The sequence below is a fragment of the Bacillus sp. NPDC094106 genome, assembly GCF_044764345.1.
Taxonomy (GTDB): domain Bacteria; phylum Bacillota; class Bacilli; order Bacillales; family Bacillaceae_G; genus Bacillus_A.
On record NZ_JBIWHY010000002.1, the window covers coordinates 115344 to 173014 of the forward strand.

Here is a 57671-nt window from a genome sequence, read left to right on the forward strand (position 1 = left end):
ATCGCCAATCCTTCGGCACGGTAACCCTTCGTTAACTCTTTCTCACCAATCTTTTTGTTACATATATCAGATAAAGCGAAATACACACCAGTTGCTTCTACAATTCCAACACAAGCAACAAGAATCATTGTAATAACCGGTGTTAATTCAAATGTTGGTGTACCAAAGTAAAACGGCTGAATACTGTGAAACCAATCTGCTTCTCCAACTGCTTGCAGGCTCACTTTCCCCATAAATGCTGCTATAATTGTACCAAATAAAAGACCAAGTAAAATCGAAATAGAGCGGATAAACCCATCAAAGAAACGATACATAATTATAATAAATAATAAGACACCGAATGCTAATGCTAAGTTTTCAAGACTCCCAAAATCTTTACTACCTACGCCCCCAGCCATATCATTAATCGCTGCTGGAACTAATGTAACCCCAATCACTGTAACAACTGAACCCGTTACAACAGGTGGGAACAGTTTCACAAGCTTTCCGAATAACTTCGCAAAAATAACAACGAACAGCCCTGCTGCAATAATTGCTCCATATATAGAAGAAACACCGTACTGCTTACCGATAGCAATCATCGGTCCAACTGCTGTAAACGTACAACCGAGTACAACGGGAAGACCAATTCCGAAAAACCGATTCGATAACGCTTGTAAAATCGTTGCGACACCACACATTAATAAATCGATAGATACTAAGTACGTCAGTTCCCGCTGATTTAAACCAAGTCCTCCGCCAACAATAAGAGGAACAATAATTGCTCCCGCATACATGGCAAGCATATGCTGCACGCCAAGGGATGCGATTTTGAATGGGTGCTGCTTCATAATTATTTCACCTCCACAGTCTCTTGCAAAGCAAATGTAACAGTGCCGTTATCAAGTGATGCAATTTCTGCAAGTGATTCTACACGAACGCCATTCTCACGCAGTTTCTTTCCTCCATCTTGAAATGCTTTTTCAATAACAATTCCAATTCCAGCAATACTTGCTCCAGCTTGCTCTACTAAACTCATTAAGCCTAAAGCAGCCTGACCATTTGCTAAAAAGTCATCAATAATTAAGACACGATCATTTTCATCAATATGGTTTCTAGATAATGAAATCTCATTTGTTTCTTGTTTTGTAAATGAGTATACTTTCGCAACATACATATTATCTTGTAACGTTAACGATTTACGCTTTCTTGCAAAGATTACTTTCACACCAAGTTCTAAAGCTGCCATCACTGCTGGTGCAATTCCTGAAGATTCAATCGTCACGATTTTTGTAATGTTTTCTTCTTTAAATCGCTGTGCAAACTCTTTCCCGATTTCTTGCATAAGTACTGGATCAATTTGATGATTTAAAAATGCATCTACCTTTAGCACATCACCAGATAAAACCTTTCCTTCGTTTAAAATCTTTTCTTGTAATACTTTCATGCTTGTTCCTCCTCTTATGCAAATAAAAAACTCCAAAAGCAGCCTCCACTCGTTATAAGTGAGAAACGTACTTTTGGAGCATCGCAAAAAAATGCTAAACCAGCAATATATTCGTCCTCACTCATAGTCAAAGTATTTACGGTACTTCGGTAGAAACTTGCAGGCCATATCCCTGCGATTATATGAGTGTAGCTAACCTATTTATTTATAGGAGGATTATAACGCACTTTTTTTACTTTGAAAAGCATTTTTAGAAAAAAACACGTACAAATTTCATAAAAATACCTTTTTCGTTCGAGTTTTGAAAACTCTTACATTTTGTATTTTCCTGCTAAAGACTCGTTAAAATAATCGGTCCATCCTTTGTAATTGCTATTGTATGCTCGTACTGTGCTGATAGCTTCCCATCCATTGTCCGTGCAGCCCAGCCGTTTACATCCACTTTTGCATACCGCATACCTACATTTACAATTGGTTCAATCGTTATTACCATCCCTTCTTGTAACATTGGTCCTTGCCCTTGCTTTCCAAAATGAAAAATCGCTGGTTCCTCATGGATTTCTTTACCAATTCCATGCCCTGTGAAATCCCTTGCGACAGAGAATCCTTCAGAAGTTACATAACTTTCAATTGCATAGCCAATATCCCCAACATGATTTCCTGCTATCGCTTGTTCAATCCCTTTATATAAAGCATTTTCTGTTACTAGTAATAAATTTTCTGCCTCATGAGAAATATCTCCTACTTTATAACTCCATGCAGAGTCAGCGAGTGCACCATTTAAATTTATTACCATATCAATTGTAACAATATCTCCTTCATTTAAGGCCTTATCGGTTGGGAAGCCATGACACATCTCATCGTTCACAGACGCGCATATTGCATATGGATAATCGTTATATCCTTTTTGTTCAGGCGTTGCACCATACTTTGCTAAATATGTTTCAACAAATGTATCAATTTCCAATGTTGTGATACCTGGTCGCAGCATCTTTGCAATTTCTTGATGACACGAAGCTAACAATTTCCCAGATTCGCGCATCAAATCTATCTCTCTTCTCGTTTTTATCATATTCATACAATCTCTCCTCGTTCATCCTTCTATCCATAGGCTGTAAACTCCCATTAATAAAAGCTATCCAAATTCCATCATACACACCCTTCTCCATAATTTCAAAAAAGCTCTCATTTCACATTTTTTTCACAAATTCATATTCCAAAACTTGTAAGAATCCACGATTTTACAAGTTCTCATCATAGACATAGTTTTTATTGTATCAATGAACACTTTTTGAAAGCATATGTAGACGCGGTTGAATTATCTAATTTTTTTGTATTATAAAAATATAAGATTTCATTTATCCAAGGAGGGATATCATGGGCGAACATAAATTGCATCAACAAGAAACGGAAAGCAGTCAAAAAAGCTCCCTAAAAGGAACATTAATCTCCGTTTTTTTGGTTGGCTTTTTCATTATTTTCACTTGGTTTAGTGTCTATCAAATTTTTGTTAATCGACTTTAATATATTGTTTTGAAAAGGGAGATGGGGATATGCACTTACATAAATACGAAAAAATCTGGCTCATTTTCGGTGTCGGTTCACTATTCGTATTTTTGGCTGTTTTAGGAATTAGTGCCTTTTATATGGGAAACAAACCACCAAGTTGCTTAACGACCATTGACCCCGAAAAGGTCCATGCAACAGCACCTTTTGATCATCCTGGTGTCAAGCAAGTTGGGAAAGATCATTATCAAGTTATCATCATATCACAAGCATTTTCCTTTACGCCAAACACAATTAAAGTACCAAAAGGTGCGAAAGTAGATTTCGTCGTCACAACGCAAGATGTTGTACATGGTTTTGAAATTGCAGGAACAAACGTCAACATGATGATTGAACCTGGATATGTAAGTACTGCTTCACAAGTTTTTCAAAAATCTGGGGAGTATTTAATTGTTTGTAATGAGTATTGTGGTACTGGCCATCATATGATGAGCGCAAAAGTGGAGGTGACTGACAAATGATTGCACTGCAAGATAAAATAAGTAAACGAGATGCAAAACTAGCAATAGCTCATATTCATGTTGCTTTTATCGCTCTATTTTTAGGTGGGCTATGCGGATTATTGCAAGTTCTCGTTCGCTCTGGAAAATTCAATTTACCTGCTGGTATTGGTTACTATCAAATATTAACAACTCATGGTGTTTTGCTCGGACTCGTATTAACAACGTTCTTTATTATCGGCTTCTTATTTGCTTGTATGAGTAAAACAACTGGTATCCTATCGAAAGGAGTTCGTCAAACAGGTTGGATTGGCTTTTGGCTTATGACAATTGGAACAACAATTACTGCCATTTTTATTCTACTTAATAAAGCAACCGTACTCTATACATTTTACGCCCCATTAAAAGCACATCCTGGATTTTATATCGGACTTACCCTTGTTATTGTCGGCAGTTGGTTCAGCGGATTTGCAATGTTTGCTCAGTATCGAACATGGAAAAAGCATAATAAAGGAAAAATAGGTCCTCTTTTAAGCTTTATGGCCGTTGTAACAATGGCGCTATGGCTCGTCGCTACAATCGGTGTTGCTGCCGCTGCACTTATTCAGTTTATTCCATGGAGCTTAGGATTTATCGATAAAATCGATGTCCTTGTTAGCCGAACACTATTCTGGTACTTCGGCCATCCTCTCGTTTATTTTTGGCTCCTCCCAGCTTATATGGCTTGGTATGTTATTATACCGAAAATTATTGGTGGGAAAATTTTTAGTGATTCATTAGCTCGTTTATCATTCATCTTATTTTTACTATTTTCTATGCCTGTAGGATTTCACCACCAATTAACAGAACCAGGAATTGACCCTGGGTGGAAATACTTACAAGTTGTCTTAACATTTATGGTTGTCATTCCATCCTTAATGACTGCCTTCTCTTTATTCGCCACCTTCGAACAGTTTGGTCGCTCTAAAGGAGCTACTGGACTATTCGGATGGCTTCGAATGCTTCCATGGGGAGATGCTAGATTTTTCGCTCCATTCGTCGGTATGCTCATGTTTATCCCAGCTGGTGCCGGTGGACTTGTCAATGCAAGTAACCAACTAAACCAAGTCGTTCATAATACTGTATGGGTAACTGGACATTTCCATTTAACATTAGCAACATCTGTTGTATTAACATTTTTCGGTATTGGTTATTGGCTCATTCCTCATTTAACAGGACGCGTCATGACAAAGGAAATGAATCGCCTTGCTATGATCCAAACTTGTGTATGGGCGGTCGGCATGTTTTTCATGTCTGCTGGTATGCACTTTGCCGGACTACTTGGAGCACCTCGCCGCTCTGCTTTTTCCACATATGGAAATTCACAACAAGCACTTGAATGGATTCCGTATCAAATTGCACAAGCAGTCGGGGGAGCGATTTTATTTGTAGGAATTGTAATTGCGATCATTATTTACTTAGACCTTGTCTTCTTTGCTCCGAAAGGTCAAACGGAGTTCCCAATCGGTGAAGTAGCCGATGCATCTGAACGTACACCGATGGTTTTTGATAATTGGAAGCTTTGGATTGGTATTACGGCGTTACTTATTTTATTCGCTTATACCATTCCGTTTATCGATATGATTCAAAATGCTCCGCCTGGTTCGAAAGGGTTTAAATTATGGTAGCTAAAAAGCAGAGGGAGTTCCTCTGCTTTTTATTATTTTAAAGCCCCTTAACTCATCATTCACCAAACAAATTTATCCTGCAATATGAGCCGAATTAAGAGTCCCATTAATATTTCCATCTACCATAATACAATGTCCCCAAAACATATCCCCATCAGCAAAATATATTGTAAAATCACCGTCTGAATAAACACTTATGCTCTCTAATTCCATAAAACCAATGAACATTTCCTGCGTAATCTCATCTATCTCTGCCTCATCATCATCCTGTAACCATTCATTTGCTAACCCCAATAATTCTGTTGCTGCAAACAGTTTAATTTTTCTGTTCCATTCATTTTTCTCCTCGAAAAGTGCATATGCTGTTTCTAAAGCCGCCATCATCATACGCTCATCTTTATTCCAATCAAAAGACAAACTGCATTTTTCACCATCCCAAGTAATCTGCTTTTCAAATAACTCCACACTTTTGTCAAGTACAAATTCACCTAACACTTTATCTTGATAATAGACTGGCTTCATTGAATCTTGTAATATCTTTTCTAATTCATTATCTCTATATGTTTCATCCAAAACCTGAACAAGCATCATCGCATTTTCTGCCCTACGTACCAGCAACCTTACAACGGTATTTTTTTATAAAAATTCTCTTGATCGTCTCAATTCTGCATCGTCAGCTAACCATTCAAGTCTTAGTTTTTCTTCTATAATCAATTCATGATTACACAAATCTTTCCATGCAATCAAAGGGATTGACGCACTCCATAAAATAGCATCACCTGCTCTTCCCGCACCTACGCCCGATGCTCCTGTAACAGCCGCTACCTCAATAATCTCTTCTGTAAATCTATTTTCAAATCTACTCGTTTCACTTAATTTACTCATTTTCATTTCGCTCCCCTTTATATTATATAAGCACATACACGGTACACATTTCATTTATAAAAAGGAGCCACATATATGTAGCTCCTCTGCTTTCTTATAACGCATAAATCTCTTTATATTTCGCTTCTAAATAATCTGCTAAATAATTCGCATTCAAGCCTTCTCCTGTTACATCTTCTAAAATTTCTAGTGGTTTTTTCGTTTTACCATATTGGTGAATATTCTTTGTTAACCATTCACGAATTGGCGTCACGTTTCCTTCCTCTAGCAATGCATCGAAGTTAGGAATTTCTTCTAGCATCTTATGTTTAAACTGCGCTGCGTACATATAACCAAGTGCGTAAGATGGGAAGTAGCCAAACGATCCATCTGACCAATGCACATCTTGCAGTACACCCTGTGCATCCGTTTCTGGACGGATGCCTAAATAACTTTCCATTTTATCATTCCATGCTGCCGGCAATTCTTTTACTTCTAATGTTCCATCAAATAATTCTTTCTCCAGTTCATAACGAACCATAACATGAAGGGGATATGTCAGTTCATCTGCCTCAATACGAATAAAGGAAGGTTTTGATTCATTAATTGCATCATAGAACTCATCTCCAGATACATTTTCAAATTGTCCATTACTAAATTGTTTTAATAGCTCATAATTTTTCTTCCAGAATGATTTATTACGTCCAATAAAGTTTTCAAAGAATAGCGATTGTGATTCATGAATTCCCATCGATGTACCACTGCAAAGTGGCGTTCCTTCTAATTCTTCTGAGATATTTTGTTCATATACAGCATGGCCGCATTCATGAATAGTGCCAAACACTGCCATACGAAAGTCATTCTCGTCATAACGGGTCGTAATACGAACATCCCCTCTATTTAATGTAATTTCAAACGGATGTATCGTTTCATCTAGACGGCCAGCCTCAAAATTATAGTTTAATTGTTTTAATAACTCTAAAGTGAAATTCTTTTGTTGGTCTTTTGAAAAATGCTCAAATAAAACATTTGTTTTTAATTCTTTATTAGACCCCGAAATTTCTTTTACAAGCGGAACAATACGCTCACGTAATTGTTCAAATACATGGTCTAATACTTCTACTGTAATACCCGGCTCATACATATCTAAAAGCGTATTATACTTATAAGTTTCATAACCCCAATATGTAATGAATTTCTTCTTATATTCAACAATTTTCTCTAAGTATGGACGGAACATTTCAAAATCAGATTTTTCGCGTGCTTCTCCCCAAACACTTTCCGATTTTGCTTGTAATTTGACAAACTCTTCATACTCGGCTTGAGGAATTTTTTTATTTCGATCATATTCTTTACGGCACTCTTCTACAATTTTCTTCGTTGTTTCAGAAATTTTATTCTCTGCGATTAGCTGCTCTAATTCCTTTAAATATCTTCCCATCTCATCTGAAGTCGATAATGAAAAGACTTCAGATGAAAGCATTCCTATTACTTCAGAGCGTTGATCCACACCCTTTTTTGGGGCACCTGTACGTAAATCCCAAAATATTAAACTTAATGCTTCGCCATAATTATTTATCTTCTTCACGTATGCTAAAAACTCTTTTTCCACTTCATATGTAGCTATTGTCATATGATAACCCTCCTTTTTCTACCTCACCTTTATTTCGACATAAATAGATAATCTCCTTTTCTTCCAATAGAAAAAAGCTCGGCATTTGCCAAGCTTTTTCCTATTTGGTGAAGCGTAAAAAAACCTGATAATCGACTTTCACTTTATAAAGCCGCACCTTCTACTGGAAGTACTTTCTTTACAGCCTCAATAACCTTTTCGTTTTCATTCTCTGACAAGAATAACGAAATCGCACCCTTATCCTCACTTGTACGAATTAAGCGACCAATTCCTTGACGAAGACGTAAAATCATATATGGTACATCTACATCCCAAAATGGATCATTCACGTGCTTACGTTTCGCTTCAAACACAGGATCGTTTGGAGGGAATGGAAGCGACCAAATAATGACATGAGATAATGATGAACCCGGAATATCTAAACCTTCCCATAAATGAACCGCGCAAAGCACAGTCTCTTCTTCATTTTGGAAACGTGAAACAAGTTGACTAATTTCTTGGTCTCCTTCATATAAGAACGGAACAGACATTTGCTCTTTATTCACATATTCTTTGAATGCCGCAAGTTCTTGTGTTGTACGGAATAATACAAGTGTACGTCCATTTGTTTTTTGAATGTTCTCAAGTGTATACTGACATTTTCGTTCCCATTCATTTTCCTTCGTATACGACGGTAAGTACACTTTCATTTGTTCTTCATAATCAAACGGAGAAGCCACTGCGAACGATAAATAATCTTTTACTCCTAAGCTATTTGCTGTAAATGCAAATGAATCATTTTCAGATAATGTAGCAGAAGAGAAAATATACGGAATTTTTTTCGAGAATACTTTCTCCTGCAACACTTCTTCTACGGCACGTGGCATAATAACTAATGTAAAGGCACCATCACCTTCTTCTCCCCATGTAATTACATTTTTCTCATGCATGAAAAGACGAAGTGAATGCTCCAATACATCTAAATGCTCATCAACGATATTTAAATCATATGTGTTTACTGTGTACATTTCACTTTCAAATACTAATGCATCACCGACTTCCCCAATTTTCGCATAAAGTCGTTTTGCCTCAGCAGTTACCTTTTCTGTCACAGTAAGTTCTAAACGATCCGAACCAGCAATTTCTTTTTTATTCTCTTGTAAAACATCAAAGAATCGCTCTGTTTGCCAAATCGTTTCTTCTACTAAATGAGCAAACTCTTCTCGGATATCATTTTGTAATAATCTTGTTAATAATTGTTCCATCATCGTTTGCTTTAATCGGTACGTTAATGCTTTTTGTGCCGCATATTCAACAAGATGGCCTTCGTCAAAGACAACACAGCTACTTTCTGGTAAAAGCGGCATCTGGCCTTCACGCTTACGAGCATCATATGTCCAAATATGATCCATATAGAAATCTTGAGAGCAAATAATTAAATCTGCTGCTTTACGATAATGTTCACGAGAAAGTGTTTGACCACAACGATGACGAGAATCACATGTAAAGCAGTCCTGGAAATAATCCCAAGATACTTTTGACCATTCTTCGTCATTTAATAGTGGAAACTCTTTTCGATCACCATAATGCGTAAAATTTTGCATTGTTCCATGATCAAATACAAATTGAGGTAATTCATAATATAGATCTTCAATTACTTCTGGAGCTCGTCCACTCATCACGTCTTCAAGTTTACGTAAGCATAAATAATTATCCATTGATTTTGCTAGACGTACATCAACTGATAACCCTAATGCTTCTGATAATTTAGCAATGTCCCCTTCTTCTTTCACCAGCTGCTCGATTAACGTTTCGTCTGCACAAGCAATAATAGCTGGTTTCCCCGTATAACGCGCATAACAAATTGCATATAAAAGATACACAATCGTTTTACCCGTTCCTACGCCTGCCTCCGCGAACATAACTTTCTTCTCTTGAAATGCTCGTTCTAATTGGAATGCCATAAAAATTTGTTCATCGCGTTCTTCAAAACCTTTTTCTGGGAGGATATCGTAAAACACATCTCCAATCCACTCATTCAACTTATCATAAAAATTATCTTGTTTCCCTACTTCAAATGGTAATTTCTTCTCAGTAAACATCCTCAGCCTCCAACAAAAAAGTTTTTCTATAAAAAGATATAGCAACTGCTATTTCTAAATAGCAGTTGCTTTCCCCTGTTGTAATACATAGAAATGCGCGAAAAAAGTTTTCCTTTATATAAAGGAAAACTTTTTTACTCTATTAATGACTTTAAGTAGCGCTTATCAATTAATGTTTCATGTGATAATGCAGATAAATATTCTTCCTGCGCTTTTTGTATTTCATCTGCTGCTACACCTTGAAAATTAATTTCTTTTCCAAGCTCATCATACGTACGATGAATGGCCTTTTGAATCATTGACAATTGGAAACCATCCATATTGATTCCTCCTTTTGCACATTACATAATAGCCAGTATATGCGCAGGAAAGAGGTTTTATACTATGAATTGCGTGGTGGGCGTTTCCCAAAGTACTGATAGTAATCTGTACGAATAAAGCCGTTAAATAGTTTACGCTTTTTCGATGCTTCTTTTCCATAACATTTTTCAAACGCTTCATAGCTTGTTAATAAATACAGCGACCACGTATCTAATGGGCGGAATACCTCTCCCATTTCTTTATATAACTTTTCAACAAGTTCTTTTTCACTTAAACGTTCTCCATATGGAGGATTCGTTACAACATAGCCATATTCCTCTTTTGTTGTGAAATCTTTTACTTGCATTTGTTTAAAGGAAATTAAGTCACCAAGTCCAACTTCATCCGCATTATCTTGCGCAACTCTGATCATGCGGTGGTCAATATCTGATCCAATAATTTGTAATGGCTGATCATAATTCGCTAAATCTTCTGCTTCTTGACGTGCTTCTTTCCAATTTTGCTTACCAATCCAGCCCCATTCATCAGATGCAAACTCACGGTTAAAGCCAGGAGCAATATTTTGTCCAATTAGTGCCGCTTCGATCGGAATTGTCCCAGAACCACAGAATGGATCAACAAATGGTCGATCTGGCTTCCAATTTGTAAGTTTAATTAAAGATGCAGCTAATGTTTCTTTCAAAGGTGCTTCCCCTTGATCAACACGGTAGCCACGCTTATGAAGACCAACGCCACTTGCATCAATTGTTAATGTTGCAATATCTTTTAACATCGCAATTTCGATACGGAATAAAGGACCATCTTCTTCAAACCATGTTGTACGTCTATAAGTTGTCTTTAATTTCTCAACAACAGCCTTTTTTACAATACGTTGACAATCTGAAACACTAAATAACGTTGATTTTAATGACTTTCCAATAACAGGAAACTCTCCGTTTTCTGGAATATAGTCACCCCAATTTAAAGCCTTCGTCTTTTCAAATAACTCATCAAATGTTGTCGCTTTGAATTCACCAACTTTAATTTTCACACGATCTGCAGTACGTAACCATAAATTCGTACGACAAATTGCTTTTGCATCCGCTTCAAACGTTACTTTTCCATTTTCTACCTGGCATTCATAACCAAGATCGCGAACTTCTCTTGCAACTAAAGCTTCAATTCCCATTGCCGCTGTTGCAATTAAAGTAACTTTTCCCATTTGCATTCACCTCTTATGTATAATCAAACAATAACTAATAGTTTTGTCTTCTATTAATTATTCCATATTACGAAGTATTTTCTTATTTATCATTTTGACTCACACGTTATCACTTCATACAAATAAAAAGCCCTCCTCTTACAAAGGAGAGCTGAGTTATTTCATCATTGGTTCATAACGTTCTGTAAGCCATGTTCTGTTCCTTTGTACTGCAAACGGCCCACGCCTCGTACTCCGGTGGCAATCATCTATCTACAGGTTACTCAAACCTGTCCTTTCCCATCGTTCATTTCCTTGGAAAAGATTCCCCTACCATTATTTGGGTTTCTCGCTCGTGGGGTTTACCTCGTTCCACTCCTATCATTTCTTCAAGGACTTCGTCACTGTGGCACTTTAAAGGTAGTCAAACCATATCCAAAAGGACTTAGGTTTTTTCCCTGCCGTTAATCCAGCCTTACAGCCAGAATACCCTAGCTTATGAATTGGCTAGGCACGAACACTACGACCATCTCAGGTCGTGCGAGCATGGACTTTCCTCTACAACGTTGGCGTTGCAGCGATTACCCAAACGTTATGACAAACATTAGTATAGTGGAAACAAAAAGATTTTGCAATGCTTTTTTATATGTAAAATGCTTCAATCTTTTTCCATTCCTATATTACTCGTATAACTTACTTCCAAATACAGCTTTTTCCAGATTAGATAAACGCTTTAAAATATCTGTATTCGTATTGTTGTATACAGGTTGTGCAACTGGTGTTGGAGCCGGTTGCTGCGGAGCTTGTGCTCCAACTAATTTTTGTTCTTCTAATTCACGTTTTAAACGCGAATTCTGTTGCTGCAATTGTTCAAGTTCCTTATGAAATGCTTCATAATCTTTAATAATCATATCAAGGAACTTATCTACTTCTTCTTGTTGATAGCCTCTCATGCCAGTTTTAAATTCTTTTTCTAAAATATCTTTCGCTGTTAGTTTAATTTTATCCGAAATCATTCTCTTCACCTCAAATTTTTCCCAAAACTTTCATTAGCTAAATTTTTTCAGAAACAGTGCCTTTTGTCAATCATCTATACATGAGCTATATTTCACATTACTCTGCATTATTCCACTGTTCCTCTTCTATTATATCTTGTAAATCAGAAAAAAGAATGAAATAACTATGATAATTTTCTATTTCTCCTTTTTTCTTTGCTGCTTCTACCATGTATTTAGGACTTCCTGGTTTTTCTTCATCGTATACAGCCAAAAGTGCATCACTTTTTTCAATAAAAAATTGATTTTTCAATCGAAACTGTTCTGGACTTTCATATTTTCTTTTTGTAATACTATCAACATGATCTGCTTGTCCAAGAACAAACTCATAAAGTTCTCGATTTCCTTCTTTCCAACTTTCTTCTTGTTCTAAAAAAGGGGTAAACACAGCAAGTTTTAAATCAGGATACTCTAACTGCATTTCAAAAACAACTTCAGCAGCCCATAACTCTACCCCTAGCTGTCCACTTATGATAACCCACTCTAATCCCTCTTCTATAAAGGCGAGTAACTTACGATGTACCGCTTTTTTTATGCACGCAACACCTGGATGATCATTCTTAAATATTCCAAGTTCAAATGGCTTATATCCTGTTACAGCTACAACTTTCATATCAACACTCCATTTAAAAGAAAAGAACTAGCATTTCGCTAGTTCCAACATAACATTTACTTTTTAAACATTCCACCAACGTTTGGTCCTATATTAGGTCCGAACGGTGATACATTCGGGCCTACGTTTGGTCCTAATGGAGATACATGATGTGGATGATGATGATGATGGCAACATGCTCCAGGTCCACCGAATCCTCCAACTCCACCAGGTCCACCGAACCCTCCAACTCCTCCAACTCCTCCAGGTCCACCGAATCCTCCAGGTCCACCAAATCCTCCAGGTCCACCGAACCCTCCAACTCCACCGAATCCTCCAGGTCCACCGAACCCTCCAACTCCACCGAATCCTCCAGGTCCACCAGGTTCTACAACATTTACATTTGAAGTTGTTTGTGGGAAGAAGTGTGCACTTTTAACTTGTTGATGGTGAACATGTGTTGTATGAGTTGGATGAACATGCGGCACCACCGTTGTGGAAAAAGTGTGTGTTACGCATTGTTTTGTTGGATGAATGACAGGAGGTGTTGTACAAATAGGTCCTGTAGGCTTATGCCCTCCAAAACAAGGATGACAATGATGCATAGTTTTTCTCTCCTCTCTCATAAAAAAATCTGACTACACTTTACAATATGAGAGAAGAATCAAAGCCGCTTGTTATATACACCTATTTATTTAATGGAAATTTGTCTATATTGTAGTCATTTCTATCTACTAACTTGACCACATAGCTATCATTATTTTGCGAAAAATCCTCCAACTTGTTTTACAATCCCTGTAACTTGATTCATCGCATTCATCATTTGTCCTGCTGTATTCATCATTTTATTCACATCGTAGTTTCCATCTGCGGTTTTAAATTGAGATACAAAACTAGAAAACTGACTTGGTTGTTGCTTTTGTTTATTCATTGTTGGATATGGTTGAAAAGGCTGTTTCGGTGGATAAAACATAGATGGCTGATTCATATACGGTTGTGGTTGCGGTGGTACATAATATTGCTGATTCATATATGGCTGCTGTTGCTGGTTCATATCTGGCTGCTGTTGCTGGTTCATATACGGCTGCTGTTGCTGGTTCATATCTGGCTGCTGTTGCTGATTCATATACGGCTGCTGTTGCTGATTCATATACGGCTGCTGTTGCTGATTCATATACGGCTGCTGTTGCTGGTTCATGAAGGACACTTCAAATGGCTGATAATAATTTTGATTTCCATAATAAGGCGCGAAAGGATACATATTGTAGCGTAAATATGTATCCTCATTATATTGATAAACATTTGGATTTGTATATGAATTTGATTGCTGATATGCATTAGATTGTTGAAACATGCATTCTCTCCCCCTTTACCTAAGTTTCTACCTATAGAATATGTACCTATAAAATAAAATGTGTACCTATATAAATGTCTGTTTTTGTCGGAAGTTTAAATTTTTAAAAAAATAAGAAAGTAAGCCCTTTCATGGTATGATAATGAAGAAGAAGATTCTCATAGGGGAGGAATCAACATGGTATTAGGGGATTTAAAACAGGCTTTTTCTCAAAAAAAGGGGTATTGTACAGAAGATATGAATGAGTTACTCGACTTCGCAAGACATTGTTATCTCGAAGGAAAAATATGTATATCAGAATATCGAGTATTGATACGTGAATTAGAAACAAGTGGGGCAACAAAACCCACACATACAATTGTAGAATCATAAAAACAAGAGGGTTTCCCCTCTTGTCACTTACATAACTCCACAACATTTTGCAACGTATATAAAATCGCTTGATGCGTTTCATAAAATCGTTTCCCTTTTCCCTTATTTACAAAACACTGCAAAGCATTATTTTGTAAATTATCATACACTTGATCAATTTGCTGTAAATGTATATATTTAGGCTTTTCTTGTTTTATCCATTGATAGGCTAATTCTTTCCAATCCTCTAACTCTCGATCAACCATATCTACAAAAGGCTTCATATCCGTATAAAAATCAAACTCTTTATCTTCTCTTTTTTTTACAATCGTTTTATCATTATAATCCATTAACTTTTTTGAAGATTGCATTAACGCTTGATACTTCACTCTATTCCCACCTTACTATGCACCTACTACGACGTTTTGAAACGTTTGAAGCCAACTTCCTTTTTCTTCATGATGCAATAATTTATCTTCCATATGTTGAATATGCATTTCTGTTATTTCTACCTTATTACATATATCTTCACGTCTATCCTTTATAGCATGATTAACCCTAAGAGAAACATTCATTTCCAGCAAATCAAGAGCACTTAACATTTGATCCATTTTCTTCATTACATTTTCCTTCTGAACCATCGCCATTTATAAAACGCCTCCTTCTTTGCTTTCCCTTTGTCATGTAATTTCGACAGTTCACTTTTCACTCCTGCATGACTGACAAAACTAGTTGAGATTCGGCAAATAAAGTGAAACTTCCACCAATGATGAGGATTTCACCAACAATTTGTCCTCCTTATTCCTCTTCCTTATCTCTACTCAATTTTTATCCCGCATTAACGGGCAGTAAGACTCCCACCTCAAAATTCGGTGAAAGCAAAGAAGGTAGGTGGGAGATAAACTGCCCGTAAAAGCCCGATTGGTGATGGCTGATAATCAGTGGGGGATGAAGAACCCCCCACACTGATTAAAGTTTCACTTTATAGTTAGGGAATTATTTTCCGAAAATAGCGGAAGAAATCGGTTTGTATGTGTTTTATAGAAATGGTAACAATACAAAAGGGAGGTGTTACCATGGCTAAAAATAAAGATGAAAAGAAGAAAAAGCAAAACAAACAACAAAATAAACCTGAGACTGGAAATCCAAAGCTAGATGGGCCAAACTTCCCTGCTACATAAAGGGAGACTTTCATGCGTTAGAAAAGTTATCCACCTCAGATAACTTCCTTCTTTTCACATTCCGCTGAGATGATATATTTTCATGAAACATGTATAAACGTAACCAATCGAGTAGTCCCGCATCCTTGTAAAAGTGCGGGACTTTTTCTTATTATATCATGAAGTCATCTAACCTTTTAAAAAAGCCATTTAATGTAGAAAAAAGATGCACTTGCTTTTGTTTATCTCTAAACCAAACCGTTATATCAGTTTCTTCCTTTGGCTCCTTATGCAAAAATAAAGTCTCTACATCCATTTCTGAATGGAACCAATCTGTTTCAATCTTTTTTTGATGCGGCACAATTGAAAAGACATCTCTAAGCTGAGGTGTGTCCTGTTCTTTTGAAACTTTAAAATATTGCTCATAATCCATCCTTGAACCTGTGTGAACAGTATGTAAGACAAAATCATAAAATAACTCTTCATAGTCAGGATGAAACAATAACCATGCTAGGTTCTTTCCAAGCTCGATGCGCTTTTGTAACTTTTCAAATTCATAAACTGAGAAGCCATATAAATTCCCTTCCACCGTCGGAAAAATCACCGCATTAAAATGAAACCATTCTTGAAATTTAAAGAGTGCTGTATCAAATACACGTTTTTGAAAATATGAATTCTCAATAACTGGTTTTTGAATTTTATTTTGTTCATTAATAATTAGTGCCGTCATAAGTCGATTCATATCTCTTTCTACCCAAAAGCGTTTCCATTCTTTCTCCATAAAAATAGATATTTCAAAAAACTGTAATAAATGAAAAAGCGTTGCACCGCCCTCTTTACTATGTTCGTACAATAATAATTGCGGATATGCATCTGAAAAAATAAGCCAATTCGCACTTTCATATGTGAGAAATAATTGTTTTCTCCTCTCTTCAGATAAAACGTTCGGATAATACTTCCCTTCTAAATCTGTCATATTCCACCCAGAATTTCTCGAAACCATACTGGCTAAAAAAGACCACCGAATTTCTTTATTTCTCAAGTAATATTCTTGATAGGCATGTGTACGTGAGATATTATCTATATTCGCTAGAGTCATTTGTTCCTTAATATACATGATTAAATGCTTCTCCTCTTTTGTACAAGAAATACCCCTACGTTCGTTTTGTATTTTCTCGTACTCATTCCACACAAACATTAGTAAATCGCCTCATCTCTCCTGAAAAAAGTCACATTTCCTTTGTTTTTTTTGATATAATCACCTTTGTAAGTGATCCTAAGTAAGTTGGAGTGGACAAAATATGACCATTCGTTATCCAAACGGAAAAAGGTATAACCAAGCGTTACAGCCTCAAAAAAGTCAAATAAAAAAACATACTTACAGTAACAGAGGTATGTCTCTTGAAGAGGAATTAAATGAAACAAATCAATATTATTTAAGTCATAATATTGCATGTGTACATAAAAAACCGACCCCTCTTCAAATTGTAAAAGTAGATTACCCCGCTCGAAGCGCTGCAGTTGTAAAAGAAGCTTATTTTAAACAGCCTTCTACGACAGATTACAACGGTGTATATAAGGGGAAATACATTGATTTTGAAGCGAAAGAAACAAAAAATAAAACAAGTTTCCCGCTACAAAATTTCCATTATCATCAAATTGAGCATATGAAACGTGTAATTGCTCATAATGGAATTGCATTTGTTATTATTAAATTTACACTTTATGATGAATTTTATTTACTCGATGCAAAACACGTTATTTCATTTTGGAATCGTCAAGATAATGGTGGACGTAAATCGATTACAAAACAAGAAATCGAAGAGCACGGATCCTTGTTATCATGCGGTTATCACCCTCGAATTGATTACATTCGTGTACTAGACACGGTTTATTTTTCATGATAGAGTCAACAATAAGGCTCTTTTTTCGACTTTTGGGGAGAAAATGAAAGGTAGGAGAAAGTATAATGTCAGAAAAGTATCGTTCTCGTACAGAACGAAAACATGCAAAACATCAAACGAAAGAAACAAATAAAAAGGAGAAGCCCAAGAAAAAAGGTTCCTTTTTTAAGAAATTTTTAATAGGTTGCCTACTTCTTGGCATTGTTGGCCTTGTGGCAGGGGTTTCTGCTTTCTTCATCATGGTAAAAGATGCTCCAAAGCTAGATAAAGCGAAACTTGTCAATCCGTTATCTACTAAATTTTATGATAAAAATGGCAATTTCTTTTATGAATATGGTGCCGAAAAACGAACGAATATCACTTACGATCAAGTTCCAAAAGTAGTAGAAAATGCATTCCTCGCCACTGAAGACGCTCGCTTTTATGAACATAATGGAATCGACATTAAACGTACAGGAAAAGCGATTATGGAAAACATCACAGGCGGATTTGGATCACAAGGTGGTAGTACAATTACACAACAGGTAATCAAAAACTATTTTCTAACGATGGAAAAAACATCAAAGCGAAAAGTACAAGAATGGTATTTAGCTTATAAATTAGAGCAACAATACTCCAAACATGAAATTTTAGAAATGTACTTAAACAAGATTAACCTAGGTAATCGTTCTTATGGTGTCGCAACTGCAGCGCAAAACTATTATGGAAAAGATTTAAAAGATTTAAAGTTACATGAAGCTGCAATGCTTGCGGGATTACCACAAGGACCAAATATTTATGATCCAACAAAAAAAGAAAATGTCGAACGTGCAACTAAACGTCGTAACGTTGTATTAACATTAATGAATCGTCATAATTTCATTACAAAACAACAAATGGATGAGGCAATGGCTATCCCAGTAACAGACGGACTTCTTCCATCTAAAGAAGTTACTGAAATGCCTTACCCTGCCTTTTTAGATGCAGTTGTAAAAGAAATCGAAAAAGAAGAGCCTGATGTAAATATTGGATCTGATGGATTACAAATTTACACAACGCTTGATAGGGACGCACAAGAGTACGCTGAAAACATAATGGATGGGGACATTATTAAATACCCAAATGATCAATTCCAAGGTTCTTTCGTATTTATGGATACAACCTCTGGAGAAGTTCGCGCAGTTGGTGCTGGACGTAAAGAAAGTAAATCGACATTTAAAGGACATAATATGGCGATTGATTTAGAGCGCCAAGTAGGTTCCACAATGAAACCTATTTTTGACTACGGTCCAGCGATTGAAAATCTACAGTGGTCCACTTATCATCAATTAAACGACTCAGAATATACGTACTCAAACGGTACAAAAATTCGAAATGCGACAAGCAGTTACAAAGGGGATGTTTCTATGCGTGAAGCATTGAAAAAGTCTTTAAACATTCCTGCTTTAAAAACTGCTCAAACAGTCGGGTTAAATAAATCAAAAGAATTTGCCGAAAAACTTGGTATGACATTCAAAGATGGCCCATATGAATCAACGGCAATTGGTAGTAACGAAAGTTCTCCATTACAGGTAGCTGGTGCCTATGCGGCATTTGGGAACGATGGTGTTTACAATAAACCTCATTTCGTAAAAGAAGTTGTCTTCCCTGATGGCAAAAAGAAAAGCTTTAAACCAAAAGAAAAACGAGTAATGCAAGATTACACAGCATACATGATTACAGATGTCCTTCGCGATGTTGTAAAACCAGGATCTGGTGGTACAGGCTCGGCAGCATATGTTCCAGGCGTCGATCTTGCTGGTAAGACCGGAACTCAAAACTATGATAAATCGGTTATCCAAAAATATGGTATTCCAGCAGATGCAAACCGAGATAGTTGGTTTGCAGGATATACACCGCAATATACAATGGCCGTTTGGACAGGTTACGAAAAAGATAGTAAAGAAAATTATATAGGCGATCGCTCAACAAAAATTGCACAGCAAATGTTTAAAGCAATGATGAGTAAATATGCTACAGATAAAACTCGTTTTGAACAACCTTCTTCTGTAGAACGTATAAATGATGAACTCTATGTGAAAGGTGCAAAAAAGGATGCTGTTAAGCAGATCAAAGTCGATCCACCAACTGGTGTAACGCCATCTTATGATGCAGCATCTAATACGATTACATTAAGCTGGTCTGGTCCTTCAACAGATGTTGATGCTTACTCTGCAAGCTATAAAGCCAACGACGGTTCTAGTGGCAGCCTATCCGTGAGTGGTACAACTGCTACACTTAGCGGTATAAAACCAGGTGTGACTTACACCTTCTCTGTAGTAGCGAAAAAAGGGACTGGTACAAGTGATGCCGCTGGCGTATCCTTTACTGTTCCTGGTGAAAACGCAGATGCCAAGAAGAAAGCTGAAGACGAGGCTAAGAAAAAGGCTGAAGATGACGCCAAGAAAAAAGCTGAAGACGAGGCTAAGAAAAAGGCTGAAGATGACGTCAAGAAAAAAGCTGAAGATGACGCCAAGAAAAAAGCTGAAGATGACGCTAAGAAAAAGGCCGAAGATGATGCCAAGAAAAAGGCTGAAGATGACGCCAAGAAAAAAGCTGAAGACGAGGCTAAGAAAAAAGCTGAAGATGACGCTAATAAACAAAAACCAGATCAACCAACAGGTGGAGACGTTCATCCACCAGAGCCCGTTAATCCAACACCATAATATAAAAAAGAAGTCACCTTTCTCTAACGAGATGGTGACTTCTTTTTTTGTATTATTTTTTTTACACACAACTTTTCTATTTCTACATACAACTGTGCCAGTTGAATATAGGAATGATAATGATTTGGTTGCTCTATAATAAATGAATAACGTTCCATAAAGTTAATTGGTTTTATCTGTAGTTCTTCAATCTTGCTCTTCATATCTTTCAATCCCGACACTGGTTGTCCATTTAACCAATATAACATTGATAATAAATGAGCTGCGAAGTGAATCATCGGCTCACTTGCTTCTTTTCTTTTTCGATTCCGAAAAGATATAGATATATCCTCTTTTTTTTCTTTCCATATATCTAGCACAGCTGGAATACTCATTTCTATCTCATTCCATGGTTTGTATTGTTCTTCTATATCAAATAAGAAATAATGGCTTTCTATCAATTGCACAAAAGATGCATCTGTATGATAGATAATCTTGTCTATATCCCCCTCAAAAAAGGGAATACACCGGAACTCATCCGGTATTTGTACCACTTGTTTCATCTTTTTACTTTCCCTTCATTCGCTTTTTTCCTTCGCGACATACTTCTAGTAACGGGCACTCTTCACATTGCGGGCGCTGCGCCTTACAATGATAACGTCCAAAGAAAATCATACGATGATGTGTAACTCCCCACTCTTCCATAGGTACTTTCTTCATCAATGTTTTTTCTACTTCCAGAACTGAATCTTTCCACCTACAAATCGCCAAGCGTTTACTTACTCTCTCCACATGTGTATCAACGGCAATAGCAGGAATCCCAAATGCTACTGAAACAACTACATTCGCCGTTTTTCTACCAACTCCTGGTAATTTCGTTAATTCATCACGATCCTCCGGAACCTTACCATTATAATCATTAAGTAGCATCCGGCATAACTTCTGAATATTTTTTGCTTTATTTCTGTACAATCCGATTGAACGAATATCTTGCTGTAATTCTTCTAAAGAAACATTTAAATAGTCTTCAGGCGTCTTATATTTTTGAAATAAATTTTTCGTGACTTTATTTACAAGTACATCTGTACATTGTGCAGATAATGCCACCGCAATCACAAGTTCAAATGGATTATCATGATTTAATTCGCAATGTGCTTCTGGATACATATCTGCCATTGTATCTAAACAATAACGAATTTGGTTTTTATTTAACATATATTTCCTCCTACATTACTGCTCCAGCCAATTATAAAAAGGTACTTTCCCTGTATATTTGGTCTCTTGTTTCGATATTTGCTGCGTTCGTTGTTGATTTGCTCTAAATTTCCGCCCCTGATCTTGCGCTTGATCAACCGTCTTAATCCCGTTCTTTTTCCATTCAAACAAAATCCGGTCAATATATCGAAAATTAAGCTTCCCGCTCATTACCGCTTCTCGAAGAGCTGCTTGAATTAAATTTGGATGGTGTTGATCTTGGTCCTGCCACATCGCTAATGTTTCACATTCAAAAGGCGATAATGGTCTCCCAAATTCATGTTCAAAAATTGTATATAAATTTACTTGAAGCTGTTTTTGCTCTTTCTGTTCTTCTTCTATTGTTTCATTCATTAAAAAGTGCAATATTTTTTCCCAAAGCGGTTGCAAAGAATAACTTTCACACATCATCGCTTCGGATCTTTGTCCACCTTCTAATGCTAAAAATCCTTTTTGGATTAATGTTTGGATTACTTCCATACATTTCATTTCTGTAATTGTCATTCGCTCTGCAATCTCTGAAGGAGTTGGAAAAGAATTACCCGATTCTAAAAACGTATGCACATGAAGTACAACCATAAATTCTGTTTCATTTAAACCTAATTTTTTATAGTGCATCATAAGCAATTTAGGAATTGCGATGCTGCCCTGTTCAAACCACTGTAACATCATTTTTTTCTTCATCACCAAACACCTCGCTCTCTAGTATAACACACCTGTTACAATTTCTTTTTGCCACAATTCGTCAAAAAACCTCCCTATATATAGGGAGGTCCTTTTCATTTGTTTAAAGTAACCTATTTGACGTACAAATGCAAGAAATACTTGTTAAGCCTGTACTTTACTTTTCATAAACGTATTCATTCGTTCCAACGCTTTCTCTAATTGTTCAAGAGATGTTGCATAGGATAAACGAACATTGTTTGGCGCCCCAAATCCTGTTCCTGGAACAAGGGCTACTTTTTCTTCTTCTAGCAAGGCTTTTGCCCATTCATCAACTGTTTCGTATCCAGCTAATGCTACAGCTTCTTTTACATTTGGGAATAAGTAAAATGCGCCTTGCGGTTTGATACAAGTGAAACCAGGAATTTGAATTAATTTATCATAAATAATGTTTAATCGTTCTTCAAATGCTTGACGCATCATTTCTACAGGCTCTTGCGGGCCCGCATATGCAGCAATTGCACCGTATTGAGCAATTGAAGTAGGGTTTGACGTACTATGACTCGCTAAGTTTGTCATCGCTTTAATAAGCTGCTTATTTCCTGCTGCATATCCAATGCGCCATCCTGTCATAGAATGTGATTTCGATACACCATTAATAATAAGAGTTTGTTCTTTTAATGCATTAGAAAGCTGAGCAATTGAAGTATATTCTACTCCACCATAAACTAATTTCTCATAAATTTCATCAGAAACAATTAAAATATCGTGTTCTAAACATACTTCCCCAAGCTGACTTAATTCTTCTTTGCTATAAATCATTCCTGTTGGATTGCTCGGTGAATTAATAATAACAGCTTTTGTTTTCTCTGTAATTGCCTCACGCAGCTGCTCTGGTGTAATTTTGTACTGATTGTCTTCTAAACCTTCTACATAAACTGGCTTACCACCAGCAAGCTTTACTTGCTCAGGATAACTTACCCAATAAGGAGTTGGGATGATAACTTCATCTCCTTCGTCAAGTAACACTTGGAATAATGTATAAAGCGCATGTTTCGCACCATTACATACAATAATTTCAGTTGGATCATACGCTAATCCTTGATCACGCGTAAATTTCTTCACAATTTCTTGTTTTAACGCATTTAACCCACCAGTTGGTGTATATTTCGTATGTCCTTCTAACATCGCTTTATGTGCAGCATCTATAATATGCTCCGGCGTATTAAAGTCAGGTTCTCCTGCCCCTAATCCAATTACATCATGCCCTTCAGCTTTTAATGCTTGTGCCTTTGCCGTAATTTCTAAAGTTGCAGACGGTGTTAAAGCAGCTACTCGCTTTGCTAATTTCATTTGTGGTTTTCCCCCTGTATCTATTTTTCAACGCTGTAATGTGCAGCATAGACCCCATTTTGAAATTCTAGATAATAATACGTATAACGACCTTCCTGATCAATATATGTAATTTCCCACACTGGAACATCGTTTTCGGCACCTAATTTTACTTTTAAGATTTCTTTCGGCGGTTTTGGCTTAGGTTCTTTACTTTCTTCTTTCAACTGTTCAGTCATTTTTTGTACAGCTTGCTTCTCAGAAATCCCTTCGCTCTTTTTCTTTACGAGAACATCTCCTTTTTTCTCAGGTACCCAAGCAATGATTTGTTCTCCCTTTTCATCTACACCTTGTACGACTGTATATGAAGATTTCCCGTTATAATAATCAACGGATTCAACCTTTGTAAGCTTTGCTTTTTCTTTTGCAATTTCTACAGCTTTTGATTCTTTCGGAATTTTCTTTTCCATTGTTGCATTATAAACATGCACCCCATATAATCCACTGGCAACAATAACGATAATGATGGCAAAGATCCATTTTTTCATTGTATCACTACGTTCTGTATATCGTAAATACTGCTGTTTCTTTTTCGTTCTCGTCTAGTGCCAGTCCGAACATGAGGTCCTGTTCCTTTAATGTACGATTCAAACTATCAACAATTTTATATAGGTCAGACGAATATTTAATACGCGTCGTTGATAGCACTTCGATTTTCTTCTCCATGAAAACTCCTCCGTTACACAAAATTTCTAATTATAGAAGAACGCAATGCGGTTACAATAAGAGTACATTCTTTACAACCCCTGCTTCATCACCCATCTATTATAGCAGGACATGTACAGCAAAAAAAGGTTTCAAATCGAAAAGCAACGTAATTTGTATACAAGAAGTAAGAAAAAATAAAATTCCTCCTACCCACATTTTACGCCTGAAGTACAATTTACTTCAGGCGTATTTTTCCTGCAATTTGTTATTCCTCTAGTCGCTTCAATAATTGGTCTAGTGTTTCTTCATAAAGCGGGACATTCGGAATAGATTGCAAAAATTTCTTCCCATAAAAAGAAGTTGTTAGTCGACGATCTAATACAAACACCGTTCCTGTATCTGTGGTTGTTCGTATTAATCGACCAAAACCTTGTTTAAAGCGAAGAATAGCTTGCGGAAGCGCTAGTTTTGTAAATACATCTTCCCCTTTATTCCTCATCCATTCACTTTTTGCCTCCATCATTGGTTGATGAGGCGGTGTAAATGGCAAACGAACAATGACAAGGTGGCTTAAAGCATCTCCGGGAATATCAATTCCTTCCCAAAAACTACTTGTTCCTAACAAAATAGCCTTGTCAAACTCTTGAAATTTCCGAACTAAACGACTACGACTTCGATTATTTACACTTTGCGTCAGTATTACGTATTCTTCTAATTCATCTTCATTTTTTAAATTTACATACGTTTCTTTCAACATTTCATAAGAAGTAAATAGTACAAGCATTTTTCCTCTTGTCGCTTTAGCGATTTTCATAATTTGTTTTGATATTTCACTAATATATTCTTCTTCCCGAACTTCTTTAATAAGCGGGACATCCGTTGGAACCATTAACTTTACTTGCTCTTCATAATGAAACGGGGATGGAACCGTTAGTGTATCTGGCGCAAAATCATGTAACCCTAATTCTTCTTTTATATAGTCAAATGTATGATTAACAGTTAACGTTGCTGACGTAAAAATAACGCTTCGCTTTCTTGTTAAAAACTCATCAGCAAATCTTTCTCCTATATGAATAGGTTGTGCATATAATACTGTGGAATGAATGGTACCTTTCGTTTCTGTCTCCATCCATGTCACATATGAGTTTTTCTCTAATATAAGCACCTGTAATGAATGAACCATCTTTCTTAATAACTCTATAAGATGCATAAACTCGCCTGTAATAACATGCATTTCCCATTCTAATGTACTTTGCAATATATCAGCTTGCTTCTCCAGTAAGGCTAGTAATTTTCTTAATTCATATATAAATCGATTTGTTAATTCAGTAATACTATTCCAGAGCTTCCCATGCTCTTGTTCCGTATTATACCGATAAATAAGAGGCATATTGCTTGACCCTTGTTCTTGCCTTGTTTGTTTAAATATGAAAGCACGTAACATTTGGAATAACTCATCGGCATCAAATTTGATTTCCTTGAGCCTATGACTCATCATACGAAAAGTGGAGCGCGATGCTTGCTCTGATTTTTTCATCATTTTATACACCTTTGATAATACATCATCGGTTTCTAGCGTACCAAGGCGCGATAAAATGAACTGAAAATACATACATGAAAACTGTTCTCCAAGCGTTCTACTAGCGACTTCTTCGATATGATGAGCTTCATCAAAAATGATATAGTTACAAGATGAAAAAAGTGGCTCTTCACTAACAAAATCTTGCAGCAGCAATGCATGATTTGTAATTACAATATCTGCAAATAATGCTTTATTTTTTGCACGTTGATAAAAACAACGGCTAAACCAGCTGCTTTTTGCTCCGCCAGGACTATATATATCACTGCAAACACGATTCCAAAATAGCTTTCCACCCTCTGGAATATTTAGTTCGTCACGATCACCAGTTTCTGTTTGTAATAACCAAACTAAAATTTTCGCTTTTGTAAGTGCAACGTCGTAGTTCTTCTCTTCCTCTTGCAAGGAATACTCAAATTTATGCAAACAAAGATAATGCCTTCTTCCTTTTAAAAGAGCAACCTCAAACGGAAATGGTAATACGCTTTGCAACAGTGGAATTTCCTTTTCCAGTATTTGTTGCTGCAGCTGTACTGTTTGTGTACTTACAATTACAGACTCTTCTTTTTTCTTTGCAAAATAAATACTTGGAAGAAGATATGCTAGCGTCTTCCCTGTACCCGTTCCTGCCTCTATTAGTGAAAAGCGAGAATCTCTTAATGCATCATATATTTCTTTCATCATTTGCTGTTGGCTTTCTCTTTTTTCAAAGTTAGGCATCTTTAATTCAAGCTGTTCCATTGACTTATGTAAAAAAGAACTGAATTTAGACGCGTTATTTTCACCTAAGTGTAATGAATAGTTCCGTTTTCGAAGTGCAATATTTCGGTAAATTTCATACGCTTTTGTTTCCTCTGTCCCATCCGTCATTTTCTTTAAAATATTTTCCGAAATAATACGAGCAATATCACTTTGAAATACATCACTTAATTCGTATAAAGATTGTAAAGTAACAAGCGGTAATTTTTCAATTTGAGTGAGAAATTGTAAAAATAATTCTGCTGTTACAAGTGCATCGCTATCTGCACGATGTGGTTGATTATGCTCAAATTCATGTTTTTTAGCTAAATCTCGCAATTTATAACTATCAGCTGTCGGCAATAAAATCTGCGCCAATTCAACCGTATCAATTTTAGGACAATATATTTCTGTATATCCAGCCTGCTTTAATTCCTCCGTTAAAAAGTTCCAATCAAAGTGAACATTATGTGCTACAAAAGATGCACCTTCTAATAGCTCAACAATCATCGGGGCTACATCACGAAATAGCGGGGCTTGTTTTACGAGATTTTCATCAATCCCTGTTAGTTCTGTAATAAATGGGGGAATCTCTCTCTTCGGGTTAACAAAAGATGAAAAAATCTCTAATATTTCTCCATCTTCCACTACAACGGCTGCAATTTGGGTAATTTTGTCCTTCCCATCTTTCCAGGAGTTCCCTGTCGTCTCTAAATCAACGACGACATAACGCTTGCTCATATGTAACACCTCAATTTCTTACCTTTCAAACAACAAAAATTCATATATTGTTACTATACCACGTTTTATCTCATCTTAATGAACTGATACACAAAATGAACTGATTTTGTTTCATGAATTACATTTTTTCATTCATTTACTTTGAGCCACCTCTACAAATAAAAAAGCTATCCCTTATAGAGATAGCCTTCCTTCTTATAATATTGTTCCTGCTTTTTCAGCGCCTAGCATTTCAATAATTTGATTATGATCGTCTAGCACTGCAATTTTTGGTACTTGCTTATTTACTTCTTCTGCTGCAACTAATCCGTAACAAATAATAATAACTTTATCTCCTGGTTGTACAAGCCTTGCAGCAGCCCCATTTAAACAAACAACGCCGCTTCCGCGCTCTCCTTTGATCACATACGTCTCTAAGCGGGCTCCATTATTATTATTTACAATTTGTACTTTTTCATTTTCTACAATTTCTACAGCATCCATTAAATCTTCATCTATAGTAATACTACCTACATAATTTAAATTCGCTTCTGTTACCGTCGCACGATGTAACTTTGCTCTCATCATTGTACGAAACATAGATGTCTCCCCCTCATTTAACCGTTAATGTTATATTGTCAATTAATCGTGCATTTTCAAATTTAACCGCAATTGCAAGAATAATTCGTCCTTCGATCTTGTCTATTTCTGTCAATGTTGGATACGCATATATATCCGCGTAATCAACAGTACCTTTTGTATGTTTTTCAATGTATTCTTTCACAAGATTCGTAATAGCTTGTGGATTACGTTCTCCTTCTTCAATCCGTTCTTTCGCTATACATAAACTACGATATAAATGCGGTGCTTCCTCACGTTCTTGTTCTGACAAATATACATTGCGGGAACTTCTTGCTAATCCGTCCTCTTCCCTAACGATATCGACAGGTACGATTGTAATCGGTATATTAAAATCACTTACAAATCCTTCTATAACAGCAACTTGTTGCGCATCTTTCATACCAAAATAGGCACGAGTTGGCATTGTGATATTAAATAGTTTCATCAATACAGTGGCAACACCCGCAAAATGAACTGGTCGTTGTTTCCCACATAACACGTCTGTACGCTCTACCACTTCTACTTTTGTAGTCTGCTGTGCTGGATACATTTCTTCCACACTCGGATAAAATAAATAATCAACACCAGCTTCTTTTGCTACCTTCTCATCCCGCTCAATATCCCGAGGATAACGATCTAAATCTTCATTCGGTCCAAACTGCAATGGATTTACAAATACACTTAAAATAACAACTTCATTTTCTTTTCTTGCACGGCGTAATAGCGTGGCGTGTCCTTCGTGTAAATATCCCATTGTTGGAACAAAACCAATCTCTTTCCCACTTGCACGAATTTCACTCGCAACCTGCTGCATGTCTTGTACTGTTGTTATAATTTTCATTATTGTTTTCCCCCGTATAATGCTACATACTCTTCCTCTTTCATTGTGAACGAATGTTTTTCTTCAGGAAATTGTCTCGTTTTTACTTCAGCAACATATTGTGAAATCCCACGTACAATTTCTTCTTGAACAGACGTATATTGCTTCACAAATTTCGGAACTCGATTCACTCCATACGAGATCAAATCATGATAAACAAGTACTTGACCATCTACTTTCTTCCCTGCACCAATTCCAATTGTAGGAATTGTTAACTCCTCTGATACAAGCTCTGCTAACTGCATTGGCACACACTCTAACACAATTGCCATCGCGCCAGCTTCCTCGCATTTCTTTGCATCTTCTAATAATTTTTTTGCACTTTCAGCATCTTTTCCTTGCACTTTATAACCACCTAATACGCCAACAGATTGAGGCGTTAAACCAAGATGTGCTACAACAGGAATTCCTGCATTTGTTAAGTACTGAATGATTGATAAGACCTCGCCTGCACCTTCCACTTTCACTGCATGCGCTCCGCTCTCTTGTACAATACGACGCGCATTATGCATTGTTTCTTGCAGTGATACATGATAAGACATAAACGGCATATCCGTTACAATAAACGTCTCTTTCGCCCCACGGCGAACTGCTTTCGTATGATGAATCATATCCTCTACTGTTACTGGAACTGTGGAATCATATCCAAGTACAACCATTCCAAGAGAATCCCCAACTAAAATCATATCGACTTCAGCTTCTTCTGCTAATTTAGCAGATGGGTAATCATACGCTGTAAGCATCGTAATCGGCTCACCTTTCTCTTTCATTTTCAAAAAATCTGTTTTCGTTTTCAAAAACTACTCCTCCTTTATTCAGGAGAGAGGAGATGGCCGAAATCATATCAAAAAACCCCTCTGGCCATAAAAGGGCAGAAGGGTTGTGTTAATCGGCAAATTTCATCCCTCTGTCCCAGTCCGGTGTTGGATCAAGGCAGAATCCAAATTATTGTTCTTCATCGCTTGGAATCATGGTGCAGTTCGCTCTGATACTGCCCATATTCGAACTAATTATAGCAAACTAAGAAAGGGAATTGCTACACTTTTTCGAAAAAATAACTTCCTCTCCCATTACGGTATGTGAAATTCTTAAAGTGACACTCAGTATAATAGGACTCACAGCATTTCTTCTCATATTAGCTTCTATGCAAGTAAAAAGAAGTTCCTAAACAAGAACTTCTTTTTACTTAATTTCTATATCAGCAGAATGAATATGATGTACATGACCTTGATAATCTTCTAATATCAATACGCCATCCTCTGTAATTCCTTTTGCTACACCAATGATTGTCTGTTTCAGCGTTCGGGCTGTAATTTCTTTCCCAATACTTATCGCATAGCTTTCCCATAAGAGCTTAATAACTGAAAATCCGTTTTTTACATACTCTTGATACAACTTTTCCATTTGTAAAAAGATCTGTTGCATAAGCTCCGCACGAACAATTGGCTCTCCTGATTCAATCGCTAACGACGTAGCAATCTGCTGAATCTCATCAGCAAAATGTTCTTGCCGTTGGTTTACGTTAATTCCTATTCCCATAATAACAGCGTTAATTTTGTCCGGATCAGCTTGCAACTCTGTCAAAATACCAACGGCCTTTTTTCCTTGAATTAAAATATCATTGGGCCATTTAATTCCTACACTCACACCTGTACATTTCTCAATCGCTTGCGCTACACTAACAGCTGCTAGTAATGTAAGCTGAGGAGCATGATGAACAGGAATAGAGGGACGTAAAATAATACTCATCCAAATTCCGGTCCCCTTTGGTGAATACCATTTTCTACTTAAACGACCGCGCCCTGATGTTTGTTCTTCCGCAACAACAATTGTCCCTTCCACTGCTCCTTCATACGCAAGTCTCGCTGCAATATGCTGCGTAGACTCAACAGACTCCTCAAAATAAACGGTTCTCCCTATAAATTCTGTTTGTAAGCCTAATTGGATTTCATTAGCTGTTACTTTATCTGGCTTACTAGCAATTCGGTATCCTAGGCGGCGCACAGCTTCAAGTTCGTATCCTTCACTTCGAAGGTCCTCCATGTGCTTCCAGACAGCTGTTCTTGAACAGCCGAGCTTGTCACTAATTGTTTGACCAGATACAAATTCGCCATCTGCTTCAGAAAAAACTTGTAATAATTGTTTTCTTATAGTAGATTGCATCCCTGTAGCCACTCCCTTATGTTCTCTTTCTCATTTACTAACTGCCCTTGTAAAATCTCTTCTTCAATCTTCTGCAATATTTCTGCTACCCAAGGGCCTGGTGCTTTGTCTGTCCAATTTAATAAATCATTACCGCTTACATTCATTTCTTGACGATTCTGAATGGATAATGAATCAAACAACGTCTGTACTTGATCTACTGAAGACATATCATAATTTTCTATAATCGTTTGATACACTCTTTCTGCCATTAAAGCAACTTGAATACCGGTTTTGTATAGAAAAACTGCATCCCATGACTTTGATTTTCTAGAACGAATAGCTAGTAAAACAGCGACAATATCTTTTATTTTTTTATTTGAAAATTTCCATTGTCGTAAGAAAACAGATGGATGTTCTTCCCCAATACAATATAGGAAAAATGCCCATGCCTCGATATCAGTTTCAAAAGAATCCCAGTTATATTGAGCCGCCCTCAAAATTTTCTCTTCTGACATTTGTAAATACGGTAAATGAGTAAATAGTTTCGTTTCTACTAACTTTTGAAGCCCCTTTACACAATACGTACCCGTCAATAACTTTTCAAACTCAACTGTAATTCTTTCAATCGCTATATGTTCAAGTAAATGTCCATACATTTCAATGGCACACTTTGTTTTTTCTTCTAAGGAGAACCCTAACGTACTAACAAAACGAATCCCACGCATCATACGCAGTGCATCTTCTTGAAAACGGTCCGCGGCATTTCCAACTGTTGCAATTTCTTGCCTATGAATTGCCTCTTGTCCCGCAAATAAGTCAATGATTTTTCCTTCTTCAGTCATCGCAATCGCATTCATAGTAAAATCTCGTCGTTTTAAATCTTCTTCTAATGAACGAACAAACTGAACACTACTTGGTCTGCGAAAATCTTCATAATCACTCTCTGTTCGAAATGTTGTCACTTCATACGGAACACCATCTTGGACAACAATAACAGTACCGTGTTCAAGACCAACAGGGACGTGCCTTGGGAATAAATGCATCACTTCCTCTGGAAGAGCTGATGTTGCAATATCAATATCGCCAATCGGTCTATTAATAATGAAGTCACGCACGCTCCCACCAACAAAATACGCCTCATGCCCATGTTGTTTTAATGTCTCAATAATTGCTCCAGCTTGTTTAAATCGTTTCATTTTTGTCATCCCTTAACATGTCATAATAAATCGCCTCATATTGTGAAACGATTTTTTCTGAACGAAATTGCTCATATACAGCTTCCATTGCTTGCTCTGCCATATTTCGATGGTGATTCTCATTCTTAAGTAGCTGTATCGCTTGTTGTGCTATCCCTAGCGTATCACCGACTTCGCATATATATCCTGTTTCACCATGTTTAATAACCTCTGGAATGCCTCCAACCCGTGTTCCAATACATGGCACACCACACGCCATTGCTTCTAGTAAAACAAGACCAAAGCTTTCTTTTTCTGATAAAAGTAACATTAAATCACTCATTGCAAGAAGCTCTGCAACATTATCCTGTTTTCCTAAAAACAAAACGTGTTCTTCAATATGTAAACTTTTCACCAACTGTAAAATTGTACAGAACTCTGGTCCATCACCAACAAGTAGTAACTTCGCATTGACTTCCTTTACAATTCTAGCGAATGCATGAACGACATCCTGTACACGCTTGACCTTTCGAAAATTCGAAATATGAATCAATACTTTTTCATCTTCTCGTATGCCATACTCTTTCTTTAATTGTGACATATCTCTCTTAAAATAAACACGCTCATCAATAAAATTATATACCGCCTGAATCTCTTTATTTGGCTTTACAACTTCATTCGTTTCTTGAATTAACGAGTGAGATACAGCCGTAACAACATCAGATTGTTCAATACCAAATCGTATTAAATTATTTAGGGAAGGATCTGAACCGAGCACAGTAATGTCTGTTCCATGTAACGTTGTAACAATTTTAATATTGTCTCCTATCATTTGTTTAGCTAAATATGCACAAATCGCGTGCGGTATTGCGTAATGCACATGTAAAATATCAAGATTTTCTCTTTGCGCAACTTCTGCCATTTTACTTGCTAATGCTAAATCGTACGGCGGATATTGAAAGACAGAATATTGATTGACCGTTACTTCATGAAAATAAATATTTGGATATACTTTATTTAAGCGAAATGGGACACCTGATGTAATAAAGTGAATTTCATGACCTCGTTCAGCTAATTGTTTTCCGAGTTCCGTTCCAACAACTCCAGAACCACCCACAGAAGGATAACATGTAATACCTATTTTCAATTTCATTTACATCCCCCTATTAAATCAGTATGTAATAAAACTGGCTTCTTACTCATAAATCCCTCGGCATACATAACTCCAACTTCTTTTCCAAACATTTTCTCACGAGCGATTACTGTTTCAACATATCCTTCAGTTAAAGGTGTCTTAACACCATCACTTCCAGTTGTAAACTGACTTTCATATGCTTCTAATGCTGCTACCTTTTCAGAAAGATGCTCACTAATATCAATGCAGAAATCCGGTTTATGAAAACCATTAATCATATAATAATAAAAAGATTGCACACGATGTGGCGGAATTTCTGGCATATATTTACGAACACCCGCTGAAAATACAGCTTCTTCCACAAGTTTTGCACAATTCGCATGATCTGGGTGGCGATCTTCATAGTATGGTGCAAAAATTAGCGTTGGCTTATATGTACGAATAATCTTTACGATTTCACGTATATATTCTTCTTTCATATACAAACCACGGTCCGGCATTGCTAAATTAATCCGCTTTTCAACTCCCATAATCCGAGCAGCTTCCTGAGCTTCTTCTTTTCTTAATTCCACCGTTCCGTTTGAAGATAAATCAGCTTCTGTTAAATCACAAATGCCAACTTTATATCCTTGTTTCGTATATTTTGCAATGGTGCCTGCCATGCCGATTTCAACATCATCGGCATGAGCACCAAACGCTAATATATGTAATCCACTCATAATTGTTCCCCTCATTTTCTTAACTTTCGATAGTCTAAATCTCCCCGATCTAATGCATGCATTAACATTTCAGCACTTGCCATGTTCGTTGCAAGCGGGATTGCATACACATCACATAAACGAAGCAATGCATTTACGTCTGGCTCATGTGGCTGTGCTGTTAGCGGATCTCGGAAGAAAATCACCATATCTAAATCATTTTTTGCAATCATTGCACCAATCTCTTGATCACCACCAAGAGGACCAGATTGATATCTTGTAACAGCTAAACCTGTCGCCTCCATAATACGAAGACCTGTCGTTCCCGTTGCAAAAAGTTCATGTTTTTCAAAAATTGATTTATATGCGTATGCGAACGAAACCATATCATCTTTCTTTTTGTCATGTGCAATTAAGGCAATCTTCATCAATTGTCTCTCCCTTTAGTCGATAATATTTTCTAAACCGTATACAAGATGATCAAGATTCATCACTGTTTCAATCGACAATTTGACCCCTGACATAAATGACGCTCGATTGAATGAGTCATGACGAACTGTTAACATTTGTCCGTCACCACCAAATAACACTTCTTGATGGGCAATAAGACCTGGTAAACGTACGCTATGAATATGAATCCCATCTACGTTTGCACCACGTGCTCCTTTTAATTGCTCCGTTTCATTTGGATGACCTTGTTGTTTTGGTTCACGGTTTTGACGGATTAAATCTACCGTTTTCACAGCTGTTCCTGAAGGGGCATCCAATTTTTGATCATGATGTAATTCGATTACTTCAACATCTTGGAAATATTTCGCTGCCATTTGAGAAAACTTCATCATAAGTACAGCACCAATCGCAAAGTTTGGAGCAATAATTGTACCTACTTGTTTTTCTTTCGCCGTTTCCGTTAAATGCTGAAGCTCTTCTTCTGTAAATCCAGTCGTACCGATAACAGAACGAAGACCATGTTCAACAGCAAGCGTAACATGCTGCTTCCCTACTTCCGGTGTTGTTAAATCTAATAGTACATCCGCTTCTACTTCATTTAAACAAGTCTGTAAATCAGCATAGATTGGCGTATTTAATGCTGGCATTCCAGGTAAATCTGAAATTTTCTCTCCGCCATGCTTATAATCAACTGCTGCTACTAATTGGAAATGCTCTGTTCTCTCCATAAGAAGAACTGCTTCATGCCCCATACGTCCTCTTGGTCCCGCAATAATTACTTTAATATCTTTCATACCTCTTTCTCTCCCTCTTCAATACGTGTCCAACGATCTTTATCACGTGTATTAAATTTATTCATTACAATGTTATGTGCTGTTTCTAAATCAATATGTAAACTATTTGCCATACAAATCATAACAAATAACACATCTCCGAGTTCTTCTTCAATTGTTCGCTCTTTTTCAGTCGTTTTCTTCGGTTTTTCACCATAGTAGTGATTCACTTCCCTTGCAAGTTCACCCATTTCTTCTGTTAAACGAGCCATCATTGCAAGTGGACTAAAATAACCTTCTTTAAATTGACTAATATATGCATCTACTTCTTTCTGCATATCTTTCATCGTTTTTTGTTCCATGTTATTCACCTCTAATCCTTCCTCTTTCATGTTAGCCAATTCATCGCGATTTGACAAATATTATTCCACCTTCCTCCCTATTTGCCACGTTTTTTTGGATAGACTATAATAAAGTGAAACTTTCTTTTGCTATGTTTTACCGTTTTAGCGGAGCAACATAATTATTTACATATTAGGGGGCTTTCTACATGAAAACAAACTTGAAGATTCAAAATATTATTTTTATTTTAATTGGTTCCGCTATTTTCTCTTTTGGCATCGTAAATATCAATATTGAAAACCACTTAGCAGAAGGCGGATTTACAGGCATTACGTTATTATTATATTTTCTATTTTCACTTGATCCTTCTTATACAAACTTAATCTTAAACATTCCTCTGTTTTTCGTCGGTTGGAAATTACTCGGCCGGACAACTTTCTTATATACATTAATCGGAACATTTAGCGTCTCCTTATTTCTATGGATTTTTCAGCGTTATGAATTATTCAATTTACATTTAAACTTACAAAACGATATGACACTAGCAGCACTGTTCGCCGGGGCATTTATTGGGATTGGTCTTGGAATTATATTCAAATATGGCGGAACAACTGGTGGTGTCGATATCATTGCAAGGCTAGCTCATAAATATATTGGCTGGAGCATGGGAAAAACAATGTTTATGTTTGATGCTGTTGTCATTTTCATCTCCATCCTTACATATTTATCTTATCGCGAAGGTATGTATACATTGGTTGCTGTCTTTATTGGCGCAAAGGTTATTGATTTTATGCAAGAAGGAGCTTATGCAGCAAAAGGAGCAACCATTATCTCAGATAAAAACGACGAAATTGCTGACAAGATTTTATCTGAAATGGAGCGCGGGGCAACCTTTTTAAAAGCTGTTGGTTCCTATACAAAGACTGAGCGAAACGTACTTTATTGCGTTGTTGCAAAAAACGAAATCGTAAAACTAAAAAATATTATTACTTCTGTAGATCCTCATGCATTTGTTGCAGTAAGTGATGTACATGATGTAGTGGGTGAAGGATTTACACTAGATGAGAATAAAAATCCGTTACATAACTAAACATGCAAACGACAGAAAACTAGAAAAGCAATCGAACCCGATAAGCTTTTCTAGTTTTTAAATACTTCTAGAAAGATATCTACTATATGTACTTCCTCAACTTTTCGAAATCATCATAAATGAATTCCAACAAACTTCTATTATAAAAAATAGAAGCCGGATGAAAAGTCGGAAAAATATTATATACTTTCTCAGTCCATACAAATTCCGTGCTTTGATTATTTTTTAACTTTTGTACCGGCTGCTGTAATAATTCTCCGTGAACCTCCGTAATCTTTTGATCCCGTCCAACCAAACGCTTTAATGCAATATTCCCAAGCGTTACGATAACCGGTGCCTGAATTTGTTCTAGTTCGTAATCTAACAAAGAAGCATGTGCAAGTATCTCTTTTTGAGTTGGTGTTCGGTTATATTTTTTCTGACTAACTTGTCCATTTCTTTCTCTTTTCTCTCTCCATGTATAGGGACGGCTTCGAACCGCACTCGTAATGTATACGTCTTGCCTTGTAATATCAATGCGCTCTAAAAATGTCATTAGCTGCTTCCCTGCTCTTCCACTAAATGGAATACCATTATGAATTTCCGTTTCTCCAGGTGCTTCCCCAACAAGCATCAATTTGGGATTTTTAGGACCCTGTCCACATAAAAATCCCTCTAATGCATAGTTAGCACTACGCTCTTTCACATGCTGTACTAATGAATCTGGATATTGCATTTCCATCACCTTCACTTATAATCACTTGATTTATACTTATTATAACTTTCGCATTAAAATTCATTACACTACTTTTTAATCAATTTAATGTAATACATAAATAAAAAGATGTTGATTATTTACTTTAAAAAGAAAATTGCGATATTTACATAATGAATGTATAATATTTCATGGCTCTAAATACAAATCTACAAGAAATTCACATTAGAATTTGGCCCAACAGTTGATATGAACTTACAAGATACTGCCAAAGGTCAAACTGTTACATTTGAATTACCAAGATAAAGAAAAAAGACTATCGAAATCGATAGCCTTTAATCATCACTACGCTGCATACCCGTATACACTAGTACTAAACGAAGTAATTCAAATACCGCCACAGCCGCAGCTGCCACATATGTTAACGCTGCTGCATTCAATACTTTACGAGCTTGCCCATATTCATCTGTTGATACAATTCCAAGTGCTTCAATTTGCTGCATCGCACGTTTAGATGCATCAAACTCAACCGGTAATGTAACAAGTTGGAAAAGCACACCTGCTGCCATTAAAACAATCCCTAATAACAACAATTTTGTCATCGTCGCAAATATACCAATCATTATAAAGATCCATGACATATTAGATCCAAAGTTCGCAATCGGAACTAGTGAATGGCGAATGCGCATAAAATTATAATCTTTCGCGTCCTGAATCGCATGTCCTACTTCATGAGCCGCTACAGCTGTTCCTGCAACAGAATGGCCATAATAGTTATCTGTAGACAAGCGAACCGTCTTTGCTGTTGGATCATAGTGATCTGATAAATGACCTGGTGTTTCTTCTACAGCAATATTGTACAAACCATTTTCATCTAGAATTTTTCGAGCTACTTCCGCCCCTGTCATACCTGATGTGGAATACACTTGTGAATACTTACTATAAGCACTACGTACTTTAGACTGTGCATACAACGGTATGATCATAATGATCGCGAAGTAAATTAAATAAAACATCATGAACCTCCAGTAAAGTCGTAATTATTAATACTTCCCATTCTATTTTCTTCTTTAAACATTGTCAACAAAGAAACCTTACAATCCTTGCCTTCATTTACAGTGTTATCGATTTTTAGAATGAAGACCACTTTTACGCTTCGCCTTCTCACCTTTGTATTTTCTCCACCCTACATATGTTAATGTGAATAAAATAATCCCTCCTGTAATTGTCATAAACCAAATAAGAGACGAATCTACTTCATCTTTCTTTACCGTTTGAAATATTTTTTGTAAATCTCCTTTAATGATGCCTAATTGCGTTTGCCCACTTTTATTTTTTAACATCATATTACGAAATTCATCCAAATACGATAAGTGTGCATTCACACGCTGCGATTGATTCTCTGGTAGCGCAATCATTAAGCTTGGATAAATAATATCAAATTCATGCAAAAATGTATTTAACGATTGTTGAAAACGCTCATCGTCTTCCTTTTTCATTGCTTTTTCCACTTTAGCAAAAGCGCCCATGACCCGCTCTTCTCGCTCCATCCAAAGAGGTTGAAATTTAGATACCTCTGCATCTACCGCCAATTGCAAGGCTAACACATCGTCTATCTTCATCTGTCTATCTAAACTTTCCCCTCCGAGAGATTGTTGGGCTTTATCATATGCTAAAGAAATGACTCGAAAATGCATCGGTGTTACTTTCTTTTCTTGTACATTCTCCTTTAACACAAATTGCTCTGAAAAATGTTGTAACACTTGTATTGCTTTTTCATCTTCCTTTTGTTTGACAAGCTGCAAAGAATCATCTAATAACCCTGTTAATTCATTCCACTCTTCAGCATATATACGTACTGGAAACAATATAAGCAGAAATGCTATCATTCCAATTAATGCTCTCTTCATTCCGGTCCCCCCTATAACTACTAGTACAAAATATGTTTAGGTGGACAAGAATAGAACAGAACGAAGGCGGAAAATATTTTATCCCGATTGGTAAGGAATACAGTTTCACTTTATGAATAAAGTTTTTTTGCGGAAGATTTTCTCTTCTTTACTAAATATCGATACAAGCCATAACAAAAAACACTTCCACATAAAATCAATATTAAAATTACACATGCTGCATGCATAAAAAATTGTTCTGGTAACATTAAAATAATAGGGTCTGTTTCACTATCAAATTGCCAGTAATCATTACTAAACAAGAGCTTATGAAATAATACAAAACTCTTTTCGAAATCAATAGCAATTGGTAGAGTAAGCGCTATCGGAAATATAATTGTGAGAATTGCACCATATAATAAAAACTTCACTTTTCGTTTACGTAATAAATACCACCCGCCCAGTAAAACGATCCCGAGTGCCATACACATTGCGTATTGAATATTCACTAAAATATTTTTCACATCTACAAAATGGATTCTTCCATTTGTAGACATATTCAGGGTAGGAAACTGTAATGACCCATGATAAAAAGGAGAAAGATATGTAATTAGTACATCATAGTTCTTCTTAATCTCCAGCTCTGTCATATTAGCCAAATCTGGTATATGTAAAAAGTGTATATCTGCATAATATAACCATTTCCCATACACAACAATTGTAGTTGCAATCGCAAAAATAGAAAATGCTATACAATATGCAACGATAGAATTTATAAAGCTATCTAGCACTCTTATCCCTATCTTATTTTCATTCATTTACTTTCCCCAATTCTTCATTTAAATTCATAGCGAAAATTGCTTTCGATTCTTTCTTAAGCAAAAATAATATGTAATCCCTAACACAGCGATACTCAACCAAAACGTAAAATAACCGATTTGCTCTACGAACAAATGCATAATTCCATATCTCGGCATTTGCCAAAATAGATAATCAATCACATCATTATGTAATGTCCATACACCTGCTACAATAAAATGCCACTTTTTTATACGGTAAAACGGGGCATACAGTAAACCTTGTATAGCCATTGCAAGATGAGAAAGGACTAACATATAACTCATAAATCCAAGAGGCCCCTTCACCACAAACATAATACCATTGACAACAACAGCCCAAATGCCATATTTCATTAAAGAAATAATCGCTAAAGCTTCTACTAATCCCCAATTTTTATTTTGCAAAAAAGCGAATAAAACAAACACAAAAAAGAGACTTGCTATAGGGCTATCTGGAACAAACGGCCAAAATATGAGTGAAGTTTCCTTAAGTTGATTTCCATACCAAATAAATCCATAAATCGTACCTAATATGTTGATAACTAATAAAAATAATAAAACTGAACGTTGCCTTAATATCGCATACAAGTAAGCCAATTTGTATGTACAACACCTTTCAAACAAAGTAATTCCCTATCATAAAATGCAACTTTAATCAGCCCGCACGAATCGAGCTGTTACGGGCAGTTTATCTCTCACCTAATTTCTTTTGCTGAACTTTGAGATGGAAGTATTACTGCTCGCAAATAGCGAGATAAAAAATTCCTACTCTATTATAACAAAATTCCTCTTATAAATAACGAAGTCGACTGCAAAATTGCAGTCGACTTCGTTATTTTTTATTGTACTTTGTAATGAATTCTGAAACCTTTTTCAGTTCCTCATCTGTGCCTTTAAATACCCCTTTAGGCATGGCACCTTTTCCATCTTTTGCAATCTTTGCAATTTCTTCTGGTTTTAACGTTAAGTTTTGTAGTGCTGGTGCTGCTGCACCACCTTGTAAGTTATCACCATGACATGTCAAACATGTATTTTTTTGCATCAATTTATAACCTTCATCATTCTTATCAACTGGTGTCGTTTTTACAATTGCCCCCTGTTTTTTCGCCGCCGCCCAATCATGATGTGCTACAGATTCCCAAGTTAAGAAAAAGATAGATGCAATGGCTAAAAGCATAAATCCAGTTGCCACAGGGCGTTTCAGTGGACGCCTTTCTGGTCCACGATCAAGAAACGGCGCCAACATCAATGCTCCAAACGCAATCCCTGGCATGATAAATGCACCAATCACAGTAAATGAACCCGATGCATATGAGTACTTTAAAAGCTGATACAGAAATAAGAAATACCAGTCTGGAAGTGGTATATATCCTGCATCTGTAGGATCCGCCATTCTTTCAAGTGGTGACGGGTGTGCCACTGTTAAACATAAATAACCGATTAAAAAAACCGCACCAACCATCCATTCTTTTAACAAGAAGTTTGGCCAAAATGCTTCTGTTTTCCCTGGGTATTCGGAATAATCTTTCGGAATATTTGGTTTCCTAGCTACAGGTACGCGAGAATCTCCTACAAACTTCATCCCTTTGCCGCGATGCATAATCTCCCTCCTTCAGTTCTTTTCCCCTTTAATTTAGTAATCTCTTATAGTGGACCTGAAATACCTTGTTTGCGAATCATAATGAAGTGGAAGGCCATTAAGGCTAGAAGTGCTGCTGGTAAGAAGAAGACGTGAATAGCAAAGAAGCGAGTTAGTGTTTGAGCGCCAACAATTTCGGAATGGCCAGCAAGTAGTGTTTTAATATAAGGACCAATAAGCGGTGTTTGCTCCGCGATTTGAATCCCTACTTTTGTTGCAAATAATGCTTTCATATCCCACGGTAATAAATATCCGGTAAAACCAAGACCTAACATAACAAAGAAAATAAGAACGCCAACAATCCAGTTTAATTCACGAGGCTTTTTATAAGCACCTTGGAAGAAAACTCTGAGTGTATGTAAAAACATCATTACAATTACAAGGCTAGCACCCCAATGGTGCATACCGCGAACGATTTGCCCATATGCAACTTCATTTTGTAAATAATAGACCGATTCCCAAGCATTTTTAATATCTGGTACATAATACATAGTCAAAAACATTCCTGATAAAATTTGAATAACAGTAACGAAAAATGTAAGTCCCCCAAAGCAGTAGACGAATGCCGAAAAATGATGCGCTGGATTGACATGTTCGGGCACCTCATGGTCAGCAATATCGCGCCATATTGGTGTAACATCTAACCGTTCATCCACCCAATCATAAATTTTATTTAACATCTATTTCGCACCCCCTCTTGGCTTGGCTTTTCCTAAATAAAGCGTTCCATCTTTTACTTTAGATTCATACACATCCAACGGAGCAAGAGGTGGTGTTCCTTTTATGTTGATACCATCTTTTGTGTAACGCCCCCCATGACATGGGCAATAAAATTGGTTAGGATGTGCCTTATCTGAATTCCAGTTAACCGTACACCCTAAATGTTTACAAACTGGAGAAAATGCAACAATGTCTCCGCTTTCATCTTTATGCACCCAAGCAGATTTCGGTTCTTCGGACTTATACCATCCATCAACCTGCTTTACCTTAAAGTCGAAGCGTTTTGGTTCTGTCGTAATCTCTTTTACTTGTGCAACAGCAACCATCTCTCCCACTGCTTCTTTCCTTAACACTGGATCAAGCGCAAAGCGCGTCATCGGCATTAAAATCCCAGCTGCCATAAAGCCTCCTACACCTGTAAGTGTGTAGTTTAAAAATTGTCTTCTTGACACACGGTGTTCTTTCTCGCCCACGAAAATTTCCCCCCTCTATCAGAAATTGTCCCCTCGTGAAAAAGCCATGTAAAAAATAAAAACTAGGACACTATCATGATATAATACCCACATGCACAGGTCAATATCATACTACTCATAATAATGAGAACTATCTATTTATTTTATATTTTCCCACTTTTCTGTTAATTTTTCCATTATGTTTTTGACATGTGCATGAATCACCTCTCGTTTCGCTTGATCACTAAATTGTTCTAATGATAAAGCTGGTAACCAAAATAATTGACCTGTCAATGTATCGATGGCTTCTTTCCAGGAAAAATCACTTGTGACATAAGCGATATGTTTCACCCCTTGCTCTTGTAAATGATTTGTCCATTCTTGCAAACGATCTTTCTCCTCTGGCTGCTTTTCTACTAAATAAGTAAATGCGGGTAATAAAAGCACTCTTCCCTTATATTCCCTTTCTAACTCCATACTTAGCGCCTCAATAAATTCCCCTTGTTCTACAGCCATTTTCATCTCTTTGGCAACTGAAATTGAAAGAAGGGGTATAATACCTGTATCTACATACTCTCTCGCTTGTACAAATTGTTCCGCATCTTTTACAGCCCATTTCAACTTTTCTCCCCCCTTTGCGTAATACCTAAATAAATGTCAGAACTTTCACTTTATATATATTAAACCATACTAAAACGAGTAAAAAAAGAAAAACTACCTATATTAGGCAGTTTTTCTTTACACATTCGGAGATTTGTCAAAATTACACAGTACAAATATCCCTTACAAAGTTTTCAATTCTGCTGTTAACTTACAAAAAGCTTCCTTATCCTGATTGTCTAGCGCTTCATCAATTTGTTTTAAAAGACGCTCTCTTCGGAATGAAAATACACTCTCTTCTAAAAAGCGCTCTGCAAGTAGACGATCTTTTTCATTCACTTCAATATGCTTTGGCAAGTATGGATTTTCTTCTAACACTGCTACATAATTTGCATTTTGGAACGATGATTTAAAATTAAGTTGAATATAAATATCCTCATCCCGATTTAAACGAATGTCATGAAATGATTTTTCTGCATCTGTCGTCATAACATTTTGTTTAAAAAAATGAAACGGTGTTTCTTTTACACAATTTGCTGACATAACCAAGCCACGTGGACAATATTTTGCATGTTCTACGAAGTGAACTTTATGCATTAATTGATCGTGACTCATTAAATAATTTAAAATCCATACACATTCACGCTGTTTCAGTTGATAATTATTTAAAAACCATTTCACAAAATCCTTCTTCTCGTTTACAGAAACAGGGGTATTCATAGCGCTTAAGTCCCTCCTCTGTCTTTCTTTTTTCTTATTTAGATTCAAGAAGCAGCATTCAGTTTCCTTCCAAATTATGAAAAATCCTCTAAATTATATAACAATTCTTCAATATGAATTTGTGTCGGATCCAGTTGTATTAAGCGTGTAAATACTTCTTTTGCCTCTTTTCGCAAACCTTCTTCTAACAAGAAGTAACCGTACTCTTCCAAGAAATCCGGATGATTCTTAAAAGAAGTATATGCACTTTCATAGTGTTTTAATGCATCTGAATACATTTCTAATTGTTTTTTCGCAAATGCAAGATCCCAAAGTAACTGTGTATCTTGTTCCCCGCTATCAATTGCATTTTCTACAACCACAATTAGCTCTTCATATTTTTCTTGTTCCTTTAAGATATAGGCATATTTTAATATTGCCCCTAAATGTCCTGGATCTAATTGAAGCGCTTTTCGAAGAACTTCTTCTGCCTCCGCCAATTTACCTAGCTTTGCCGTAATATTTGCTAGTTCTACATAAAGTGGTACAGATAGTTCATCTATTTTAATTCCATCATGAAGTGTTTCGTAACTTTCTTGAAGCATTCCTTCTTTTTCATAGCATTTTGCTAAATACATGTACAATGATGCATATTCTGGGTCTAATTCTTTTAGTTCTTGCCAAGCCCTAATTGCTCTTTGATATTCTTCACCTTGATAAAGTGTAAATGCATAACCGAATAAAGAATGAATATCTTTTTGCTCTTCTAACCCTTCTTCATAATAAGTAATCGCTTCTTCCCAGTTTCCAATCGCACTTAACGTTTCAGCTAGACGAAGAGCAATCACAACTCCTCCCATTACCTTGTGTTCAGAAAGTAATGATTGGTAATAAGCAATCGCCTTTTGTTCTTCACCTTTACTGCTATATAATTCTGCAAGACCAAATGTAATAACAGGCTCTTCTGGCATCATTTCTTTCGCTTTTAATAACTTTTGTTCTGCAACATCATCAAAGCCTTGCATTTGGAACAAGTCCGCAACAAGCAATAAAGATTGAACATAAAGCTCATCATCTTCAGGAATGTCATGAAGTACCTCAATTGCCTCATCTTCTCTATCTAAATCAATATATAATTCTGCTAAAAATATCGTAAATTCACTTTCTTCGGGATATAACAAACGTAAATCTTCTATAATTGCTAACGCTTCATCCATGAATCCTAGCGTATGATAGTAACGAGCAATATCATATTTCTCCTCGTCTGTTCCTTGCTTCACTTGTTCTTTTAATTGCTGTAATCCTTTTTCTACCTCACCATTTTCAATATAAGAAACAGCTTGTTCAAACTTTTGCATAAATATCTCCTTTAATTCTAAAAATATTCTCGTCTATTCATTTAATCATAAACAACTGTTGCCTTGTAAGCAACTAAAAGGAAGGAGAAAAGAATCTTCTTCAATAGAAAAAGATTCTTTTTTTCACAGAGATTCCAACTGCTCAAAAAAGTTTGGATAGGATACAGCAACCGCATCACTACCTTTTATTTCCACTTCTCCCTCTACAATACAAGAAGCAACTGCGAGCATCATACCAATACGATGATCCCCATGACTATCAACCATACTTCCTTGTAATTTCTGATTCCCATAGATAATCATACCATCTGATGTAGCTTCAATTTGCACACCTAGTTTCCGAAGCTCTTTAACCACTGTATCGATGCGATTCGTTTCTTTTACTTTTAGTTCCTCGGCATCCTTAATAATTGTTGTTCCTGTTGCCTGTGTTGCTAGTAAAGCAATAATAGGAATCTCATCAATTAATCTTGGAATAAGAGAACCACCGATCTCTATTCCCTTTAACTTAGAAGTTTCAATTGTAAGATCTCCACATGGCTCAAGCTCTTCATTTCGAATATTATGAATAGAAATACTTGCTCCCATTTCTAATAAAACATCTAGAATTCCTGTTCTTGTTGGGTTTAGGCCAACATTTTTTAATACGAGTTTACTATTTGGAACAATTGCACCAGCCACTAAGAAAAAGGCCGCTGAAGAAATATCGCCTGGAACTTCAATTTCCGTTCCGATAAGAGATTGGCCACCTTGCAATGAAACTGTCCGATCATTCACATCTACTTGACATCCAAATGCACGTAGCATTCGCTCCGTATGATCACGTGATTGTAACGGCTCAGTTACCGAAGTTACTCCTTCTCCTTGTAAACCAGCAAGTAAAACGGCTGATTTCACTTGCGCACTTGCTACAGTGGAATGATAGTGTATCCCTTTTACAGCCCCTCCTCGAATAGATAATGGTGTATATTGTCCCTCTTCCCTGCCATCAATTTGTGCATTCATTTCGCGAAGAGGGACTGTAACACGTTTCATAGGACGTTTTCCAATAGATTCATCCCCAATTACAACACAATGAAAAGGAGTATTCGCCAAAATACCGAGCATGAGACGAATGGTAGTCCCTGAGTTTCCTACATCTAGTACCTCTTTCGGTTCCTGTAACCCATCTAATCCTTTACCATATATAGTGACATCGTTTCCACTTTGTTCAATCGTCACACCTAGCTTCCGAAAACACGCAATTGTACTTAAGCAATCTTCTCCTAATAAGAAGTTTGAGATTTTTGTTGTTCCTTCCGCTATTGCCCCAAACATCACAGCACGATGTGAAATAGATTTATCTCCAGGGACAATTATCGTTCCATTCAAGCCCTTTTTCTGCCTTATGAATCCTGTCATTTTTTTATCCTCCTCATATATGAATCATCATACGTACTATTGTTCTCATATACTGTCTCTCTATTGTACAGCTTTCCTTCTTTACCGTGCAAACAAACGAAGAAAGCGACTCCTATAATGGGAGCCGCTACCATTTTTAAGAATATGTTTCTTCTTTCTTTACAAGTTCCGTAAGCAATTCAATTATTTCATCATTCTCTTCTTTCAAACCGACCGTAATCCGGATACCATCCGGTAAACCAAATGCTGCACCAGAGCGGACGATATATCCTTTTTTCATCAATCTCTCAAATGCTTCATTCCCCGGAATACCAATTTTTAAGAAGATAAAATTCGTTTGGGATGGATAATAGAATACATCGTACTCTTTACAAAATTTATAATATTGATTTAACCCTTCGGCATTCTTTTTCACACATTCTTGTAAAAACTCTTGGTCTTCTATTGCCACTGCCGCTACAGCTTGTGCGACAGTTGACGTATTAAATGGTAATCTCGCTACTTCTAACTTCTCAATTAATTTTGCATTCCCTACAGCATAACCAATTCGGAACGCAGCTAATCCATAAGCTTTAGAAAACGTGCGCAGCACCATAAGGTTTTCATATTTTTCAAGAAGCGGTAATGTTTGTGGATAATCTTCAGCTCCTGCATATTCATAGTATGCTTCGTCCATGATAACAAGCGCAGACTTTGGAACTGCTTCTAAAAATGAAAGTAATTTTTGCTTTTCTACATATGTACCTGTTGGATTATTTGGATTACAAATCCAGACGATTTTCGTTTTTTCATCGACTTGCTCAAGCATTGCATCTAAATCATGAATCCCATCTTTTAATGACACTTCACAAACTTCGGCACCTTCAATTACGGCATGGTGATAATATTGTGAAAATGTCGGATTCGCCATTACAACATTTGTATCTTTATGTAATAAGGCACGACTAATCATTTGAATGACTTCATCTAAACCACTACCAAACAAAAGTTGTTCTGGTTTCACATGAAGATGCGTTGCCACCTTTTCACGAAGCTCAAAAGCTGCGCCATCTGGATATAAAGCATACTGCTTAACTAACGAAGTTAAAGCTTCTGTCACACGACTCGAACAGCCAAACGAGTTCTCATTCGATGCTAGTTTTACAATCTTCGATAATCCATACTCTCTCTTTACTTCTTCAATATTTTTGCCAGGTACATATGCTTTCAAAGTTAACAACTGCTCTTTTACTCTCATTTTTCTTCCCCCAGTCATTTTGTTAAGTTAGGTTGCAATATAAAGAATTTCTATCTCGAAATTCTTTATATTGCAAACTTCTCTCATAACCGTCATCATCACTAGAATATCTTTGCATAATCATCCAGTACTATCTCTTTCACAAAATACATTCATAGTTGTATACAAATCGGGAATTACACGCGAATTTAAGCGGATGCCATATCCTTTTGAAATGCTTCTAACGCAACGTGAACGGTCTTATCTGAAATAGATACGACGTTCACTCCCCCATATTCCTGCATAAGTACCATATGAATTGTCCCCGCGCTTGCTTTTTTATCTTGTTTCATTACTTGCACAAGACGGTCTACATTCAAAGGACTTGGCATATTGGGATAACCATACTGAGAAAACCAATGTTTTATTTCTTTATAAGCAAGATCAATCTTATAAATTTGCTCACTTAAAAATATGGCAAATAACATACCAATTGCAACCCCATCACCATGTGTGATGTTACCGTACCCCATCTCTTTTTCAAGGGCATGTCCTAATGTATGTCCAAAATTCAAATGAGCACGTACACCTTTTTCAGTTTCATCTTGCGCTACAATATTCGCTTTCACAGGAACCGCTCGTTTTAATATATAGATTAATTTATCATCTCGTACATCTTCTAATGTCTTCACTTCACTCTTTAACCAGTGATATAATTCTACATCACCGATCAAAGCATGTTTTATGACTTCAGCAAATCCCGAACGCCACTCTTTTTCCGGTAACGAATTTAAAAAAGGTGTATGATACAGAACCGCTTCTGGCTGATGAAATGCGCCAATCATGTTTTTTCCTAATGGATGATTAATTGCAACTTTCCCACCAACTGCACTGTCATGCGCCAATAACGTTGTCGGGACCTGGATAAAGCGAATACCGCGCATAAATGTCGCTGCAACAAATCCAGCTAAATCACCGATCATTCCGCCGCCCAGTGCAATAACTAAAGAGTTACGATCCATCTTATTTTCAAGCGCAGACGTATGTGCCGCATAAAAGTTCTCGAAAGATTTCTCTTTTTCGCCACTAGGAACAACAAATGAAAATACTTTTTGTTCTATTTGTAAAGCATCCATAACTGTCTGTAAATGCAAGGGAGCAACAGATTCATCAGAAATTATCATTACATTAGATACAACCGGTTTCATATTTTGAACAAGCATTGTTAAATGTGACAACGCATCTTTTCCAACATATACATCATACTCTTTTGATTTCGTTTGAATATGTATGTTCTCCATTAAAATCCCCTCGCATATTCATTATGTTTCTCAATATTTTCACGAATACAATCCATACGATCTACTCCAAACTGCTCCATTAAAGCTGTCGCTAATTCCCACGCAACAACTGCTTCAGCTACAACGCTAGCCGCTGGTACAGCACAGCTATCTGAGCGCTCAATACTTGCAGTAAAAGGTTCTTTCGTATCGATATCAACACTTTGAAGAGGTTTATATAATGTCGGTATTGGTTTCATGACACCGCGCACAACAACGGGCATTCCTGTTGTCATACCCCCCTCTAATCCACCCGCATGATTCGTTTTTCTTGTATATCCGTTTTCTTTATCCCAAAGAATTTCATCATGAACTTGACTGCCCGGTCTATGCGCAGCTTCAAATCCAATTCCAATTTCTACACCTTTAAAAGCATTAATACTCATAACTGCCGCTGCTAATTTTGCATCTAATTTTCTATCGTAATGCACATAGCTACCTACCCCAATCGGCATCCCTTCTACAACAACTTCTACAATTCCACCAATAGAATCACCATTTGCCTTCGCATCATCAATAGCTTGCATCATTTTTTTACCCGCTTCTTCATCTAAACAACGCACAGGAGATGCTTCCGTAATGGTTTGTAATTCTTCAATGGAGCTGTATGTAAGTTTTTCTGCTCGTACACCACCAATTCCCACAACATGTCCAGCAACTTGTATGCCTAATTCAGCTAAAATCTTTTTAGCGACAGCACCAGCTGCAACACGAACTGTCGTTTCACGTGCCGAGGATCGCTCAAGTACGTTTCTCATATCTCGATGGCCGTATTTAATCGCACCATTTAAATCAGCATGTCCAGGTCTAGGCTTTGTAACTTGTCTTTTCATCTCTTTTGCTTCTTGTTCTGTTAGAGGCTCTGCTCCCATAATCTTTGTCCAATGTGCAAAATCACGATTTTCAACAACAAGTGCAATTGGAGATCCAATTGTTTTTCCATGTCTAACACCGCTAACAATTTGCACTTGATCTTTTTCAATTTGCATTCGTCTTCCGCGGCCGTATCCTTTCTGTCTTCGTGCTAATTCTTCATTTATATCATCCGCCACTAAAGATAGTCCCGCTGGAACCCCTTCTAAAATCGTTGTAAGTTGGGGACCATGAGATTCACCAGCTGTAATATATCGCATCGGTCATTCCTCTTTTCATATATATTTTTCACGCTATGTAAAAAACGATTATCTCTCATAATTCTATAAGAAAATTAAAAATTTATGTAGTAAATAAGCTTCCTGTTTTACCACATTTTTCATTGGCCTATCATCTCTATATTGATTTGCCCTTTACTTTAAGTATCAATATATCACAACCAACCTAGCTTCGTAACCAATTGAAATTAAAAAAAAGTGCAAGAAGAATAATTCTATTCTCCTTGCACTTTTTACTATTATCACAATGATTAAAGCGTTTACAAATTATCTCGAAATAATTAGTAAATCCATTGATTCATTAATTTTGAGTAGTCTACTAATTCTTCTTCTTTGAAGAAAATACCAATCTCACGTTCTGCACTTTCTACAGAATCAGAACCATGAATAATATTTTTCCCAACTGTTAAACCAAAATCGCCACGAATTGTACCTTGTGCTGCTTCACTTGGTTTTGTTTTACCCATCATGTTACGAGCAGTATTTACTACATCCTCACCTTGCCATACCATCGCAAAAACAGGACCAGATGTAATGAAATCTACTAACTCACCAAAGAAAGGTTTTTCTGTGTGCTCAGCATAATGTTTTCCTGCAATTTCTGGAGTAACTTGCATTAATTTCGCGCCAACTAATTGAAAGCCCTTTTTCTCAAAACGAGCTACAATTTCCCCAATGAAAGCACGTTGTACACCGTCTGGTTTTACCATTAAAAATGTTTTTTCCATAAAAAATCTCTCCACTTCTAAATTATGTATGTAATTGTACATCCCCACACACATATTAACACCCTTATCACAATTGTGCAATATTTTTGAAATAGAGAGATTATTTTATTTTTAAGAACAAACCATTAAAATTTTCTTTTTCCAATATACTTTGCAACATTTTGCAAAGCATATTTTGCCTGCCCGCGCGGTAATGGTTTTATTACTTCTAATGCTTTATGTAAATAACGTTCACTAAATGCGAATGCTTGATCAATTGCTGGACTCATTTTAATCGCATGAATAATTTCTTTCATTTCACTTGCCGTTGTATTTTCATGAACTGATACAATTTTTTCACGAAGCTTTGGATCCTCCATAGCATATAAAGCTGGCAGCGTAACATTCCCTTGCAGCAAATCGCCTCCTGCAGGCTTTCCAAGCTTTTCTTCTGTTGAGACAAAATCTAAAATATCGTCAATAATCTGATAAGACATACCAACAAAATACCCATACCAAAACAAACGCTGTACAGTATCACGATTCGCACCTGAAGCAATTGCTCCTAACTGACAACTCGCAGCAATCAACAACGCTGTTTTTCTCTTTATTCTTCGCAAATATGTTCTTAAATTTTGATCATAGTTATACTTGTCTTTAATTTGTTCAATTTCACCTTTACACACTTCCAAAATCGTGTAAGATAAAGCTTGATGAGCTGCTGGAACTTCTAAATTCGTAATGCACTCAAGAGACTTCGCAAACAAATAATCCCCTGTATACATTGCGATACGATCTCCCCATTTCGCATTCACCGTCGCACTACTACGTCGCAAAAGTGCTGCGTCAATCACATCATCATGAACAAGGGAAGCCATATGAATGAGTTCTAATGCAACTGCCACATGCTTAATTGCATCTAACTTATAGTCCCCAAACTTCCCTGCAAGCAATACAAAAACAGGGCGAATTCGTTTCCCACCAGCCTCAATGAGCTGTAACGCCGCCTCTTCCACTAACTGCTGCTCTGAGGCAACAACCTTTTTTAATTCTTTTTCTATTACATTAATATCCGATCGTAAAAAAGAGTACATAAGTTGTAACTTCATATTGTTCACCTTAACCTAAAACGTCTTTTTTCTATTTTGATTCGGGTTTAAACCCTAAATGCATAGCTGCCACCCCAAAAGTAAATGGTTTCACTTGCACACGCTCAAGTCCAGCAGCTTCAAACATATTTGCTAATTCTTTCATCCCAGGGAATGTGCTAGCAGATTCCTGAAGCCATGAATATTCCTTATAACTTTTTGCAAACATCTTTCCAAACAACGGCATAATATATTTAAAATACAATATATACATTTGACGGAAACCTATCATCGTTGGTTGTGATGTTTCTAAACAAATCACTTTTCCACCTGGCTTTACCACGCGAGTCATTTCTTTTAATACATGCATATAATCTGGAACGTTACGCAATCCAAAACCAATTGTTATATAGTCAAATGTATCATCTTCAAACGGAAGCTCCATTGCATTCCCATGCATAAGTTCTACATGTTTTAATCCTAAAGCCTTTACTTTTTCTTTACCAACAGATAGCATATTTTCACTAAAATCTAAACCATATACTTTTCCGTTTGGACCAACAGCATTAGCAAGTGCAATTGTCCAATCCGCAGTTCCACAGCACACATCTAATGCCTTACTACCAGGTTTTACATCCATAATTCGCATTGTTTCTTTACGCCATGCTTTATGTCTTTGAAAACTAATAACCGAATTCATTACATCGTATTTATCAGAGATTTTCTCAAATACGTCATGTACTCTTTCTTCTTTTGATTGTTGCATGCTCTTACCCTTCTTCCAATATAAAATTGCTTATGTTCTCAATTTGTCTTTTAAAGTAGAAACTATACCGTCAATTTCTTTATGACTTTGTAGAAATGTATGTTCTTGTTTGTTCATTTCTTCTAACCACTCTTTAAAGACGGTTTCCACGTTTCTGTCATCATCATTTGATAGAGTTGCTTGAACCGCTTGAAAAACAGGTACATTTTGTCTTTCAGCATGCAATTGATACTCTCTTTGAAGACGATTTCTCCCTAATACATACGCCATAAACGGCTTCCAATGCGGTAAATGAAAATGGTCACATGTTTTCTGCAGAAGTGCTGATTCAATCATCATCACACTTTCAATGACTTCATCAACTATTTGATACTCCTTCTGATATAACATAATTTTATGTTCATTAATTTCTTTGATTCCTTCAGCAAGTGCACGAATAAGTACAATATCACAATTCATTGAAAGTAAATAATAATACAAGCCACTATAATAATCACCCGCAAGGACTGTGAGTTGACGACGCTTATGAAATCCACTTGTTTCTTTATCCGCTTTATTTGATACCTTTTCATGTGTATCAAGAGCAATTTGTACAAGCATAATCGTTACCACATAGTGATCAATCTGTTCTTTATGTAAATTTGCACTCTTTAAAGCAGCATATAAAAGTACTACTTTTTCCTCATCAATAACTGGTTCTTCAATATAATTTATAAAATAAGGATGGCGCAGTTTTGCTAGCAACTGCTCCTTTATACCCGCATACCCTCCGTAGATGTCACACACAAAAATCACCCTTGTTTTCTAATTCATAAAACTTATTATAACACATACAGTCTATTTTCTATAACCAAAACTTGGTTGATTCAAACAAACTGCAAGTAAAGCCCTATATACACAATAACGTGAAACTGTAATTAACAAGTTTTTTCTGATCTCCATTACTTGTTATCCACCGCCAATCGGTGCTATTATTGCCAAAAATAGCAAGATAAATAAAAAAGAAAAGCAGTTTCCCGCTTTTCTTTACTTCGTCTTAATAAAAGACAAAATTTCACTACGTGCTGCTGCATCATTTTCTAATACGCCACGCACTGCTGTAGTTACTGTTTTTGCACCAGGTTTTTTCACACCACGCATTGTCATACACATATGTTCTGCTTCCACAACTACCATCACGCCATGTGGTTCTAGTACTTCCATAATAGAATTAGCTACTGTTGATGTAATACGTTCTTGAAGTTGTGGACGGCGTGCAATTGTATCTACCGTACGAGCTAACTTACTTAAACCTGTGACTTTTCCACCACGTGGAATATATGCAACATGAGCAACTCCATAAAATGGAACAAGGTGATGCTCACACATCGAATAAAATGGAATATCTTTTACTAATACAAGCTCTTCGTGATCTTCTCCAAATACTTTATGCAGGTGTTCCTTTGGATCTTCATGCATCCCTGAGAATACTTCTGCATACATCTTTGCAACACGTTTTGGTGTATCAAGTACTCCCTCGCGATTTGGATCGTCTCCAATTGCCTCTAAAATAAGGCGTACTGCTTGCTCAATTTGTTCTAAATTAACTTTTGCCATCCGCTAGCCCTCCCGAAAAACCTAAAAGTGATACGAACACATTCTAGCATATTTATGATTTTAAAAGCAAAAAGAAGAGTCTCCAAAAAGGAAACTCTTCTTCCCTGTTAATATGTAAGGATTATTTAACCGCATCTTTTAACGCTTTACCAGGTTTGAATGCAGGTACTTTGCTTGCAGCGATTTCAATTTCCTCACCAGTTTGTGGGTTGCGTCCTTTACGAGCCGCACGCTCACGAACTTCGAAGTTACCGAATCCGATCAATTGTACTTTATCACCTTGTTTTAAAGCTTCTAAGATAGAATCAAAAACAGCGTCAACTGCTTTTGTTGCATCCTTTTTAGAAAGGGAACTTGCTTCTGCAACAGCATTGATTAAATCTGTCTTGTTCATGCCATTCACCTCCTCCCAAAGATAGGACTGTATAATGATCATAAAATGAGTCTTACTTTCATTTGTAGGCAATTTTCACAAATTCTATACTACAAAGATGTAGATAAATCATTATCAACGCCTATATTATACGATTCTCCTGTATAATTCAATATTTTTAAAGAAATTGTTACCTCGAAAATGTGAAAAACTGATGAAACTTGACAATATGCAACAAAGTATTAGATAATTGCTATTTATTTTTCCTATTATTCACTACAAAAATGAAAAATCCCTCTGCATGCAGAGGGATTTTTCCTATAATATAATTGCAATTAATCCACCAGATCCTTCGTTAATAATTCTTTCTAATGTTTCTTTTAATTTATAGCGTGCATTTTCTGGCATTAGAGACAATTTCGCTTGAATTCCTTCTCGGACAATTGAACTAAGCGAACGTCCAAAGATATCAGAATTCCATATTGATAGCGGATCATCTTCAAAATCTTGCATTAAGTAACGAACAAGTTCTTCACTTTGTTTTTCGGTACCTATAATCGGTTCAAATGTGGATTCAACATCTACTTTAATCATATGAATAGATGGCGCAACAGCTTTTAATTTCACACCAAATCGTGACCCGTGGCGAATAATTTCTGGTTCATCTAGACTCATATCAGCTAGAGCTGGGGCAGCTACACCATATCCGGTTTGTTTCACCATTCGTAAAGCATCTGAAACTTGATCATATTCTGTTTTCGCATGAGAGAAATCAAGCATAAGCTTTAACAAATGATCTTTCCCTCTAATTTCTACACCTACAACTTCTTTTAAAATTTGATCGTACAACTCATCCGGCGCATATAAATCAATCTCGGCTACCCCTTGCCCCATATCAATCCCAGCCAAACTTGCCCGATCAATAAACTCATACTGGCTAAATTGCCAAACGACACGATCTACATCACGAAGCCGTTTTATATCTTTAACTGTCTCTTGAACAGCTTCTTGATAACTCTGACGTAACCAATGCCCCTCATTCAACACCATTACCCAGCTCGGAAGATTTACATTCACCTCTAAAACAGGGAATTCAAACAAAGCTTCACGAAGTACATTGTATACATCTGTTTCTCTTAAACTCTCTACACTCATCGCGATTACCGGGATATCATATTCTTCTGATAAACTTTGACGTAACTGCTCCGTATCTGGATGGTATGGCTGTACAGTATTAATGATCATGATAAATGGCTTTCCTACTTCTTTTAACTCATTCACTACGCGCTCTTCTGCTTCTATATAATCCCGTCTTGGAATTTCACCAATCGTTCCATCAGTTGTAATGACAACCCCAATAGTAGAATGCTCTTGAATCACTTTACGTGTTCCGATTTCAGCAGCCTCATGGAATGGAATAGGTTCTTCATACCAAGGTGTGTTAATCATGCGCGGACCATTCTCATCCTCATAACCTTTCGCTCCAGGAACTGTATAACCCACACAATCTACTAATCGAATATTTACCTCAAGACCGTCATCAACATGGATGGAAACCGCTTGGTTTGGAACAAATTTTGGCTCCGTTGTCATAATCGTACGTCCAGCAGCACTTTGGGGTAATTCATCCTGCGCACGCTGCCGATCTGATTCATTTTCAATATTCGGAATAACAACAAGCTCCATAAACTTTTTTATAAACGTTGATTTCCCTGTTCGAACAGCCCCTACAACTCCGAAATAGATATCACCGCCTGTGCGCTCAGCAATGTCTTTAAAAATGTCTACCTTTTCCAAGTGATTCCCTCCCTCAAAATTTTTGGGAATAATTCAAGTTCTATTAACAAACCATACCCTCTCTGATGTTTCCTATAATATCTGATATAACATAAAGATATTCTGGAAGTTCGGACAATATATCATATGATTTTGTCCCAATTTCATATGACTATTTAAAAAGAACTTTTTGTTTGCATCACAAGTTGTATTACATGAAAAAACCTTTCTTCTAGAACTTATTCGCTAGAAGAAAGGTTCATGACTTATCATTTAAAAAAAATTGGCTCCCCGTTTCTTACTGTATAGGGTAAAGAATATGCAGGTACAAATGGTGAATCCTTTAGAAGCATATTTCGAATATCCTCACCTTCTTTAATATTCCCTTCATTTTTTTGTAGCATTTCATATAAATCCATTCGATAATCAACAAAAATCTCCCCTTTTTCATTCATTACGAGGGGCAATCCTTTTCCAGAATAAGGGCTAGTTACTTGCGGTACATCTTTATATCCCATCTTTTTAAAATCAAGTTCATACACACCATCCGCAATAACCTTTTTAAAAGGCGGATATTGATGTTCATCCCGATACATTCGCAATTTTAGCGTAACATCTTGAATTTGTTCTGCTATTCTTACATCAATCAACTTTACCGTTGGATTTGTTTCGACATCTACTAATACATATTGGTATACACCACCACTTTCATATGCATTCCCTGGCGCTTCCTGCATATAACGCGGCGCTAATTTTTGAAAATCGATAGGATATTTTTGATAAATTGGTGTACTCATGTCACGTGTC

Annotated in this window: 61 protein-coding genes, 1 other RNA gene, 1 pseudogene and 1 riboswitch (2 of these 64 cut by a window edge); of the genes and pseudogenes, 7 read left to right on the top strand and 56 right to left on the bottom strand. The window is 36.6% G+C overall.

The features are described 5' to 3' along the window. The 3 genes from pbuX to ACIQ7L_RS03410 form a co-directional block, all read right to left on the bottom strand. Positions 1-830, bottom strand: the 5' portion of a protein-coding gene (gene pbuX, locus ACIQ7L_RS03400; RefSeq protein ID WP_400566612.1) for a xanthine permease PbuX. It extends 493 nt beyond the left edge of the window; the window shows 830 of its 1323 coding nt (coding positions 1-830); it begins with the start codon at positions 828-830; its stop codon lies beyond the left edge, outside the window. A 2-nt stretch (positions 831-832) separates the two neighbouring features. After that, positions 833-1426, bottom strand: a complete 594-nt coding sequence (locus ACIQ7L_RS03405) for a xanthine phosphoribosyltransferase (protein WP_400566614.1) — start codon at positions 1424-1426, stop codon at positions 833-835. 104 nt (positions 1427-1530) lie between these two features. Further along, positions 1531-1632: riboswitch (purine riboswitch) on the bottom strand. Positions 1633-1757: 125 nt separating this feature from the next. Then, positions 1758-2504, bottom strand: coding sequence for a type I methionyl aminopeptidase (locus ACIQ7L_RS03410; RefSeq protein ID WP_400566616.1), 747 nt, complete (start codon positions 2502-2504; stop codon positions 1758-1760). Between the two features lie 299 nt (positions 2505-2803). On the opposite strand from ACIQ7L_RS03410, the gene ACIQ7L_RS03415 reads away from it, so the two are divergent. Genes ACIQ7L_RS03415 through ACIQ7L_RS03425 form a run of 3 tightly spaced genes read left to right on the top strand, consistent with a single transcriptional unit; the run spans position 2804 to position 5099 of the window. Beyond that, on the top strand, positions 2804-2950 hold the full coding sequence (locus ACIQ7L_RS03415; RefSeq protein WP_400566618.1) for a cytochrome c oxidase subunit 2A: 147 nt from the start codon (positions 2804-2806) through the stop codon (positions 2948-2950). A 29-nt stretch (positions 2951-2979) separates the two neighbouring features. Next, on the top strand, positions 2980-3453 hold the full coding sequence (locus ACIQ7L_RS03420; RefSeq protein WP_400566621.1) for a cytochrome c oxidase subunit II: 474 nt from the start codon (positions 2980-2982) through the stop codon (positions 3451-3453). Further along, positions 3450-5099 carry a b(o/a)3-type cytochrome-c oxidase subunit 1 gene (locus ACIQ7L_RS03425; RefSeq protein WP_400566623.1) on the top strand — a complete coding sequence of 550 codons (1650 nt, stop codon included), beginning with the start codon at positions 3450-3452 and terminating at the stop codon, positions 5097-5099. Before ACIQ7L_RS03420 ends, ACIQ7L_RS03425 begins: the two co-directional genes overlap by 4 nt. Positions 5100-5171: 72 nt before the next feature. Here the strand turns inward: ACIQ7L_RS03425 and ACIQ7L_RS03430 are convergent. The 10 genes and pseudogenes from ACIQ7L_RS03430 to ACIQ7L_RS03475 form a co-directional block, all read right to left on the bottom strand. Next, positions 5172-5984, bottom strand: a pseudogene (locus tag ACIQ7L_RS03430) (DUF2262 domain-containing protein). 94 nt (positions 5985-6078) lie between these two features. Further along, positions 6079-7596, bottom strand: a complete 1518-nt coding sequence (locus ACIQ7L_RS03435; RefSeq protein ID WP_400566626.1) for a carboxypeptidase M32 — start codon at positions 7594-7596, stop codon at positions 6079-6081. A gap of 143 nt (positions 7597-7739) precedes the next feature. Next, positions 7740-9677 (bottom strand): ATP-dependent DNA helicase, encoded by a 1938-nt coding sequence (locus tag ACIQ7L_RS03440; protein WP_400566629.1) that lies wholly within the window; start codon positions 9675-9677, stop codon positions 7740-7742. 134 nt (positions 9678-9811) lie between these two features. Next, the gene (locus ACIQ7L_RS03445; protein ID WP_097897193.1) at positions 9812-9997 is read right to left on the bottom strand and encodes a DUF3921 domain-containing protein; all 186 of its coding nucleotides are present in this window, start codon (positions 9995-9997) and stop codon (positions 9812-9814) included. A 62-nt stretch (positions 9998-10059) separates the two neighbouring features. Next, positions 10060-11199 carry a THUMP domain-containing class I SAM-dependent RNA methyltransferase gene (locus tag ACIQ7L_RS03450; RefSeq protein ID WP_400566631.1) on the bottom strand — a complete coding sequence of 380 codons (1140 nt, stop codon included), beginning with the start codon at positions 11197-11199 and terminating at the stop codon, positions 10060-10062. A gap of 180 nt (positions 11200-11379) precedes the next feature. Further along, positions 11380-11771, bottom strand: an RNA gene (gene rnpB, locus ACIQ7L_RS03455) — RNase P RNA component class B. Between the two features lie 87 nt (positions 11772-11858). Next, the gene (gene gpsB / locus ACIQ7L_RS03460) at positions 11859-12194 is read right to left on the bottom strand and encodes a cell division regulator GpsB (RefSeq protein ID WP_400566634.1); all 336 of its coding nucleotides are present in this window, start codon (positions 12192-12194) and stop codon (positions 11859-11861) included. A 97-nt stretch (positions 12195-12291) separates the two neighbouring features. Next, positions 12292-12846, bottom strand: coding sequence for an SLOG family protein (locus tag ACIQ7L_RS03465; protein WP_400566636.1), 555 nt, complete (start codon positions 12844-12846; stop codon positions 12292-12294). A 56-nt stretch (positions 12847-12902) separates the two neighbouring features. Further along, positions 12903-13430 (bottom strand): CotD family spore coat protein, encoded by a 528-nt coding sequence (locus ACIQ7L_RS03470; protein ID WP_400566639.1) that lies wholly within the window; start codon positions 13428-13430, stop codon positions 12903-12905. A 152-nt stretch (positions 13431-13582) separates the two neighbouring features. Beyond that, complete coding sequence (locus ACIQ7L_RS03475) at positions 13583-14179, bottom strand: YppG family protein (RefSeq protein WP_400566642.1); 597 nt, start codon at positions 14177-14179, stop codon at positions 13583-13585. Positions 14180-14356: 177 nt separating this feature from the next. Between ACIQ7L_RS03475 and ACIQ7L_RS03480 the strand changes: the two genes are divergently transcribed. Further along, on the top strand, positions 14357-14551 hold the full coding sequence (locus ACIQ7L_RS03480) for a YppF family protein (RefSeq protein WP_400566644.1): 195 nt from the start codon (positions 14357-14359) through the stop codon (positions 14549-14551). Positions 14552-14574: 23 nt separating this feature from the next. On the opposite strand, the gene ACIQ7L_RS03485 is transcribed toward ACIQ7L_RS03480, so the two are convergent. The 3 genes from ACIQ7L_RS03485 to ACIQ7L_RS03495 form a co-directional block, all read right to left on the bottom strand. Next, positions 14575-14919, bottom strand: a complete 345-nt coding sequence (locus ACIQ7L_RS03485) for a YppE family protein (protein ID WP_400566647.1) — start codon at positions 14917-14919, stop codon at positions 14575-14577. Positions 14920-14934: 15 nt separating this feature from the next. Then, on the bottom strand, positions 14935-15177 hold the full coding sequence (locus ACIQ7L_RS03490) for a hypothetical protein (protein ID WP_400566649.1): 243 nt from the start codon (positions 15175-15177) through the stop codon (positions 14935-14937). Between the two features lie 685 nt (positions 15178-15862). Next, positions 15863-16888, bottom strand: a complete 1026-nt coding sequence (locus ACIQ7L_RS03495; protein ID WP_400566652.1) for a DUF2515 domain-containing protein — start codon at positions 16886-16888, stop codon at positions 15863-15865. Between the two features lie 103 nt (positions 16889-16991). On the opposite strand from ACIQ7L_RS03495, the gene recU reads away from it, so the two are divergent. Further along, on the top strand, positions 16992-17594 hold the full coding sequence (recU, locus tag ACIQ7L_RS03500; protein ID WP_400566654.1) for a Holliday junction resolvase RecU: 603 nt from the start codon (positions 16992-16994) through the stop codon (positions 17592-17594). Between the two features lie 65 nt (positions 17595-17659). Beyond that, the gene (locus tag ACIQ7L_RS03505; protein WP_400566656.1) at positions 17660-20278 is read left to right on the top strand and encodes a PBP1A family penicillin-binding protein; all 2619 of its coding nucleotides are present in this window, start codon (positions 17660-17662) and stop codon (positions 20276-20278) included. Between the two features lie 23 nt (positions 20279-20301). On the opposite strand, the gene ACIQ7L_RS03510 is transcribed toward ACIQ7L_RS03505, so the two are convergent. The 17 genes from ACIQ7L_RS03510 to ACIQ7L_RS03590 form a co-directional block, all read right to left on the bottom strand. Further along, complete coding sequence (locus ACIQ7L_RS03510; protein WP_400566658.1) at positions 20302-20820, bottom strand: YpoC family protein; 519 nt, start codon at positions 20818-20820, stop codon at positions 20302-20304. 4 nt (positions 20821-20824) lie between these two features. After that, on the bottom strand, positions 20825-21472 hold the full coding sequence (gene nth / locus ACIQ7L_RS03515; protein WP_097897206.1) for an endonuclease III: 648 nt from the start codon (positions 21470-21472) through the stop codon (positions 20825-20827). 15 nt (positions 21473-21487) lie between these two features. Continuing rightward, positions 21488-22195 carry a DNA replication protein DnaD gene (gene dnaD / locus ACIQ7L_RS03520; RefSeq protein ID WP_400566661.1) on the bottom strand — a complete coding sequence of 236 codons (708 nt, stop codon included), beginning with the start codon at positions 22193-22195 and terminating at the stop codon, positions 21488-21490. 144 nt (positions 22196-22339) lie between these two features. Continuing rightward, positions 22340-23527, bottom strand: coding sequence for an aspartate transaminase AspB (gene aspB, locus ACIQ7L_RS03525; protein ID WP_400566664.1), 1188 nt, complete (start codon positions 23525-23527; stop codon positions 22340-22342). 20 nt (positions 23528-23547) lie between these two features. Then, positions 23548-24054: a cell wall elongation regulator TseB-like domain-containing protein gene (locus ACIQ7L_RS03530; RefSeq protein WP_400566667.1), complete on the bottom strand. Its 507-nt coding sequence runs from the start codon at positions 24052-24054 to the stop codon at positions 23548-23550. Positions 24055-24061: 7 nt separating this feature from the next. Then, entirely contained in the window at positions 24062-24232 is a 171-nt protein-coding gene (locus ACIQ7L_RS03535; RefSeq protein WP_000412180.1) for a YpmA family protein, read from the bottom strand. A gap of 247 nt (positions 24233-24479) precedes the next feature. Then, complete coding sequence (gene dinG, locus ACIQ7L_RS03540) at positions 24480-27272, bottom strand: ATP-dependent DNA helicase DinG (protein WP_400566669.1); 2793 nt, start codon at positions 27270-27272, stop codon at positions 24480-24482. A 195-nt stretch (positions 27273-27467) separates the two neighbouring features. Further along, positions 27468-27851 (bottom strand): aspartate 1-decarboxylase, encoded by a 384-nt coding sequence (gene panD / locus ACIQ7L_RS03545; protein WP_097897211.1) that lies wholly within the window; start codon positions 27849-27851, stop codon positions 27468-27470. A 13-nt stretch (positions 27852-27864) separates the two neighbouring features. After that, the gene (gene panC / locus ACIQ7L_RS03550; RefSeq protein ID WP_400566672.1) at positions 27865-28713 is read right to left on the bottom strand and encodes a pantoate--beta-alanine ligase; all 849 of its coding nucleotides are present in this window, start codon (positions 28711-28713) and stop codon (positions 27865-27867) included. Beyond that, positions 28713-29549: a 3-methyl-2-oxobutanoate hydroxymethyltransferase gene (gene panB / locus ACIQ7L_RS03555; protein WP_400566674.1), complete on the bottom strand. Its 837-nt coding sequence runs from the start codon at positions 29547-29549 to the stop codon at positions 28713-28715. Before panB ends, panC begins: the two co-directional genes overlap by 1 nt. Before the next feature lie 385 nt (positions 29550-29934). Then, positions 29935-30915, bottom strand: a complete 981-nt coding sequence (locus tag ACIQ7L_RS03560) for a biotin--[acetyl-CoA-carboxylase] ligase (protein ID WP_400566676.1) — start codon at positions 30913-30915, stop codon at positions 29935-29937. Continuing rightward, complete coding sequence (locus ACIQ7L_RS03565) at positions 30900-32093, bottom strand: CCA tRNA nucleotidyltransferase (RefSeq protein ID WP_400566679.1); 1194 nt, start codon at positions 32091-32093, stop codon at positions 30900-30902. The genes ACIQ7L_RS03560 and ACIQ7L_RS03565 overlap by 16 nt, the downstream gene beginning before the upstream one ends. Continuing rightward, positions 32080-33225, bottom strand: a complete 1146-nt coding sequence (bshA, locus tag ACIQ7L_RS03570; protein WP_400566681.1) for an N-acetyl-alpha-D-glucosaminyl L-malate synthase BshA — start codon at positions 33223-33225, stop codon at positions 32080-32082. The genes ACIQ7L_RS03565 and bshA overlap by 14 nt, the downstream gene beginning before the upstream one ends. Next, positions 33222-33926, bottom strand: coding sequence for a bacillithiol biosynthesis deacetylase BshB1 (gene bshB1, locus ACIQ7L_RS03575; protein WP_400566684.1), 705 nt, complete (start codon positions 33924-33926; stop codon positions 33222-33224). The genes bshA and bshB1 overlap by 4 nt, the downstream gene beginning before the upstream one ends. 11 nt (positions 33927-33937) lie before the next feature. After that, positions 33938-34333: a methylglyoxal synthase gene (gene mgsA / locus ACIQ7L_RS03580; RefSeq protein ID WP_400566686.1), complete on the bottom strand. Its 396-nt coding sequence runs from the start codon at positions 34331-34333 to the stop codon at positions 33938-33940. 15 nt (positions 34334-34348) lie between these two features. Then, on the bottom strand, positions 34349-35149 hold the full coding sequence (gene dapB / locus ACIQ7L_RS03585; RefSeq protein ID WP_400566687.1) for a 4-hydroxy-tetrahydrodipicolinate reductase: 801 nt from the start codon (positions 35147-35149) through the stop codon (positions 34349-34351). Beyond that, a complete protein-coding gene (locus tag ACIQ7L_RS03590; protein WP_097897340.1) occupies positions 35146-35490 on the bottom strand; it encodes a nucleotide pyrophosphohydrolase in 345 nt (114 codons plus the stop codon). Before ACIQ7L_RS03590 ends, dapB begins: the two co-directional genes overlap by 4 nt. A 188-nt stretch (positions 35491-35678) precedes the next feature. On the opposite strand from ACIQ7L_RS03590, the gene ACIQ7L_RS03595 reads away from it, so the two are divergent. Further along, entirely contained in the window at positions 35679-36560 is an 882-nt protein-coding gene (locus ACIQ7L_RS03595; RefSeq protein WP_400566690.1) for a YitT family protein, read from the top strand. A gap of 82 nt (positions 36561-36642) precedes the next feature. On the opposite strand, the gene ACIQ7L_RS03600 is transcribed toward ACIQ7L_RS03595, so the two are convergent. The 23 genes from ACIQ7L_RS03600 to ACIQ7L_RS03710 all read right to left on the bottom strand — a co-directional run. Continuing rightward, the gene (locus ACIQ7L_RS03600) at positions 36643-37275 is read right to left on the bottom strand and encodes a uracil-DNA glycosylase (RefSeq protein WP_400566693.1); all 633 of its coding nucleotides are present in this window, start codon (positions 37273-37275) and stop codon (positions 36643-36645) included. A gap of 314 nt (positions 37276-37589) precedes the next feature. Beyond that, positions 37590-38273, bottom strand: a complete 684-nt coding sequence (locus ACIQ7L_RS03605) for a zinc metallopeptidase (RefSeq protein ID WP_400566695.1) — start codon at positions 38271-38273, stop codon at positions 37590-37592. A gap of 102 nt (positions 38274-38375) precedes the next feature. Continuing rightward, entirely contained in the window at positions 38376-39164 is a 789-nt protein-coding gene (ypjB, locus tag ACIQ7L_RS03610; protein WP_400566698.1) for a sporulation protein YpjB, read from the bottom strand. Between the two features lie 110 nt (positions 39165-39274). Continuing rightward, positions 39275-39961, bottom strand: coding sequence for a lipoprotein intramolecular transacylase Lit (gene lit, locus ACIQ7L_RS03615; RefSeq protein ID WP_400566701.1), 687 nt, complete (start codon positions 39959-39961; stop codon positions 39275-39277). Between the two features lie 27 nt (positions 39962-39988). Beyond that, on the bottom strand, positions 39989-40579 hold the full coding sequence (gene lhaT / locus ACIQ7L_RS03620; protein ID WP_400566703.1) for a lipoprotein heptaprenylglyceryl N-acetyltransferase LhaT: 591 nt from the start codon (positions 40577-40579) through the stop codon (positions 39989-39991). A gap of 235 nt (positions 40580-40814) precedes the next feature. Next, positions 40815-41582 carry a menaquinol-cytochrome c reductase cytochrome b/c subunit gene (qcrC, locus tag ACIQ7L_RS03625; RefSeq protein ID WP_400566706.1) on the bottom strand — a complete coding sequence of 256 codons (768 nt, stop codon included), beginning with the start codon at positions 41580-41582 and terminating at the stop codon, positions 40815-40817. Positions 41583-41626: 44 nt separating this feature from the next. After that, positions 41627-42301 (bottom strand): menaquinol-cytochrome c reductase cytochrome b subunit, encoded by a 675-nt coding sequence (gene qcrB / locus ACIQ7L_RS03630; RefSeq protein WP_097897225.1) that lies wholly within the window; start codon positions 42299-42301, stop codon positions 41627-41629. Further along, the gene (qcrA, locus tag ACIQ7L_RS03635; protein ID WP_097897226.1) at positions 42302-42814 is read right to left on the bottom strand and encodes a menaquinol-cytochrome c reductase iron-sulfur subunit; all 513 of its coding nucleotides are present in this window, start codon (positions 42812-42814) and stop codon (positions 42302-42304) included. A gap of 138 nt (positions 42815-42952) precedes the next feature. Next, positions 42953-43414, bottom strand: coding sequence for a YpiF family protein (locus ACIQ7L_RS03640; RefSeq protein ID WP_400566708.1), 462 nt, complete (start codon positions 43412-43414; stop codon positions 42953-42955). Between the two features lie 162 nt (positions 43415-43576). Further along, positions 43577-44113, bottom strand: a complete 537-nt coding sequence (locus ACIQ7L_RS03645) for a ReoY family proteolytic degradation factor (protein WP_097897228.1) — start codon at positions 44111-44113, stop codon at positions 43577-43579. Positions 44114-44187: 74 nt separating this feature from the next. Next, positions 44188-45450 carry a tetratricopeptide repeat protein gene (locus tag ACIQ7L_RS03650; RefSeq protein ID WP_400566711.1) on the bottom strand — a complete coding sequence of 421 codons (1263 nt, stop codon included), beginning with the start codon at positions 45448-45450 and terminating at the stop codon, positions 44188-44190. 123 nt (positions 45451-45573) lie between these two features. After that, complete coding sequence (gene aroA / locus ACIQ7L_RS03655) at positions 45574-46851, bottom strand: 3-phosphoshikimate 1-carboxyvinyltransferase (protein ID WP_400566714.1); 1278 nt, start codon at positions 46849-46851, stop codon at positions 45574-45576. A gap of 136 nt (positions 46852-46987) precedes the next feature. Then, positions 46988-48088 carry a histidinol-phosphate transaminase gene (gene hisC / locus ACIQ7L_RS03660; protein ID WP_400566716.1) on the bottom strand — a complete coding sequence of 367 codons (1101 nt, stop codon included), beginning with the start codon at positions 48086-48088 and terminating at the stop codon, positions 46988-46990. Positions 48089-48276: 188 nt separating this feature from the next. Next, a complete protein-coding gene (gene aroB / locus ACIQ7L_RS03665) occupies positions 48277-49368 on the bottom strand; it encodes a 3-dehydroquinate synthase (protein WP_400566718.1) in 1092 nt (363 codons plus the stop codon). After that, the gene (aroC, locus tag ACIQ7L_RS03670; RefSeq protein WP_400566720.1) at positions 49368-50540 is read right to left on the bottom strand and encodes a chorismate synthase; all 1173 of its coding nucleotides are present in this window, start codon (positions 50538-50540) and stop codon (positions 49368-49370) included. Before aroC ends, aroB begins: the two co-directional genes overlap by 1 nt. A gap of 299 nt (positions 50541-50839) precedes the next feature. Continuing rightward, entirely contained in the window at positions 50840-51286 is a 447-nt protein-coding gene (gene ndk, locus ACIQ7L_RS03675; RefSeq protein ID WP_097897234.1) for a nucleoside-diphosphate kinase, read from the bottom strand. 125 nt (positions 51287-51411) lie between these two features. After that, positions 51412-52374, bottom strand: coding sequence for a heptaprenyl diphosphate synthase component II (gene hepT / locus ACIQ7L_RS03680; RefSeq protein WP_097897235.1), 963 nt, complete (start codon positions 52372-52374; stop codon positions 51412-51414). A gap of 31 nt (positions 52375-52405) precedes the next feature. Further along, the gene (locus ACIQ7L_RS03685) at positions 52406-53119 is read right to left on the bottom strand and encodes a demethylmenaquinone methyltransferase (RefSeq protein ID WP_097897236.1); all 714 of its coding nucleotides are present in this window, start codon (positions 53117-53119) and stop codon (positions 52406-52408) included. A 30-nt stretch (positions 53120-53149) separates the two neighbouring features. Then, complete coding sequence (locus ACIQ7L_RS03690; RefSeq protein WP_097897237.1) at positions 53150-53905, bottom strand: heptaprenyl diphosphate synthase component 1; 756 nt, start codon at positions 53903-53905, stop codon at positions 53150-53152. Between the two features lie 240 nt (positions 53906-54145). Next, on the bottom strand, positions 54146-54715 hold the full coding sequence (gene folE, locus ACIQ7L_RS03695) for a GTP cyclohydrolase I FolE (RefSeq protein WP_026591201.1): 570 nt from the start codon (positions 54713-54715) through the stop codon (positions 54146-54148). A gap of 121 nt (positions 54716-54836) precedes the next feature. Continuing rightward, a complete protein-coding gene (locus ACIQ7L_RS03700; protein ID WP_001043860.1) occupies positions 54837-55109 on the bottom strand; it encodes an HU family DNA-binding protein in 273 nt (90 codons plus the stop codon). A gap of 297 nt (positions 55110-55406) precedes the next feature. Further along, positions 55407-56885, bottom strand: coding sequence for a stage IV sporulation protein A (gene spoIVA / locus ACIQ7L_RS03705; protein WP_097897238.1), 1479 nt, complete (start codon positions 56883-56885; stop codon positions 55407-55409). A gap of 248 nt (positions 56886-57133) precedes the next feature. Then, positions 57134-57671 carry the 3' portion of a hypothetical protein gene (locus ACIQ7L_RS03710; protein ID WP_400566726.1) on the bottom strand. 173 nt of this gene lie beyond the right edge of the window, so only the last 538 of its 711 coding nucleotides appear in the window; the start codon falls outside the window, past its right edge; it ends in the stop codon at positions 57134-57136.

Coding starts and splice junctions, on each gene's coding strand:
- bshB1 (WP_400566684.1), bottom strand. CDS start 33,926: ATGAGTGGATTACATATATTAGCGTTTGGTGCTCATGCCGATGATGTT.
- ACIQ7L_RS03435 (WP_400566626.1), bottom strand. CDS start 7,596: ATGACAATAGCTACATATGAAGTGGAAAAAGAGTTTTTAGCATACGTG.
- aroA (WP_400566714.1), bottom strand. CDS start 46,851: ATGACAGGATTCATAAGGCAGAAAAAGGGCTTGAATGGAACGATAATT.
- ACIQ7L_RS03510 (WP_400566658.1), bottom strand. CDS start 20,820: ATGAAACAAGTGGTACAAATACCGGATGAGTTCCGGTGTATTCCCTTT.
- hepT (WP_097897235.1), bottom strand. CDS start 52,374: ATGAAGTTACAACTTATGTACTCTTTTTTACGATCGGATATTAATGTA.
- ndk (WP_097897234.1), bottom strand. CDS start 51,286: ATGGAAAAAACATTTTTAATGGTAAAACCAGACGGTGTACAACGTGCT.
- recU (WP_400566654.1), top strand. CDS start 16,992: ATGACCATTCGTTATCCAAACGGAAAAAGGTATAACCAAGCGTTACAG.
- aspB (WP_400566664.1), bottom strand. CDS start 23,527: ATGAAATTAGCAAAGCGAGTAGCTGCTTTAACACCGTCTGCAACTTTA.
- ACIQ7L_RS03685 (WP_097897236.1), bottom strand. CDS start 53,119: ATGCAACAATCAAAAGAAGAAAGAGTACATGACGTATTTGAGAAAATC.
- ACIQ7L_RS03465 (WP_400566636.1), bottom strand. CDS start 12,846: ATGAAAGTTGTAGCTGTAACAGGATATAAGCCATTTGAACTTGGAATA.
- panC (WP_400566672.1), bottom strand. CDS start 28,713: ATGAAAATTATAACAACAGTACAAGACATGCAGCAGGTTGCGAGTGAA.
- ACIQ7L_RS03445 (WP_097897193.1), bottom strand. CDS start 9,997: ATGGATGGTTTCCAATTGTCAATGATTCAAAAGGCCATTCATCGTACG.
- ACIQ7L_RS03495 (WP_400566652.1), bottom strand. CDS start 16,888: ATGTTTGTGTGGAATGAGTACGAGAAAATACAAAACGAACGTAGGGGT.
- gpsB (WP_400566634.1), bottom strand. CDS start 12,194: ATGATTTCGGATAAAATTAAACTAACAGCGAAAGATATTTTAGAAAAA.
- ACIQ7L_RS03560 (WP_400566676.1), bottom strand. CDS start 30,915: ATGCAATCTACTATAAGAAAACAATTATTACAAGTTTTTTCTGAAGCA.
- ACIQ7L_RS03450 (WP_400566631.1), bottom strand. CDS start 11,199: ATGGGAAAAGTTACTTTAATTGCAACAGCGGCAATGGGAATTGAAGCT.
- ACIQ7L_RS03595 (WP_400566690.1), top strand. CDS start 35,679: ATGAAAACAAACTTGAAGATTCAAAATATTATTTTTATTTTAATTGGT.
- ACIQ7L_RS03440 (WP_400566629.1), bottom strand. CDS start 9,677: ATGTTTACTGAGAAGAAATTACCATTTGAAGTAGGGAAACAAGATAAT.
- ACIQ7L_RS03415 (WP_400566618.1), top strand. CDS start 2,804: ATGGGCGAACATAAATTGCATCAACAAGAAACGGAAAGCAGTCAAAAA.
- mgsA (WP_400566686.1), bottom strand. CDS start 34,333: ATGAAGATTGCCTTAATTGCACATGACAAAAAGAAAGATGATATGGTT.
- ACIQ7L_RS03645 (WP_097897228.1), bottom strand. CDS start 44,113: ATGAATACCCCTGTTTCTGTAAACGAGAAGAAGGATTTTGTGAAATGG.
- ACIQ7L_RS03505 (WP_400566656.1), top strand. CDS start 17,660: ATGTCAGAAAAGTATCGTTCTCGTACAGAACGAAAACATGCAAAACAT.
- ACIQ7L_RS03410 (WP_400566616.1), bottom strand. CDS start 2,504: ATGAATATGATAAAAACGAGAAGAGAGATAGATTTGATGCGCGAATCT.
- nth (WP_097897206.1), bottom strand. CDS start 21,472: ATGTTAAATAAAAACCAAATTCGTTATTGTTTAGATACAATGGCAGAT.
- ACIQ7L_RS03405 (WP_400566614.1), bottom strand. CDS start 1,426: ATGAAAGTATTACAAGAAAAGATTTTAAACGAAGGAAAGGTTTTATCT.
- qcrB (WP_097897225.1), bottom strand. CDS start 42,301: ATGTTAAATAAAATTTATGATTGGGTGGATGAACGGTTAGATGTTACA.
- ACIQ7L_RS03535 (WP_000412180.1), bottom strand. CDS start 24,232: ATGGAGAAGAAAATCGAAGTGCTATCAACGACGCGTATTAAATATTCG.
- dnaD (WP_400566661.1), bottom strand. CDS start 22,195: ATGAAGAAAAAAATGATGTTACAGTGGTTTGAACAGGGCAGCATCGCA.
- dinG (WP_400566669.1), bottom strand. CDS start 27,272: ATGAGCAAGCGTTATGTCGTCGTTGATTTAGAGACGACAGGGAACTCC.
- ACIQ7L_RS03605 (WP_400566695.1), bottom strand. CDS start 38,273: ATGATGTTTTATTTAATTTACTTCGCGATCATTATGATCATACCGTTG.
- qcrC (WP_400566706.1), bottom strand. CDS start 41,582: ATGCATCGCGGCAAAGGGATGAAGTTTGTAGGAGATTCTCGCGTACCT.
- ACIQ7L_RS03600 (WP_400566693.1), bottom strand. CDS start 37,275: ATGCAATATCCAGATTCATTAGTACAGCATGTGAAAGAGCGTAGTGCT.
- folE (WP_026591201.1), bottom strand. CDS start 54,715: ATGGCAAAAGTTAATTTAGAACAAATTGAGCAAGCAGTACGCCTTATT.
- ACIQ7L_RS03490 (WP_400566649.1), bottom strand. CDS start 15,177: ATGGCGATGGTTCAGAAGGAAAATGTAATGAAGAAAATGGATCAAATG.
- ypjB (WP_400566698.1), bottom strand. CDS start 39,164: ATGAAGAGAGCATTAATTGGAATGATAGCATTTCTGCTTATATTGTTT.
- lit (WP_400566701.1), bottom strand. CDS start 39,961: ATGAATGAAAATAAGATAGGGATAAGAGTGCTAGATAGCTTTATAAAT.
- dapB (WP_400566687.1), bottom strand. CDS start 35,149: ATGAAAGATATTAAAGTAATTATTGCGGGACCAAGAGGACGTATGGGG.
- ACIQ7L_RS03475 (WP_400566642.1), bottom strand. CDS start 14,179: ATGTTTCAACAATCTAATGCATATCAGCAATCAAATTCATATACAAAT.
- ACIQ7L_RS03420 (WP_400566621.1), top strand. CDS start 2,980: ATGCACTTACATAAATACGAAAAAATCTGGCTCATTTTCGGTGTCGGT.
- hisC (WP_400566716.1), bottom strand. CDS start 48,088: ATGAGAGTAAAAGAGCAGTTGTTAACTTTGAAAGCATATGTACCTGGC.
- aroB (WP_400566718.1), bottom strand. CDS start 49,368: ATGGAGAACATACATATTCAAACGAAATCAAAAGAGTATGATGTATAT.
- ACIQ7L_RS03470 (WP_400566639.1), bottom strand. CDS start 13,430: ATGCATCATTGTCATCCTTGTTTTGGAGGGCATAAGCCTACAGGACCT.
- ACIQ7L_RS03530 (WP_400566667.1), bottom strand. CDS start 24,054: ATGAAAAAATGGATCTTTGCCATCATTATCGTTATTGTTGCCAGTGGA.
- ACIQ7L_RS03565 (WP_400566679.1), bottom strand. CDS start 32,093: ATGAAACGATTTAAACAAGCTGGAGCAATTATTGAGACATTAAAACAA.
- panD (WP_097897211.1), bottom strand. CDS start 27,851: ATGTTTCGTACAATGATGAGAGCAAAGTTACATCGTGCGACGGTAACA.
- ACIQ7L_RS03425 (WP_400566623.1), top strand. CDS start 3,450: ATGATTGCACTGCAAGATAAAATAAGTAAACGAGATGCAAAACTAGCA.
- ACIQ7L_RS03650 (WP_400566711.1), bottom strand. CDS start 45,450: ATGCAAAAGTTTGAACAAGCTGTTTCTTATATTGAAAATGGTGAGGTA.
- ACIQ7L_RS03480 (WP_400566644.1), top strand. CDS start 14,357: ATGGTATTAGGGGATTTAAAACAGGCTTTTTCTCAAAAAAAGGGGTAT.
- aroC (WP_400566720.1), bottom strand. CDS start 50,540: ATGCGATATATTACAGCTGGTGAATCTCATGGTCCCCAACTTACAACG.
- ACIQ7L_RS03700 (WP_001043860.1), bottom strand. CDS start 55,109: ATGAACAAGACAGATTTAATCAATGCTGTTGCAGAAGCAAGTTCCCTT.
- ACIQ7L_RS03590 (WP_097897340.1), bottom strand. CDS start 35,490: ATGGAACAAAAAACGATGAAAGATATGCAGAAAGAAGTAGATGCATAT.
- bshA (WP_400566681.1), bottom strand. CDS start 33,225: ATGAAATTGAAAATAGGTATTACATGTTATCCTTCTGTGGGTGGTTCT.